Origin of the sequence: Rhizobium sp. RHZ01 (assembly GCF_014851595.1) — a bacterium.
Taxonomy (GTDB): Bacteria; Pseudomonadota; Alphaproteobacteria; order Rhizobiales; family Rhizobiaceae; genus Rhizobium; species Rhizobium altiplani.
In genome coordinates this window covers 112,423-153,457 of the sequence record NZ_JACUZZ010000016.1, presented here as the reverse complement: position 1 = coordinate 153,457, position 41,035 = coordinate 112,423, and the positions used below count along the sequence as shown (strand labels likewise).

39 protein-coding genes and 2 pseudogenes (1 of these 41 cut by a window edge) are annotated in these 41,035 nt (G+C 59.6%); 23 read left to right on the top strand and 18 right to left on the bottom strand.

Annotated elements, in window-relative coordinates; all coding sequences use genetic code 11:
- Positions 1-281 (top strand): annotated as a pseudogene (locus tag IB248_RS17975) (ISNCY family transposase); the annotation flags it as partial.
- A gap of 371 nt (positions 282-652) precedes the next feature.
- Here IB248_RS17975 and IB248_RS17970 read toward each other — a convergent pair.
- Together IB248_RS17970 and IB248_RS17965 are read right to left on the bottom strand one after the other, a co-directional pair.
- Positions 653-748, bottom strand: a complete 96-nt coding sequence (locus tag IB248_RS17970; protein ID WP_246779269.1) for a chloramphenicol phosphotransferase CPT family protein — start codon at positions 746-748, stop codon at positions 653-655.
- 87 nt (positions 749-835) lie between these two features.
- Entirely contained in the window at positions 836-1,231 is a 396-nt protein-coding gene (locus IB248_RS17965; RefSeq protein WP_018860275.1) for a GNAT family N-acetyltransferase, read from the bottom strand.
- Positions 1,232-1,574: 343 nt separating this feature from the next.
- Here IB248_RS17965 and IB248_RS31370 point away from each other — a divergent pair, with 343 nt between their 5' ends.
- A complete protein-coding gene (locus IB248_RS31370; RefSeq protein WP_112824593.1) occupies positions 1,575-1,940 on the top strand; it encodes a hypothetical protein in 366 nt (121 codons plus the stop codon).
- Between the two features lie 320 nt (positions 1,941-2,260).
- Here IB248_RS31370 and IB248_RS17960 read toward each other — a convergent pair whose 3' ends face one another.
- The 6 genes and pseudogenes from IB248_RS17960 to IB248_RS17940 all read right to left on the bottom strand — a co-directional run bounded on the left by IB248_RS17960 (position 2,261) and on the right by IB248_RS17940 (position 9,444).
- Positions 2,261-2,830 (bottom strand): hypothetical protein, encoded by a 570-nt coding sequence (locus IB248_RS17960; protein ID WP_192241448.1) that lies wholly within the window; start codon positions 2,828-2,830, stop codon positions 2,261-2,263.
- A 203-nt stretch (positions 2,831-3,033) separates the two neighbouring features.
- Positions 3,034-3,108 (bottom strand): annotated as a pseudogene (locus IB248_RS32390) (GntR family transcriptional regulator); the annotation flags it as partial.
- 41 nt (positions 3,109-3,149) lie between these two features.
- The gene (locus tag IB248_RS17955; RefSeq protein WP_192241447.1) at positions 3,150-6,614 is read right to left on the bottom strand and encodes a YhaN family protein; all 3,465 of its coding nucleotides are present in this window, start codon (positions 6,612-6,614) and stop codon (positions 3,150-3,152) included.
- A gap of 3 nt (positions 6,615-6,617) precedes the next feature.
- Positions 6,618-7,844, bottom strand: a complete 1,227-nt coding sequence (locus IB248_RS17950; protein WP_192241446.1) for a DNA repair exonuclease — start codon at positions 7,842-7,844, stop codon at positions 6,618-6,620.
- Between the two features lie 49 nt (positions 7,845-7,893).
- Positions 7,894-8,130: a hypothetical protein gene (locus tag IB248_RS17945; RefSeq protein ID WP_192241445.1), complete on the bottom strand. Its 237-nt coding sequence runs from the start codon at positions 8,128-8,130 to the stop codon at positions 7,894-7,896.
- A gap of 609 nt (positions 8,131-8,739) precedes the next feature.
- Entirely contained in the window at positions 8,740-9,444 is a 705-nt protein-coding gene (locus tag IB248_RS17940; RefSeq protein WP_018859272.1) for a transcriptional regulator NanR, read from the bottom strand.
- Between the two features lie 173 nt (positions 9,445-9,617).
- Here IB248_RS17940 and oiaX point away from each other — a divergent pair, with 173 nt between their 5' ends.
- From oiaX to IB248_RS17845, 19 genes are all read left to right on the top strand, one after another.
- On the top strand, positions 9,618-10,874 hold the full coding sequence (oiaX, locus tag IB248_RS17935) for a 3-oxo-isoapionate-4-phosphate decarboxylase OiaX (protein WP_192241444.1): 1,257 nt from the start codon (positions 9,618-9,620) through the stop codon (positions 10,872-10,874).
- A gap of 5 nt (positions 10,875-10,879) precedes the next feature.
- Positions 10,880-12,214, top strand: a complete 1,335-nt coding sequence (locus IB248_RS17930) for a four-carbon acid sugar kinase family protein (protein WP_192241443.1) — start codon at positions 10,880-10,882, stop codon at positions 12,212-12,214.
- A 1-nt stretch (position 12,215) separates the two neighbouring features.
- On the top strand, positions 12,216-12,977 hold the full coding sequence (locus tag IB248_RS17925) for a triose-phosphate isomerase (RefSeq protein ID WP_192241442.1): 762 nt from the start codon (positions 12,216-12,218) through the stop codon (positions 12,975-12,977).
- A gap of 35 nt (positions 12,978-13,012) precedes the next feature.
- A complete protein-coding gene (locus tag IB248_RS17920) occupies positions 13,013-13,462 on the top strand; it encodes an RpiB/LacA/LacB family sugar-phosphate isomerase (RefSeq protein ID WP_062370011.1) in 450 nt (149 codons plus the stop codon).
- A 75-nt stretch (positions 13,463-13,537) separates the two neighbouring features.
- A complete protein-coding gene (locus tag IB248_RS17915; protein WP_192241441.1) occupies positions 13,538-14,365 on the top strand; it encodes a phosphogluconate dehydrogenase C-terminal domain-containing protein in 828 nt (275 codons plus the stop codon).
- Between the two features lie 78 nt (positions 14,366-14,443).
- The gene (locus tag IB248_RS17910) at positions 14,444-15,385 is read left to right on the top strand and encodes a D-ribose ABC transporter substrate-binding protein (protein ID WP_062370017.1); all 942 of its coding nucleotides are present in this window, start codon (positions 14,444-14,446) and stop codon (positions 15,383-15,385) included.
- A gap of 73 nt (positions 15,386-15,458) precedes the next feature.
- Positions 15,459-16,103, top strand: a complete 645-nt coding sequence (locus IB248_RS17905; protein ID WP_192241440.1) for a DUF2291 domain-containing protein — start codon at positions 15,459-15,461, stop codon at positions 16,101-16,103.
- Positions 16,100-17,650, top strand: coding sequence for a sugar ABC transporter ATP-binding protein (locus IB248_RS17900; protein WP_192241439.1), 1,551 nt, complete (start codon positions 16,100-16,102; stop codon positions 17,648-17,650). Before IB248_RS17905 ends, IB248_RS17900 begins: the two co-directional genes overlap by 4 nt.
- The gene (locus IB248_RS17895; protein WP_192241438.1) at positions 17,647-18,711 is read left to right on the top strand and encodes an ABC transporter permease; all 1,065 of its coding nucleotides are present in this window, start codon (positions 17,647-17,649) and stop codon (positions 18,709-18,711) included. The genes IB248_RS17900 and IB248_RS17895 overlap by 4 nt, the downstream gene beginning before the upstream one ends.
- A 1-nt stretch (position 18,712) precedes the next feature.
- Positions 18,713-19,747 (top strand): Gfo/Idh/MocA family oxidoreductase, encoded by a 1,035-nt coding sequence (locus IB248_RS17890; protein WP_192241437.1) that lies wholly within the window; start codon positions 18,713-18,715, stop codon positions 19,745-19,747.
- On the top strand, positions 19,744-21,585 hold the full coding sequence (locus IB248_RS17885) for a hypothetical protein (protein WP_192241436.1): 1,842 nt from the start codon (positions 19,744-19,746) through the stop codon (positions 21,583-21,585). Before IB248_RS17890 ends, IB248_RS17885 begins: the two co-directional genes overlap by 4 nt.
- A gap of 54 nt (positions 21,586-21,639) precedes the next feature.
- On the top strand, positions 21,640-22,647 hold the full coding sequence (locus tag IB248_RS17880) for a dihydroxyacetone kinase subunit DhaK (RefSeq protein WP_169682518.1): 1,008 nt from the start codon (positions 21,640-21,642) through the stop codon (positions 22,645-22,647).
- Positions 22,648-22,651: 4 nt separating this feature from the next.
- Positions 22,652-23,299 carry a dihydroxyacetone kinase subunit DhaL gene (dhaL, locus tag IB248_RS17875; protein ID WP_192241435.1) on the top strand — a complete coding sequence of 216 codons (648 nt, stop codon included), beginning with the start codon at positions 22,652-22,654 and terminating at the stop codon, positions 23,297-23,299.
- Between the two features lie 70 nt (positions 23,300-23,369).
- Complete coding sequence (locus IB248_RS17870) at positions 23,370-24,623, top strand: extracellular solute-binding protein (RefSeq protein WP_192241434.1); 1,254 nt, start codon at positions 23,370-23,372, stop codon at positions 24,621-24,623.
- Between the two features lie 95 nt (positions 24,624-24,718).
- Positions 24,719-25,618: a sugar ABC transporter permease gene (locus IB248_RS17865; RefSeq protein ID WP_192241433.1), complete on the top strand. Its 900-nt coding sequence runs from the start codon at positions 24,719-24,721 to the stop codon at positions 25,616-25,618.
- On the top strand, positions 25,615-26,499 hold the full coding sequence (locus IB248_RS17860) for a carbohydrate ABC transporter permease (protein ID WP_192241432.1): 885 nt from the start codon (positions 25,615-25,617) through the stop codon (positions 26,497-26,499). The genes IB248_RS17865 and IB248_RS17860 overlap by 4 nt, the downstream gene beginning before the upstream one ends.
- Positions 26,500-26,526: 27 nt before the next feature.
- Positions 26,527-28,047 carry a DUF5060 domain-containing protein gene (locus tag IB248_RS17855; protein ID WP_192241431.1) on the top strand — a complete coding sequence of 507 codons (1,521 nt, stop codon included), beginning with the start codon at positions 26,527-26,529 and terminating at the stop codon, positions 28,045-28,047.
- Positions 28,048-28,062: 15 nt separating this feature from the next.
- The gene (gene ugpC / locus IB248_RS17850; protein WP_192241430.1) at positions 28,063-29,133 is read left to right on the top strand and encodes a sn-glycerol-3-phosphate ABC transporter ATP-binding protein UgpC; all 1,071 of its coding nucleotides are present in this window, start codon (positions 28,063-28,065) and stop codon (positions 29,131-29,133) included.
- Positions 29,134-29,395: 262 nt separating this feature from the next.
- Positions 29,396-29,719, top strand: coding sequence for a hypothetical protein (locus IB248_RS17845; protein ID WP_169682503.1), 324 nt, complete (start codon positions 29,396-29,398; stop codon positions 29,717-29,719).
- An 83-nt stretch (positions 29,720-29,802) separates the two neighbouring features.
- Here the strand turns inward: IB248_RS17845 and IB248_RS17840 are convergent, their stop codons facing one another.
- The gene (locus tag IB248_RS17840; protein ID WP_192241429.1) at positions 29,803-30,816 is read right to left on the bottom strand and encodes a zinc-binding alcohol dehydrogenase family protein; all 1,014 of its coding nucleotides are present in this window, start codon (positions 30,814-30,816) and stop codon (positions 29,803-29,805) included.
- A 107-nt stretch (positions 30,817-30,923) separates the two neighbouring features.
- On the opposite strand from IB248_RS17840, the gene IB248_RS17835 reads away from it, so the two are divergent.
- The gene (locus IB248_RS17835) at positions 30,924-31,307 is read left to right on the top strand and encodes a helix-turn-helix domain-containing protein (protein ID WP_169682499.1); all 384 of its coding nucleotides are present in this window, start codon (positions 30,924-30,926) and stop codon (positions 31,305-31,307) included.
- 101 nt (positions 31,308-31,408) lie between these two features.
- Here IB248_RS17835 and IB248_RS17830 read toward each other — a convergent pair whose 3' ends face one another.
- The 9 genes from IB248_RS17830 to IB248_RS17790 form a co-directional block, all read right to left on the bottom strand.
- Positions 31,409-32,296, bottom strand: a complete 888-nt coding sequence (locus tag IB248_RS17830; protein ID WP_169682497.1) for an intradiol ring-cleavage dioxygenase — start codon at positions 32,294-32,296, stop codon at positions 31,409-31,411.
- Positions 32,297-32,303: 7 nt separating this feature from the next.
- Entirely contained in the window at positions 32,304-34,058 is a 1,755-nt protein-coding gene (locus tag IB248_RS17825) for an FAD-dependent monooxygenase (protein WP_192241428.1), read from the bottom strand.
- Positions 34,051-35,166: a branched-chain amino acid ABC transporter permease gene (locus IB248_RS17820; protein WP_192241427.1), complete on the bottom strand. Its 1,116-nt coding sequence runs from the start codon at positions 35,164-35,166 to the stop codon at positions 34,051-34,053. Before IB248_RS17820 ends, IB248_RS17825 begins: the two co-directional genes overlap by 8 nt.
- 6 nt (positions 35,167-35,172) lie before the next feature.
- Positions 35,173-36,036, bottom strand: a complete 864-nt coding sequence (locus IB248_RS17815) for a branched-chain amino acid ABC transporter permease (protein WP_169682491.1) — start codon at positions 36,034-36,036, stop codon at positions 35,173-35,175.
- A complete protein-coding gene (locus IB248_RS17810; RefSeq protein ID WP_192241426.1) occupies positions 36,023-36,745 on the bottom strand; it encodes an ABC transporter ATP-binding protein in 723 nt (240 codons plus the stop codon). Before IB248_RS17810 ends, IB248_RS17815 begins: the two co-directional genes overlap by 14 nt.
- Positions 36,745-37,464, bottom strand: a complete 720-nt coding sequence (locus IB248_RS17805; RefSeq protein WP_192241425.1) for an ABC transporter ATP-binding protein — start codon at positions 37,462-37,464, stop codon at positions 36,745-36,747. The genes IB248_RS17810 and IB248_RS17805 overlap by 1 nt, the downstream gene beginning before the upstream one ends.
- Positions 37,465-37,592: 128 nt before the next feature.
- The gene (locus tag IB248_RS17800; RefSeq protein ID WP_192241424.1) at positions 37,593-38,873 is read right to left on the bottom strand and encodes an ABC transporter substrate-binding protein; all 1,281 of its coding nucleotides are present in this window, start codon (positions 38,871-38,873) and stop codon (positions 37,593-37,595) included.
- A gap of 54 nt (positions 38,874-38,927) precedes the next feature.
- Entirely contained in the window at positions 38,928-39,989 is a 1,062-nt protein-coding gene (locus IB248_RS17795; protein WP_192241423.1) for a maleylacetate reductase, read from the bottom strand.
- Complete coding sequence (locus tag IB248_RS17790) at positions 39,986-40,861, bottom strand: dioxygenase (protein ID WP_192241422.1); 876 nt, start codon at positions 40,859-40,861, stop codon at positions 39,986-39,988. The genes IB248_RS17795 and IB248_RS17790 overlap by 4 nt, the downstream gene beginning before the upstream one ends.
- A gap of 96 nt (positions 40,862-40,957) precedes the next feature.
- Here IB248_RS17790 and IB248_RS17785 point away from each other — a divergent pair, with 96 nt between their 5' ends.
- On the top strand, positions 40,958-41,035 hold the beginning of the coding sequence (locus tag IB248_RS17785; RefSeq protein WP_169682479.1) for a LysR family transcriptional regulator. The gene runs 873 nt beyond the window's last position; 78 of the gene's 951 nt are visible here — the first part of the coding sequence; its start codon is at positions 40,958-40,960; its stop codon lies beyond the right edge, outside the window.

Here is a 41,035-nt window from a genome sequence, read left to right as displayed (position 1 = left end):
ATGTGCGTTGGAAAGGCTATTGCCTGCCCTACTCGGTGTTCGACAAGGATCAGCGGGTGACGCATGCGGCGATTACCGAGAACAAGCGGCTGGGTGAACTCCTAGCCTATATCAAGGAGCGTCAGGACCAGCAGGAACAACCGGTCGTGAAGAGCAACAGTGACAAAAATGGCTATAAGCCGAGGGGTCGCAAGCCCGGAAGGCGCACGGATTACATGAACGATCCGGCGGTGATTGCGCGACGTGAGACGGCTCTGTTGCGGCAGCAAGCTGCCGAGTGAGGGGTCGATTGGATCGTCTCAAAGCTAAAGCCGAAGGGGAATGTTATCACCCGCCCCCGCTCCGCCCTTTCAACCCGGCCCAGCCGGCCGGATCGGGGGCTGATTGTCAGAGCCAGTGTCCCATTTCTAACTGGCTGACAATGTCGCAGCCCTATTCAGCTTTGACAATGGCTGTAGCCGGGTGGGTTCTAGAATGAAGTGCGACTTGCTAATGATCCCAATAGGTTATCAATTGCAAGGACGATGCAATGAAGCGCACCTACTCTCAGATTGGATTGGACGAACGCCGTAAGATTGCCCGTTGGAGGTTGGCTGGGCTCAGTATTGACGCCATACGCTCCGTTGGGAGGACGCCAGCATCACGCAGATGATCAATAGATATGTGCCAGAACGGTTTCTCGATGCGCTTTCGCAATGGTTGACTCGCCGCTGCTCGACGCACCGTGCAGAAAAATAATCTGCGCCATTCAAATCCCTCTGTTTCGATGGGGGTCACCGGATAGATCGACGCCCGGCTGCCGGACTGCGCCAATTAGTCCAGCGGCCTTCATAAGCTAGCCCGGATTTGCCAACCGCATGAGACCTGCCTCTGTCGATTTAAACCCGCAAGCACGATAGAATGAGGTCAGATGCGGTTCGAAGTCGACATGGAGCCACGTCGCCCCTCGCACTCGCGCAGCACTCGTCGCTTCCTTGACTAACATCGTCGCGATCCCCCTCCTACGCCACATTGGCCTGACACAGGTATCCAGAACAAAGGCGTGCAACCCACCATCTGTGGCGACGTTGACGAAGCCGATCAGGCTCTCGTCTTCGTAGGCTCCAACATGCGTTAAGCTGCGTGCTAAGATCTTTCGGAAATCCCTTCTGTCGTAACTGCCCCAAGCTTCCGCCCAAAGCTCGTTCAGTTCTTCGTTCGAAGGGAAGGGATCGACGTGAATAGCAATCATTCAAACTCCTCGTCGTTCATCTCGGCCTCTTCTGGGGTAAGGTCGTCTCAGGTGCTGTATCACGACTGTTTTTACCATGGGCGGCAACATCACCGGAGCGCCGCTCTCAACTTTCTCACCGCAATCTTCTGGAACACGCCCAGCGACGGCTTCGAGCGTCATTTCTGCACCGGTCGTAGAGTCCTCTCCCTTGATTGACGGAACGCGGCGGTTTGCTATCATCTCGCTCGGACGCCCATCCGAACCTGCTGCCGGGTTGAAGGGTACTCGTGGCATTGAAGGCGACCCCGTTCACAAGATCGAAGAGTAATCGGCAGACTTCGCCAGAACAACGGATCGTCTTATGTTCCATGCAACGATTAGGCTTGCGCCTTCCAATATCGCTGTCCTGAAGAAGGCACTTCGAGAAAAGTACCCGAATATTCGGTCGTCGCACGCTGATGAAGCACTTGCGGCCTCGGTCGGATTCAAATCATATGCGGCCATGCTCACTGTCCTGAAGCAGGTCAGCGACTCCGCGCGGTTGGTGGTTCAGACCGATGCCTCGCTGCTTCAGATTCGTCTTGAACAGTTGGGTTACGCTGGACTCGTCCCTCGCGATTTGCAGCGGCTGGTTTGGGAGGCACCGTATCCTGATCGATGGGAGGCCGATGAGATCGAGCTGACTCTTCGAAAGCGCTTTGCCCCGACAGCTGCCAATTCTCAGTAGGCTTCAGGGGCAGTACGCTGATCGGACTCGTTCCCGCCATTTTGTGTCTGGCTTCCGAACGAGTATGCTAGAGAACCTCCCGGGCTCCTGTGCCGTCTAGCGGACTGCAACTGGGAACCTATCGGCGAAATTTGCGTTGACTGAGGGTCATCGGAATAGTATCCATGACACAGATCGTTGGTGATTGAGCGTGCGATAGCCAACGCCACCAGGTCCTTCGGGATTTGGTCCCTGCGAATGCGGGGAAGGGAGAAATCCCGAGAGCTTCGCTCCGAGACCAGTAATGGTCGAAACGGTCCCGAAAGGGGCCGTTTTCGTTTTCACGGCATAATCGGCTTCTTCCTGCCAGCGCTGTAGACGCGAGCAGGATGCTTGTTTTCAAGGCGCAGGCGAACGAGATGCTTGAACTTTACCTCTCCGAACGTGTCTGGTGCCTTCTCTCGGCAGAGATACGCTGACCTGACCATCAAATGAAGGTGGAAGGGCAAGCCCTTCACCTTGTCCAACGTGAAAATGATGGCGTAGAGGGCTTCCTCGTCTTCATGTGTCACCACCGGCACCTGGGCGTACCGGTCCGCTCCAGTGAGGTTCCATACTTTCGACGAGCAAATGTTCGGCAACAGCGTCGGCAATTGTAGCGACAGAGCGTGGCGCTCGGAACAGACAAATCCCACGCCCCGACTGCACCCCGGGAAAGCGTGTTCAATGACGTCGGACGTCAGTCGATCCCGAGTGAAAACATGATCGGTAAAGGTCGCAATGATCCTTCGCTCCTGACCGGCGGAATCGACCACCGTGAGGTATTGCTCCGCAAGATGCGCGAACGAGTACGTTGTTTCAGCTAGAGTAAAGTCCGGCCAGAGGTTTTTGGTCAGGTAAGGTGCGGGCATAAGGTCTTCGATCTATGGGTCCGTTCGCAGATGGTCTGAAAGGCGCGAACTGTCAATCGAAGTGGCCGTGAAAGGCTCATCATGATGGTTCAGTTTGCATCAGGTCCGATTAGCAGGGCGGCCGAACGACCAAGAATGACCCCGAGTCGTTTCTCAACGATCGCCGCGTCAAAGCTCGTGCCGCCCACGTCCGTGTGGAGAATAGGGATTGAGAGACGGATCGCATTGGACTCGAGGATAGCGCGAACCTCGAAGATCTGAACGATTTCGGGTTCTGACCATGGGTGCTGGATTGCAGCGATTCATCTCGACGCGTCTGTCAGGCTCGACGCGACGCGACGCGATCGAAGCTGATGACATCGACATCACCCCGCAGCAAGTCATTCGCGATTTCGACAATCTTGCCCTCGTGCGTGAACAAGATCGGCTGGAACGCCCGTCCTCCGGACGCCAGAGTTTTCAACCCGGAAGCCTTGCGCTCGTCATCGAACGACTGAAATACATCGTCTGTTATGAAAGGAAGTGGCTCGTTGCGACTGCAGAAGTCCTCAATGAACGCTAGGCGGAAGGCTAGGTAAAGCTGATCTGCGGATCCTTCGCTGAGGGCTTTCGTCGGAAGCCGTTCGCCGTCGGATCGTTCTGCTTTTAGCCTTATCGCATCCTGATCGTCGAATTCCTGCACCAAGCGAACGAAGGATCCATTCGTCAATGTGGAGAAGTACTCGCTTGCCCGTGCGAGCAGCGGATCTGCCTGTGACTCCCTGTAGCGTTCCAAAGAGGTCGATAGCAGTTTCGAGGCGAGCCTCAGAACAGCCCATTGGCGGGCCAGATCCTGTGTCTCTTGTTCCGCAGATGCTTTGTCGAAAGCAGCCTGCTCCGCGCTCAGTCCGGTCTCGAGCGCCTCTTTTGTCGATGCCAGTTCAGCAAGTCTTCCCTTGAGCTTGCCGAACATGTCGAACTGTTGGGTATCCTCGGCCGCAAGCGTCTCGATCTCCAAATCGGCGGCGACTCGATCGAAATCGTAAAGTTTTATCCGGATGTCGTCTTCGCTGATGCCCCTGGAATGCAGCGACAGCCTCCGCCGACTGTCGTCAAGCTTCTCGACCACGGCACGACGCCTTCCGAGACGCTCGAGAAGTGTCCTGCCGTCTACCCGGACATTCAGACGAGCCAACTGAGCAGCGACATCCTGACTGATCGACTGGCTTTCTTCGGCTATCTGCTGAAGATCAGCGGACACTCGTTCTCGGGTTGTAGCGAGATGTCGATTACGATCCTCGGCGGATTGTGCGTCGGTCATTCGTTTGTGCAAGGTATCGACAGCGAGTAACGGAGCGAGTTTGGAAAGATCATCACCGATCGTTTTGCAGACGCCCGACAGCTTCTCCTCGAATTGATCTATGTTACGTGCCATGCCGTCGACACGGCGCTGTCTGTTCTGTCTTTCAGCGTAACAGCGTGGGATTTCTTTCCAGACCTGGATTGCAGCTTCAGCCATCTCCAAGGTTGGAGCATCATCAAGCCCGAAAGCAACGCATGTTTCAGCAAATTGCGACCGCCACTCATCAACTTCCGTAGCCAAGATAGCGATCTTGCACTCACCGTCAGCGATGTCGCTCTCCAGCGCCTCCTGCCGGGCGCGGACGATACGCCGCTCATCCCAGGCCTTCGCCAGTTCGGCCAGCTTTGTCTCCACGAGCCTGACGTTCGAGGAAAGCGGACCGGCAAGTTTTGCTTCGAGCCCGATGGCTGCTGCAATGCTCGCAAGTTCAGATGTAACTTGGACATTCCGGCTTTGAACAATGCGAAGCTGATCTTCCAGGTCCCGGACGTTCTCGCGCCTCTTGGCGATGGCATTTATGCCGCGGAGCCATTTGCCCATTTGGTCTATATCGAGAACCGGAATTCCTGCATGATCGAAAAGTCCCGAGAATGCGGCCAATACACCTTCCTGGTGATCCCGTGCGGCCTCGAGTTCGATATCAGAGGTACCAATGTCACCATCAAGTCGAGCCAATCTCAGCGTCAGCGCCGAGTGGCGCGCGGTTCTTTCAGCTTGCGAAAGTGCACCGTCCGACAGTTTGTCCGCCTCGCGAACGAGCACTGGCAACGCGCCGTCCCAGAGATTACCAGACTGAAGTCCTTGAATGGCCGCATCGCGAACAGCCCTCGCTTCTTCGATCATCGAACGGGTAATGAGTTGCCGATCATCTTCGAGGTCCGAAATGAGCTGTACTACGTCCTCGCGCTCCAAGCGGCGCTCTGTCCGCTTTTCCTGGGCACGTTTCACACGGTCGGAAGCTGCTACAAGATTTGGGCGGTGTTTTTCCAATTCAACTTCGTCCGGAAGCGGGAGCTTCAGAAGCGCTTCGAGATCCTGGACTGGAGGAGCCAGGCGAGCCTTCGCTTCGCCGATATCCTGGCGTGCCCTTGCTAGCGCGGTATCAATTTCGTCAATTCGTTCGAGCAATCGGATATCTGGCTGGAGGGCACCAAGACGTTCCTGTAGAGGCCCGACATCTTTAAGCGTACCACCGCTTTCGGTTCGTTGCATACGGCTGAATTCCGAGGTCTGGTCTTCCAGGCGCTGCCGTAGGCTCGTCTCGGTGCGTTTCAGCTCGTTTCCATCGCGGATAAGATTATTGAGACGATTGATTTGAGCATCAGCTGGCTGTGTCTGGATGAGCGTCTCGACCGAACCCCGGTGCCCTGCCCTTCGACCAAGGCCAGCAAGCTCAAGATCGAAATCCGCTACCTCTGCCCGGACTCTCGAGAAATCGGCCTTCGCTTGAGAGTACGCCACCTTCTCCGTGAGAAGCTCGTGGATCAGGTCTCGCTGGTTCAAAACAGCAGGGTCGAGCTGCAGAGCCTCAAACTCGTCCCGAATGCGCTCGCTCGTCGCAAGGGAAGCAGCTTCTCGCGCGGCGAGTTCATGGAGACGCTCCAGTTGGTTTTCGAGCTGCTTCTCGATCTCCGTCGGAACTGCGGCGATCTCGTCAAATTCCGCCAGTCCGGCCAACTCTAGATCGACATCGGTCAGAAGCGGTTCGAGCGTGCGTAGGTTCTGTAGAAGATCAAGACGCGTTTTCGTTCGCAGGCGCGCGTGCCCTAGCTCTTCCAACTGGCGCTCGACCTCACGGATTTCATCAGAGAGGCGCTTCCAGTCGGGCGAACGGAGCTCATGAACTTTCTCGGACTGCCGCGCAGCCTCGTGACGATCGAGCGCCTGATAGAAGGCCCGGTCCTTCGACTTTCGCTGAGAGAATATCGCGTCAGCCTCACCGTCCAAGCTCTTGCGCAGCTGGGTGAGCCCCGTCAGTCCGGAAGCGGCCGAGAACAGGAGGCGGCCGATCTCGCCATCTCCCGTCGCCATCTCCTCTCCCCCGTGGCGGAGCCTGGCAGAATCCATTCCGAAAGCCTTTTCAAAGACTGATCGGTTCACCCCGCCAATAAAGGGAGAAAGGATATCGTCCGCGAGAGGCACCTCTTGTTCCGAATTGGAGACCAATGTTGCCTTGCGACCCTTACGGCGCCGGAAATCGATCGATGCGCCGTCACGTCGCGTTAGGCTCGCGCCGACTCTGAGGATGGATGGCTCGAACTTGTGCAATCCGGCAACTTCGTTCTGAAAGCCGAACAAGAGATCAGACAGGGCACGGAGTAAGGTGGACTTGCCCGCCTCATTCGGTCCATAAACGATGTGCAACTTTGCATCCGGCCGAAATGGGATGGATCGGTCCGAAAGTGAGCCGTATCGGAGAAGATCAAGCCGATCGAAGCGCATGATTCAGCCTGCCGTCGCCATTCGTGCCAGAAGCAGCTCACGTGCCTCTTTCACCAGTTCGACATTTGTCAGGCCAAGCGGGCTGTCGTTGGTAGCGAGACCTCCGGGCATCTTCGGCAAGATCTCCATCAGGATCTCATCGACATGGATAGCATCGTCCCCATGATCCTCTAACGCCCTGAAAAGCTCAATTCCTGCAAAGGGAGTCGCCGCGACGGGCACCGAGGAGGAGAGCCGCAGCTCAAGTTTCTCGATCCAGATGTCACTGTACGCCCGCTGGCAGGCCGCGAGTACCTCATCCTGCCACTGCGCTCGATCACGCGCCAAGTCGTCGTAGAAGGCACAGGCCCCAGAAATCCGGATGCGTGCCGCGACTGGCTTGCCGTCGAATTCCGCCGACAACCGAATCGCTTCTTCCTCGATCCGCTTCAATACATCGACATCGAGATCGTCTTCGCTAACGTCGATACCGATTGAAATGAATCGGGCGCTGTCGACGATAAGGCGATCAACGGTCGCGATGCCATCATCGACAGTAACAAGTACTGCACCCTTTGCGCCTTGCTCACGGATGCTTCGCCCCTGGAGATTGCCTGGGAAGACAACCAGAGGATCGGATGCGACTATTTCAAATTCATGAACATGGCCAAGGGCCCAATAATCGTAAGCACGCGATCGCAGATCGTCGACCGAGCACGGCGCATAGGCCTCATGCCCCTCGCGTCCAGTCATTGAGGTGTGCAGAACTCCTATGTTGTACCATCCTGCAATTGCCGAAGGGTACCCGATTGCTAGATTTTCGTATGCCGCCCGGTCCGTAAAACCCTGTCCATGGAGGGCGACCTTCTTCTCGTCGATGAGGAAGGTGGAAGGCTTGCTCGTTGCAAATTCGTGCACGTTGTCGGGTAGTGTGATTGTCTTGGTGATCACACTCGCAGCATCGTGGTTTCCACGTATCAGGTAGACTGGAATGCCCGCCCGCTGCAGCCGACCCATTTCACGATTGAAGAACAGACCGACCTTGTTGTCCTTCCAGTCCCCGTCATAGATGTCTCCAGCAATGACGACGAAGTCGACGGCGAGTTCGACCGCACGGCTGACGAGCAGCGTTACCGCCTGTCTGGTCGCCCTCGAAAAGAGCGCGGCGAGCTGCTCATCCTTTACCGACAGCCCCTTGAAGGGACTGCCCAAATGCAGGTCGGCGGCATGAATGAATCTGAACGATGTCATGGCACGTCTTCGGTCTGTTGCTTAAAGGTTCACTTTAACGCCACCACTTTCAGCGGGTAGCCAGCTGCGGTCTTTGTCCACCGGTTTCGATTAACGCTGTTCCGATGCAGGTGGCTCTGAACTCAGAAGACGCGTAGAGAATGCCTGCGCCAAATAAGAAACGGAGCAACGTTTGCTCGTCGCGTAGTAGATCACTTCCATAGCGTAGCTTGGCGTTAAACCACTCATCCAGTTTGCGCCCTCCCCTGTCGCGCCGATCGAACGGCTCGCCGCCAAATTCCTGCATGAAACGCTCCGCGTGCGGCTTTGCAGCGAAGCAAAAGACATTGTAATTCCGATCCTCGCATTCGACCTGATGTCCGCGCGGGCAGATGGTTTGCGTGGCAGACCGCCGCCTGCTCGAGTTTACCGAGGAACAGCTCGGCAAACAGCGCTCTCTGGTGTGGATACGTCCGGTCGATTTCTGCCGGAGTGAGCTCGCCTTTGCGCCTGGGCATGAGGGCGCATGTTCATGATATGTTCAAAATAGTCAATAGGTTTCTGGCCGGGAACGAGCAGGGCTAAGCGAGTGCTCGTCCATCGCGCCTCGTGCTCGAGGCATCATCATGGCCGTAAAACGCAAATGACAGTTTTGATTTACGGTCAAGTTCGGTGTCAGCCGAGAGCTTGAGGATTGCATGTGGCGCGCGGACGCTCGGCGAGCACGGCTACCGTCACTACCTACCTCTCGGCACACCGCGCAAGTCGCACTACTCGTAAGGCTCTTGCCCCTTATCGCGGCGGAGAAGGTCTTTGCGCTCAAAGGTGGGACCGCGATCAACTATCGGCACAAGGCGATTGGTCGGCAATGTGAGGTCGCGGAAGAGGTCTGCGCCTATAGCTGCTCTGCAAAACCTCACTTTGCGTAGAGGGCACTCGAGCGTTCGAGGTGCTTGAGGATTGCGGTTTCCGAACCATCGATATCATTGGCCTCCAGGCGATTCACGATTTCCTCGTGTTCAGCCAAGGTGAACTTCTCCTTCCCCGTCCAGATCAGCATTTCCGTGTGGTATTCCTTGAGCCAAGCAAGCATCGCTTCGCTGACAGCGACATAGATCGGATTGCCGGAAATCTGCGCGATGCGGGTGTGGAAGCCCATGTCAGCATTTATGAACTCCTCGGCATGACCAAGGCAGTCGCGCTGGCGCTCTATGATCTCCCTAAGATCGCTGATGTCTGTCGCCGAGGCCCGTTGTGCGGCTTCGCGTGCCATGCCTCGCTCGAAGAATATCCGCGCGCTCTTGAGATGCTCAAGCGAGTCCGACGATTGCGAGAGCATGATCTTCGCCGTCAGGTCGACCTGCTGAAATATGGACCTGGCCGTAAGCTTCAGAACCCTCGCGCGTTCTCCATGAGAAATGTTGACCAGCCCCTTGTTGGCAAGCGACTGCATGGCCTCACGGATGGCCGGTCGGCCAACCCCAAAGCGCTCCATTAGAACACGCTCGGAAGGCATCTCGTCGCCCGGCTGCAACTCGCCCGACGTGATCATCCGCTCTAGTCGATCAAAGACCTCGTCGGACAGCTTCCGACGTACGATCTGTTCGATGGGTTGGCTCATAAGCTCTCGCTGACTCAAGTATCACCTCCTCCTACTACTTTCCGCGCTTTGCGCAAAGCGCCCCAATTTCCGTTTGTAAAATTTCGCTTCCCATCATATGGAATACTCATTATACCAGATCACGAGTTGACGCCATGACAAATTGATCTGGCGAGAGGAGCAACTGGCACTTCATGATGATCACGCTGACTTACCGCATCGAAACCCCTGGCAGTATCGACGCCATGGCGGACAAGATCGCAAGCGATCAGTCGACGGGAACCTTCGTTCCGGTCCCGGGAGAGACCGAGGAACTGAAGTCGCGTGTCGCCGCGCGCGTGCTGGCGATCCGCCCTCTTGATGACAGCACCCAGCCGACCTGGCCCGAGGCTTCCCCCGGCACGCGCCTTGGTCGCGCCGACGTCGACATCGCCTTTCCCCTCGATGCGATCGGAACCGATCTGTCGGCCCTGATGACCATCGCGATCGGCGGCGTCTATTCGATCAAGGGCATGACCGGCATCCGTATCGTGGACATGAAGCTGCCTGAAGCCTTCAGAGCAGCGCATCCCGGACCGCAATTCGGCATTCCCGGCAGCCGCCGCCTGACCGGTGTCGAAGGGCGCCCGATCATTGGAACGATCGTCAAGCCGGCACTCGGACTTCGTCCGCACGAAACCGCAGAACTCGTCGGCGAACTCATCGAATCTGGTGTCGATTTCATCAAGGACGACGAGAAGCTCATGAGCCCGGCCTACTCGCCGCTCAAGGAACGCGTCGCTGCCATCATGCCGCGGATTCTCGATCACGAGCAAAGGACCGGCAAGAAGGTGATGTATGCCTTCGGCATCTCGCACGCCGACCCCGACGAAATGATGCGCAATCACGACATCGTCGCCAAGGCCGGCGGCAACTGCGCCGTCGTCAACATCAATTCGATCGGTTTCGGCGGCATGAGCTTCCTGCGAAAGCGGTCAAATCTCGTGCTGCATGCCCACCGCAACGGCTGGGACGTGCTCACGCGGCATCCCGGCGCCGGCATGGACTTCCGGGTCTACCAGCAATTTTGGCGCCTGCTCGGCGTCGACCAGTTCCAGATCAACGGCATCAGGGTCAAATATTGGGAGCCGGACGAGAGTTTCGTTTCGTCGTTCAAGGCTGTCAGTACGCCCCTCTTTGATGCGTCGGACTGCCCGCTGCCGGTGGCCGGTTCCGGCCAGTGGGGTGGACAGGCGCCCGAGACGTATCAACGAACGGGCCGCACCACAGATCTCCTCTATCTCTGCGGGGGTGGCATCGTCAGCCATCCAGGTGGCCCGGCCTCCGGCGTCCGCGCCGTGCAGCAGGCCTGGCAGGCGGCTGTGGCCGGCATCCCGCTCGAGACCTACGCACAGGACCATCCTGAATTGGCTGCCTCAATCGCCAAGTTCAGCGACGGAAAGGGCGCCTGACCGCGATGGAAGACCTTCTCGTGAGCTATTACGGCGATGACTTCACCGGTTCAACCGACGTCATGGAGGCGTTGGCCTCGCACGGTGTTGCAACCGCACTCTTTCTCGACATCCCCTCGCCCGAAATGATTGCGCGCTTCAAGGACTGCAAGGCGATCGGTCTTGCCGGGACGAGCCGCAGCCAGACGCCGGAATGGATGCAGTCGCACCTCACCACCGCCTTCGAATGGCTGAAGTCGCTTCGGGCGAATTTCTGCCACTACAAGGTCTGCTCGACGTTCGACTCCAGTCCCGAGACGGGGAGCATCGGAAAAGCCATCGACATTGGACGCGAAACGTTCGGGCAGACCGTCGTGCCGGTCGTTGTCGGTGCACCGCAACTGAAGCGGTACACGGCGTTCGGCAATCTTTTTGCCGCCTACCAGGGCAGCGTCTATCGGATAGATCGTCACCCGGTCATGAGCCGCCATCCGGTCACCCCGATGGGTGAGGCCGATCTGGCTGTTCATTTGTCCAAGCAGACCCGACTGCCCGTTGCCTTGGCGGACCTTGCAACGATCGCGTCGGCCGATGCCGACCTGCGCATTGACCGATTGGCCGCGGAGGCAGGCGGAATTCTTCTCATCGACGTGGATTCGGAGGCGACGCAAGCTGCCGCGGGTCGCCAGCTCGTTCGCCTGGCAGGTCAGTTCGGGAGCTTCCTCGCTGGGTCGTCCGGAATAGAGTACGCGCTTCTCAATGCCTGGCGACAAAGCGGCGCCATTGCCGGAACTTGGGATTTTCCCGACGTTGGCCCGGTCGACCGCCTCGCGGTTGTTTCCGGAAGCGTGTCGCCCACGACTGAACGTCAGATCAGACAGGCGAAGGAAGACGGCTTCGCAGACATTGCGCTCGATCCTTTGGCACTCGTATCGGAGGACGGCGAACGCGCGATCGACGCGGCCGTCCAAAATGGCGTCGAGAGGCTCAAGGAGGGACGGAGCGTCATTTTCCATACAGCCCTCGGCCCTGCGGCCGATGTCGGCGGCGATATCGACAGGATATCCGGTGCCCGCCACACCCTTGGGCGAGCGCTAGGTACGATACTGCGCCAGATGGTCGAGCGCGAAGGACTTTGTCGCGCGGTCATCGCCGGCGGCGATACGTCAAGCCACGCCCTAAGGCAGCTGAAGGTAGAGGCGCTGACCACCCTCCTGCCCCTTCCTCAGACACCCGGTTCACCACTTTGCCTGGCGCACGGAAGCTACCCGCCGACGGACGGGCTCCAGATCGCGCTCAAGGGCGGCCAGATCGGAACGGACGGCTACTTCGCGCAGATCCGCGACGGAAGGACGAGCTGAAATGGCTTTTTGGGTCGGTACAAGCTTCAAGATGAACAAGACCCTGGCGGAAGCACTCGCTTTTGCCAGCCGCCTGGCGGAGGCTGATCGCGACAGCGATCCCCTGATACAGCGGTTCGTCATCCCAGCCTTCACAGCGGTGCGCGAAGTCAAGCGAGCTCTTTCGGGCACCTCCGTCAAAGTTGGCGCGCAGAACATGCACTGGGAGGATGCGGGTGCATGGACTGGCGAGGTTTCCGCGCCGATGCTCAAGGACTGCGAACTAGACCTGGTGGAGCTTGGCCACTCGGAACGCCGGGAACACTTCGGAGAAACCGACGAAACCGTGGGCTTCAAGGTGGCTGCCGCCGTCCGCCATGGCCTGACGCCCCTGATTTGCATCGGCGAGACATTGCAGCAGCGCCAATCCGGGCTGGCCGACGCGGTCTTGCGAAAGCAGGTTGAGGCGGCCCTGGGACCTGTCGCCGACATGGCTGACGCGCAAGTCCTGCTTGCCTACGAGCCCGTCTGGGCGATCGGCGTCAATGGCATTCCGGCCACGGCAGACTACGCATCTGAGCGCCATGGCAAAATCGCCGATGTTGCCATGAGGGTTCTGGGCCGCCAGGTGCCTGTCCTCTACGGCGGCAGCGTCAATCCGCAAAACTGCGAGGAACTGATCGCACAGGCGCATATCGATGGCCTGTTCATAGGCCGGTCGGCTTGGTCCGTTGACGGTTATCTCGACATTCTGCGCCGCGTCGCCGCGGCAATCGAACGCTGATCCATTTGCCTAAACGCTAGTGAAAGGAAACTGCCATGAAGATCGCAATTGGCGCCGATAGCGCTGGCAAGCCGCTGCTCGACGTTATCGCCGCTCACCTTGCCGGCAAGGCCGACCTGGAAGTTCACGACCTGAGCCAGTCGGGCTTCTACGCTGACCTCTCGCAGAAGCTCGCACAGACGATCGTCGACGGTGAGCATCACCGCGGTATCCTGATCTGCGGCACCGGCATTGGGGTTTGCATCTCCGCAAACAAGGTCCCGGGGATCCGTGCCGCCCTTACTCATGACACCTACTCGGCTGAACGCGCGGCCAAGTCGAACAACGCCCAGATCATCACGATGGGTGCGCGCGTCATCGGACCCGAACTCGCCAAGTCGATCGTCGATGTCTGGCTTGCGGCCGAGTTCGACCCCAAAGGCGCCTCGGCGGGAAATGTCGAGGCCATCGATCGGCTCGACGCCCAGAAAGCGCCTCACAACTAATGTTACGCTGATATGGTGATTGACTCATCATACCAGATTATGCTCCTATCCAGATCACAGAAAAGGTGAGGAAACATGACCACAATTGCCCTCTTCGGCGCCGGTGGCAAAATGGGCTACCGTCTTGCAAAAAACCTGAAAGGTTCGCGCTTTGACGTCCGCCATATCGAGGTTAGCGACGCCGGCAAGGCGCGGTTGAAAGACGATCTCGGCGTCGATTGCGTCGCTCCCGATGCGGGTCTCGAAGGGGCAGAGGTCGTCATCCTGGCTGTCCCCGATACGGCGATTGGCAAGGTCGCCTCGGGCATCGTCGACAAGCTGAAGCCGGGGACCATGGTCGTAGCCCTCGACGCGGCAGCTCCCTTCGCGGGCCATTTGCCGAAGCGGGACGACCTTACCTACTTCGTCACCCATCCCTGCCACCCGCCGATCTTCAATGATGAGACCGAGATGCAGGCCAAGAAGGACCATTTTGGTGGCCTCTTTGCAAAGCAGCACATTGTATCGGCCCTGATGCAGGGACCGGAAAGTGCCTATGGCCTTGGAGAAGAAATCGCCAAGGTCATCTGGGCTCCGGTCATGCGGTCGCACCGGGTCACCGTCGACCAGTTGGCGATGCTGGAGCCTGGCCTTTCCGAGACCGTCTGCGCCTCGCTCCTCGTCGTCATGAAGCAGGCCATGGACGAATGCATTGCGCGCGGCGTTCCTGAAGAAGCTGCCCGCGACTTCCTGCTTGGACACATGAACGTTCTCGGCGCGGTGATCTTCGGTGAGGTCCAGGGCGTGTTTTCGGATGCCTGCAACAAGGCCATCGAATTCGGAATCCCTGCCCTGATGCGCGACGATTGGAAAAAAGTCTTCGAACCAAAGGAGATCGCCGAAAGCATCCGGCGCATCACCTGACGCAAATTGGGGAGGCAGCAGCCTCCCCTTCAACCGCCCCATGGGAGTTGGGGTCCATTCATACTCGGGAGGACAACCATGAGACTGACACGCAGACTGACACTTGCCGCCTTTGCTGGTGCGCTGGCGCTCGGAACGGCCATTCCGGCCTTCTCCGCGGACTTGATCGCCATCATCACGCCCGCCCATGACAACCCCTTCTTCAAGGCGGAAGCCGTGGGGGCTGAAGCCAAGGCCAAGGAGCTTGGCTACGAAGCTCTCGTCATGACCCATGACGATGATGCCAACAAGCAGTCCGAAATGATTGACACGGCGATCGGTCGTGGCGCCAAGGCGATCATCCTCGACAACGCGGGCGCGGATGCATCGGTCGCTGCCGTCAAGAAGGCCAAGGATGCAGGCATCCCCTCCTTCCTGATCGACCGCGAAATCAATGCCACTGGCGTGGCTGTCGCCCAGATCGTCTCCAACAACTACCAGGGTGCCCAGCTTGGCGCTCAGGAATTCGTCAAGCTGATGGGCGAGAAGGGCAACTATGTCGAGCTGGTCGGCAAGGAGTCCGATACGAACGCCGGTATCCGCTCCCAGGGCTATCACGACGTCATCGACGACTATCCGGATCTGAAGTCGGTTGCCAAGCAGTCGGCGAACTGGAGCCAGACAGAAGCCTATTCGAAGATGGAAACCATCCTTCAAGCCAACCCTGACATCAAGGGCGTGATCTCAGGCAACGACACAATGGCCATGGGCGCAATCGCAGCCCTGCAGGCAGCCGGCCGCAAGGACGTGATTGTCGTCGGGTTCGACGGCTCGAACGATGTCCGTGACTCGATCAGGGCTGGCGGCATCAAGGCCACCGTGCTGCAGCCTGCCTACGCTCAGGCACAGCTCGCGGTCGAGCAGGCCGACGCCTACATCAAGAACAAGACGATGCCAAAGGAAGAGAAGCAGTTGATGGACTGCGTTCTCATCAATTCCGACAACTCTGGCAAGCTCGAGACTTTTGCCCTCACGAACTGATCATTGCTTAGTCCAATGCAGAGGGCGTCGATGGCGCCCTCTGCGCGTTGTTGCTGTTATCGGGGCCTGTCGCATGTGGAGAATGAAGGGCGCTTTGCTCGCCGCGGTGATTGTTGCGGCGCTGCCTGGCTGCAAGATCATCAAGACACCGACTGCGGAGGAAAAGGCCGCGGCCGCTGCCAAGGACGCCTTTGATCCGAAAGCAAGGGTCGACGCGATCTGGCAGCCGCAGGTCGTTCCCTACTTCGAAAAGAAGGCGGGAGAGCTGAAGGATGTCACGCAGCTTGCGACCTCCAGCCCGGATCAGGCCGGTGAGAAATATGGCAACCCGCACAAGCAAAGCAGTTCACCTTGGACCTATGCTGTCAAGTTCACCGGAAAGGTGATCACCGCTGATACCGCCTCACGCGCGGCAACACTTGATGTCGATACCAACGGCGACGGCAAGGCTGACGCGAAGGTCCAGATCGGCCCGGCACTTCGCGGCACCGCCTTGCGCGACACGCTGGACTTCGTCAATTTCAACGAATTCAAGAACCAGATCGAATGGGCCCAGTTCGGCAAGGCATTCAACGAGAAGGCCAACGCGGCCTTCCTTGCCGCTGTGCCGCGCGACGGGCTGGTCGGCAAGACCGTGACCGTCATTGGAGCATATCCCTTGCCTAGCGAAGGGCAGCCTCCGCTTGTCACACCTTCGGAACTGACGGTGGGATCATGAGCGTGAGCGGGGTATCCAAGGACGATATCATCCTGCGTCTCGAGGACGTGTCGAAGGTCTATTCGGGCATCGTTGCAGTCAAGCGCGCCAGTCTCGAGCTTCGTCGTGGCGCGGTGAACGTCCTGGTCGGCGAAAACGGCGCCGGCAAGTCGACGCTGATGAAGATCATCGCTGGTGTCGAGCGTCCGACGCTCGGCAATATTATCCTTGACGGCGAACAGGTCTCATTCGACAGCCCGGCCGACGCTCAGGCGCACGGCATCGGGATGATCTTCCAGGAGCTCAATCTCTTCGCCAACATGTCTGTCGCAGAAAACATCTTCGCGACCCGCGAGATCACCCGCGACCTTCGCGGCATCGACCACAAGGCGCAGGTCGAGAAGGCGGGCGCACTTCTGAAACGATTGGACGCCGGAATCAACGCGGAAACGATGGTGGAGGACCTTCCCATCGGCCAGCAGCAGCTCGTTGAAATCGCCAAAGCGATGTCGCTCAATGCGCGCATCCTCATCATGGACGAACCGACGTCGGCGCTTTCGGCCGCGGAAGTCGAAATCCTCTTCAAGGTGATCGCGGAACTCAAGGCTCAAGGCGTCGCCATCGTCTACATCTCGCATCGGCTGGAAGAACTGATGCGGATCGGAGACTACATCACGGTACTGCGTGACGGCCAGATCACCGGCCAGGCTGTGGTCCGTGACATCGACACGCGCTGGATCGTGCGCTCCATGATCGGCTCCGACGCCAAGGACTTCGCAAAATCCGTGGATCACGCGGTCGGCAAGGAGATGTTCCGCGCGGAGGACATCAGCCTCCCCCGACCGACGGGAGGCCTTGCTGTCGATCATGTCTCGCTTTCAGTCAAATCAGGAGAGATCCTTGGAATCTACGGCCTGATGGGCGCTGGACGCAGCGAGTTCTTCGAGTGCGTGCTCGGACGTCACATGCACTCGACAGGGAAGATCTTCATTGATGGCGAAGAGATCCACGCGCGCGACGTCACCCGCCGTATCCGCAAGGGGCTGGCGCTGATCCCTGAAGACCGGCAGCGGGAAGGCCTAGTCCAGGTCCTGTCGATCGCCGGCAACCTGTCGCTTGCGAGCCTCAACCGCTTCGCGCGGTTTTTCCACATCAATGCGACGGCAGAGAAGGATGCCATTCGCGACGCCATACGGGAACTATCGATCAAGGCGCCCAATCCGGACTTCGAGGTGACGTCGATGTCAGGTGGCAACCAGCAGAAGGTGGTGATCGGCAAGGCCCTGATGACCAATCCGAAGGTCCTGCTCATGGACGAGCCGAGCCGGGGTATCGACGTCGGCGCCAAGGCTGACGTCTTCCGCACCATGCGCCGGCTGGCGGCCGAAGGACTGGCCATTCTGTTTTCGACCTCGGACCTCGAAGAGGTCATGGCGCTTTCTGATCGCATAGCAGTTCTGAGCAACGGCCAACTGGTCGACGTTTTTAACAGGGCCGAGGCGACGGAGGACGCGATCATCGCGGCTTCGGCCAAGGGACACGGACATCAAGGGAAACGCGCGTCATGACGGCGGCCACATCATCCACTTCCGCACAGGCCAGCGCGAACGGCTCTGTTCTTCTCACTCTAATGAAGCTCAGAACCTTCATCGCGCTTTTCGCGGTTATCATCTTCTTTGCGATCTTCGCCCCGAACTTCACGTCCACGGCGAACATGATCCTGATGTCGAAGCACGTGGCGTTGAATGCCTTCCTCGCCATGGGGATGACCTTCGTGATCATCACCGGCGGCATCGACCTGTCCGTGGGATCGATCGTCGGGCTTTGCGGCATGGTGGCCGGCGGATTGATCCTCTACGGCATCGAGTTGCCTATCGGCTATACGATCTACTTCAATCTTTTCGAGATTGTGCTGATCACGCTATCGATCGGGCTACTGATTGGCCTCATCAACGGTCTGCTGATTACCAAGCTCAATGTCGCTCCCTTTATCGCGACGCTCGGAACGCTCTACATTGCCCGGGGCCTCGCTCTGCTCTCCTCGGACGGGCAGACCTTTCCAAACCTCGTTGGTCGCCCTGAATATGCGACGACCGGCTTCGACTTCTTCGGTGCAGGGCGCATCCTCGGACTGCCGGTATCGATCTGGATCCTGATTGCGTTGGCGTTGCTGGCTGCCTACGTCGCGCGTTCCACCCCGATCGGGCGCCACATCTTCGCCGTCGGGGGCAATGAACGCGCAGCCCGCATGTCGGGCATCCGCGTCGATATCGTGAAGATCTTCGTCTACATGTTTTCCGGGCTCTGCGCGGCGATTGTCGGCGTCATCATCTCTTCAGAGCTGATGGCTTCCCATCCGGCGACGGGCGAGAGCTTCGAGCTTAACGCGATCGCGGCAGCCGTCCTTGGCGGCACCTCGATGTCGGGTGGTCGCGGAACTATCGGCGGGACGATCATCGGCGCCTTCGTCATCGGAATCCTGTCAGACGGTTTGGTGATGATGGGCGTTTCGTCCTTCTGGCAGATGGTCATCAAGGGGCTGGTGATCATCATCGCTGTTGTCGTCGACCAGGCGCAACGCCGCCTGCAACAGCGCGTTACTCTGATGCAAATGGCAAAGGCAGGTTGAAATGTCTGAATTGAACGGCGCATTGATCGGTTGCGGATTCTTCGCGATCAACCAGATGCACGCCTGGAACGATGTCGACGGCGCCAGGATCGTTGCAATCTGCGATCGCGATCCTGAAAGGCTGAAGATCGTCGGCGATCAGTTTGGCATTGAGCGGCGCTACAGTGACGCGAACGCCTTGTTCTCGGACGGCGGCTTTGATTTCGTCGACATCGCCACGACGGTTCAGAGCCATCGGATCCTTGTTGAAATGGCGGCGCAGCACAAGGTGCCCGCGATCTGCCAGAAGCCGTTCGCCAAGACGCTCGCCGATGCCAAGGCAATGGTTGCAGCCTGCCGCGCCGCAGGTGTTCCGCTGATGGTCCACGAGAACTTTCGCTGGCAGAGGCCGATCCAGGCTGTCCGCAAGGTTCTGGACGAGGGATCGATCGGAACGCCATTCTGGGGCCGCTTCTCCTTCCGTTCCGGCTACGATGTCTTTTCGGGCCAGCCCTATCTGGCTGAGGGAGAGCGGTTCATCATCGAGGACCTCGGGATCCATACTCTGGACATCGCTCGCTACATCCTTGGCGACGCGCGCAGCGTCACGGCCCGGACCAAGCGCGTCAATCCGCGTATCAAGGGCGAGGATGTAGCGACGATCCTCCTCGATCACGAAAGCGGCGCGACATCGATTGTCGACGTCAGCTACGCTACGAAACTTTCCAGGGAGCCCTTCCCCGAAACATTGATCGAAATCGATGGTTCCGAGGGAACAATCCGTCTGACGCAAGGCTACCAGCTCGAGGTCACAAACGCCAACGGGACTGCGACCGATGACGTATCTCCGATACTACTGTCGTGGGCCTCGCGCCCCTGGCACAACATCCAGGAAAGCGTCTACGCGATCCAGCAGCACTGGGTCGACAAACTGAAGCAGGGCGCGGAGCATTCGACGTCAGGGGCAGACAATCTGAAGACCTTTGCCCTTGTCGAAGGAGCGTATGAAAGCGCAGCCAGCGGTCAGACCGTAGATGTCGGAGCAATGCTGCGATGACCGGCGACCCCTTCCTTCTTTACGGCACCCGTGACGCCGAGACGACACCGGTCCGGCTCAGTGCCAAAAAGCTCGAAGTCGACCTCGTCGGCGGTAACCTTCGAACGATCCGTTACGATGGAACAGAGGTGCTGCGGGCAGTCTCCTACCTTGTTCGTGACCGCGACTGGGGTACCCACAGCCCGGAAATCGAAGATCTGGCGATCGAGCACGACGGAGGTGCGTTCGAAGTAACCTATCGCGCTCGATGCCAAGGGCCGGGGGACACCGGTCTCGTCGTTGACGTCCGCATCGTTGGACAGAGCGACCGCCTCGACTTCGAAGCCGAAGCTGCGTCGGAAACCGGCTTCGAGACCAACCGCTGCGGCTTCTGCATTCTTCATCCGATCGTAGGCTTGGGCGGCGCACCCGCCACGGTAGAACACGTCGACGGCGCGACGGAGGTGACGCGGTTTCCTGACTTCATCGAACCTTGGCAGCCGTTCAAGGACATGCGCGCCATTACCTACGTGGCGATGCCCGGCGTCAGCGCCGAATGCCGGATGGAGGGCGACACCTTCGAGATGGAGGACCAGAGAAACTGGTCGGATGCGTCCTACAAGACCTACGTCAGACCGCTTGCCCTTCCCTGGCCCTATCAAATACCCGCTGGTCAGCCCGTCCGGCAGAAGATATCGCTGATCATCAAGGACAGCCGCCCAGTAGGGCGGCACCCAACGGCCGGCGCCTCGGCAGAAGTGGTCAAACTCCGCCTTGGCGGACGGACCGGCGCGATGCCGGCGATCGGCCTGATCATCACGCCCGAGGAGGCCGAGGCTTGTCTGTCCGCGCAACCTTTCCTCGCGGAGATAGCCCCACAGGAGCTGCTCTTCCATTTCGATCCAGGTGCTGGTCATGGGGTGGAAGCGCTGAAGCGGTTCGCTGACATCGCCGCGACGCATCCCGGTCGCTCGACGTTGGAGATAGCGCTTCCGTGCAGGCAAGCCCCGGCGGATGAAACGGCGACCATTGCACGAGACATGCGCTCGGCCGGCTTCAGGCCGGACGCGATCATGATCTCGCCCTCCGTCGATCGGCAGTCGACGCCGCCCGGTAGCAAATGGCCCGACTGTCCGCCGCTGGAAGACGTCTACGCTGCTGCCCATGCCGCATTTGCGGGCATCCGGATCGGCGGCGGCATGCTCAGCTACTTCACCGAACTCAACCGCAAGCGTGTGCCGGAGGGGCAGCTTGCGTTTATCAGCCATTGCACGAATCCGATCGTGCATGCGGCCGACGATCTCAGCGTGATGCAGACGTTGGAGGCTCTGCCCTTCATTACCCGCTCGGTGCGTGCGATCTACGGCGACAAGCCCTACCGGATCGGTCCTTCGACAATCCCGATGCGGCAGAATCCCTACGGCAGCCGTACAATGGATAATCCGTCGGGCGGGCGTATCCCGATGGCCAACCGTGATCCTCGGCACAATGGACAGTTTGCCGCTGCCTTTGCCCTAGCCTATGCGACGAGCGTTCTGGATGCGGATCTGGAGTGCCTCACGCTCTCTGCGCTGACGGGACCGTTCGGATTGATCGCAGGTGCGGATGAACCAGGCAGAAAAGGCGATCCGCGTCCGTTGTACGGCGCCGTTCGCGCGCTCGCAGCGTTGGCGGGAACAGAATGGCAAGAATGCATCTCGAGCTCGCCTTCCAGGGTTCTTGCGTTCGCCAGCATTGGCCCGGCGGGCTCGCAGCTCCACGCCGTCAACGTGACAAGCAACGAACAGGCGGTGGAATGTGGCGGCCTGAAGCTCGGGCTGCCGCCGTTCGGCACCGCTATCCTTTCGCTGTCCGATTGACCTCGAGCGCGGCGGCTGCATCTATCGTACCGGAGCTCGATCGGGGAGGTTGGCGTGAAGACCAAGAAACTAATAAATTCCGGTGCGGATGCCGTCGACGAAATGCTGGAGGGCGTCCTGGCGGCGCATCCCGAGCACCTGTACGCGGTTGAAGACATGCCTCGCGCAATCGTCGCCAAGAACGGCCCGCGAAATGGAAAGGTCGGTCTTGTCATCGGGGGTGGTTCCGGACACGAGCCGACCTTTCTCGGATATGTGGGCAAGGGACTTGCCGACGCTGCGGCGATTGGGAACGTCTTCGCATCGCCACCGCCCGACCCGATCGTCGCATGTGCCAAGGCCGCAGATGGTGGCGCCGGCGTGCTTTTCATGTACGGGAACTACGCTGGCGACGTCATGAATTTCGACATGGCGGCCGAACTGCTCGGTCTCGATGACATCGAGGTGCGAACTGTGTTGACGACGGATGACGTCGCTTCCGCTCCTCCCGAACAGGGCGACAAGCGGCGTGGCGTGGCGGGTAACGTCTTCATATTCAAGGCGGCGGGTGCGGCGTGCGATCTCATGTATTCCCTTGAGGATGTCGAACGTGTCGCTCGTCACGCGAACTCCCGAACCTATACGATGGGGGTTGCTCTCTCGCCTTGCTCGCTTCCGCAGACGCTGAAGCCCAATTTCCTCATCGGCGAAGACGAGATGGAGATCGGCATGGGTATCCACGGAGAACCCGGTGTGGCTCGCGGTCCACTGAGATCGGCCGACGAGGTCACCGACCAGTTGCTGGACGGCATTCTTGGGGAGATGGGAGCCGCGGAGGCTGGTGATCGTGTGGCGGTGCTGGTCAACTCACTCGGTTCGACGCCGATGATGGAGCTCTACATCATGATGCGGCGCGTGAAGGCCCGTCTTGAAGACGCCGGCCTGCTGATCCACACGTCACTTGTTGGAAACTACTGCACATCGCTCGAAATGGCCGGGGCATCGATCACGGTGATGCACCTCGACGACGAGCTGCAGGAATTGATCGATCATCCCTGCGACTGCGCAATGTTTCGAAAGTGAGCAGATGGCGATAGCGACCAGAGAACTGCAGCAAATGTTTTCGCTGACCGCGGAGGAAGTCGCGAAGAATCGCGACCGGCTGTGCGAACTGGACGGTGTGATCGGCGATGGAGATCATGGTCTCGCCATGGATGCCGGCTGGCAAGCGGCATCCAAGGCTGTTCTCCAGCTCGACGAGGTCGAAGCCGCCCCGACCTTTCTTTTCAACACTGCGGCCAAGGCATTCTTGAATGCAGTCGGAGCATCCTCTGGTCCGCTGTATGCGACCGCATTCATGCGTGCAGGAACTGCCGTTAAGGACAAGCATACGCTATCGGACGACGACTTCCTGGATGCTTTCAGGGCCATGGCGCAGGGAATTCAGGACAGGGGTAAGGCCGAGACAGGCGAGAAGACCATGATCGACGCCTGGAGGCCGGCGGCCGACGCCGCGATGGAAGCGAGGCGGACGGGGGCGAACATCTCGGCATGCCTTGACGCGGCGGTTCGTGCGGCACGCGATGGCTGCGAAGCAACCCGTGACATGGTTGCCGCAAAAGGGCGTTCCTCCCGACTGGGCGACAGGGCGTTGGGGCATATCGATCCGGGAGCCGCCTCTGCGGTCATCGTGATCGAAGCAATTTCAGCCTTTCTAACTCGGTACGATGGTTAGCTCATCATACCAGTTGACATGTCGATCACTATCTGTAAGAACGTCCTCAGCTTACAAGAGGAGGACGGTAATGCTGACCCTGACTGCAAAATTGAAATCTGCGAGCATCGTTGCAATGGCTGTTGCCGCGCTATCGGCGACGCCCGCACTGGCCGACGACATCACCCTCTGGACGCTTAACTTCGATAACAACGCCGCAAACGTTGCCCTCAAGAAAATCGCCAGCGATTTCGAGGCCGCCAACCCCGGAACTCATGTAGAAATCGTCCAACGCGCCGTGGACGAGCATAAGACGGCATTGCGTGTTGCTGCGGGATCCGACAAGGGCCCGGACATCTATTTCAGTTGGGCAGGGCTTGGCCTTGGCGGCGAATACGTGAAGGCCGGTCTCTCGTTGCCTCTCGACAAGTACTACACGGAATACAAGTGGAACGACGAACTGCTCCCCTCCGCCGCGGCTTTCGCTGACCTCTACCCCGGCGGCAAGCATGGCGTTCCGTTCACCTTCAAGGGCGAAGCCGTCTATTACAACAAGAAGCTTTTCGAGCAGGCCGGCATCAAGGAAGAGCCGAAGACCTATGAGGATCTCCTTGCCGCCGCAGAGAAGCTGAAGGCTGCGGGCATTCCTGCCTTCACGTTCGGCGGAACCGTCAACTGGCACGTCATGCGCCTGATGGACGTTATCCTCGAAACCAAGTGCGGCGCCGACAAGCACGATGCCCTGAAGGCGATGAAGGTCGACTGGACGAAGGAGCAGTGCGCAACCGACGCGTTCGCCGAATTCGCCAAGTGGACGAAGGACTACACACTGCAGCCGTTCATGGGCATCGACAACAAGCAGTCCTATAGCCTCTTCACGGCCGGGCGTGCGGCGATGATGCTGGAAGGCGACTGGCTTGTCGGCCAGCTCGACGGCAGCGGCGCAAACCTCGACGACTACGGCATCTTCCCCTTCCCGACGAACACCGATCGTCTCTATGGGTTTGCCGAGTACAACTATGTCAGCACGAAGAGCAAAAGCCCTGACATGGCGGCCAAGTTCCTCGACTACTTCCTGTCCGACAAGGTTCAGCAGGATCTGGTTGGCCAGATCAGCTCGATCTCGGTCAACAAGAACGTCAAGTACACGAACCAGAAGCCTCTTGAGGCCGAGTGGCTCGACATCTTCAAGAAGTACAGCAACGTCTACATGAACGGTGACCAGGCTTTCCCGCTTGATGTTACGACGGAGTATTTCCGCATCATCAACGAAGTCGCCTCCGGCAATGTTGAGCCGGCAGACGCTGCCAAGCAGCTCCAGAGCTTCATCGCCAGCCGGACCTAGTTCCTCCCAGAGCGCCAGCCGATTTGACTGACCGTCGATCGGCTGGTGCACCGTTCAATGAGCTGGCGGGGTCGCTTCCCTGCCAGGAGGAGAACATGTCACTACGTCAAACGACACATGATCCGCGGACGCAGGCTTTCATCCTGCTTGTTCCGGCGTTGGTAATCTACGCGGTATTCGCGCTCTATCCGATGCTGAACGTCGTCTTTCTGAGCTTTCAGAAATGGAACGGTTTGGATGCGAACCGCCAGTTCGTCGGACTTGCCAACTACACGGCAATCTTTACGCGCGATCCTGTCTTCTGGGTTGCCTTCCGCAACACGGTGATCTGGACCTTGATGAGTCTGGTCTTTCCGCCGATGGTCGGGCTACTTCTTGCACTTAGCCTCAACCAGAAGATCTTCGGACGCAACAGTCTCAGAGCCATCTTCTATCTTCCCGTCATCATCGCCCCTATCGCTGTGGCGACCATGTGGAAGTGGATGTATGACCCGTTTTTCGGTCTGTTCAGCCAGATGCTGACGTCCTGGGGCATGCAGGCCTGGATCAAGGACTGGCTGGGTAACAAGGACATCGCCCTCTACTCCGTCTTCGTCGCCTATATCTGGCAGACGGTCGGCTTTTCGATGGTCCTGTTCCTCGCCGGTCTGCAGAACGTTTCGCTGACGCTTGTCGAAGCCGCACGCATCGATGGCGCGGGGCGCTTTGCCGTGTTCAAGCACGTGACGCTGCCGGCCCTGCGTCCGACCATCACCATCGTGCTCGTGCTTTCCATTATCTCGTCGCTCAAGGCCTTTGATATTGTTTATGGTTTGACCGGCGGCGGCCCGGCCCAATCCACGCAGATGCTGGCGTTATGGGCGTTCACGCAGGCCATGCAGATTTTTGATTTTGGTCGCGGCGCAGCCATCTCGGTCGTTCTGTTGCTGATCACAATGGCGGTCGTCATTCCCTACCTTCGATGGACACAGAAGCACGAGGAGGTTGAATCGTGACAGCAATTCCGACCGATCCCGCCGTTGTGCACCTCAAAGCGCATCCGTCATCGATGAAGCGTGACCCCATTCTGATTGGCCTGTGGATCGCACTGGTGATCGTGGCGCTGATCTGGGTCGCTCCGTTCGTCTTCATCGTCTTCACATCGCTGAAGACGCCTGCCGCCGTGACAAGTACCGGCGCGTTCGTGCCGCCGGCCGAGCTTGCCTTCGACAACTACAGTGGCGCGTGGAGCCGGGGGAACTTCGCCAACTCGTTTTTCAACAGCGTCATCATTACCGTCATCAAGGTACCGCTTGGCCTGATGCTGTCGGCGATGGCGGCCTATGCGCTCGCCAAGATCAAGCTAAGGCTCAGCAAGGCTCTATTGCTGCTTGTAGTCTTCGGCACGATGATCCCGTTCCAGGTCATGCTCGCCCCTCTCTTCACCCTGGTGAATTCGTTCGGGCTGATCGACACATATCCGGGCGTCATCCTTCCCTATATCGCCTTCGGCGTTCCCTATCAGGTCTTCATCCTGCACGGCTTCTTCAAGGGGATCCCGAAGGAGTTGTCGGAAGCCGCCCTCATCGACGGCGCCACGCACTTCACGATCTTCAGGCGGATATTCCTTCCGGTCTGTCTGCCGGTACTCGCGGCGCTGCTCATTCTTGATTTCGTCTCCACCTGGAACGAATTCGCCATGGCACTGGTCCTTTTGCAAGACCAGAAGATGTGGACGCTGCCGCTCGGCCTCATGTCCTTCCAGGGGCAGTTCTCGAGCAACTACGGGCAACTCAACGCAGCCATCGTCATGACTGTCCTGCCGGCGACGATCGTATACCTGATGTTCCAGCGCTACTTCGTGTCCGGCCTCACATCAGGTGCGGTCAAGGGCTGAAAGCTTATTCTACGAGGAGAGAATTCAATGTCCAATGCAACAGTCGAAAAATGGGGCGTGTTCGAGGCCTCTTTCCAAGGTCCCTCCGGCGGCAACCCCTACCTCGACGTGGCATTCGATGCCATCTTCACGCACAAGAGCCGGGAGGTCAGGGTTCCAGGCTTTTACGACGGCAATGGGACCTATCGCGTTCGCTTCATGCCTGATATCGAGGGCGAATGGTCGTTCCGCACCCGCTCGCAGACCGCGGTGCTTGGTGGAAAGACTGGAGCCCTGGTCGCCACAGCACCTTCGTCGGGCAACCATGGCCCTGTCCGGGTGCGCAACAAGTTCCACTTCGCTTACGCGGACGGGACGCCCTTCTTCTCGTTTGGCACGACCTGCTATGCCTGGACGCACCAGCCGCTTGAGATGCAGCAGCAGACCCTCGATACGTTGAAGAAGACAAAGTTCAACAAGATCCGCATGGGCGTCTTCCCGAAGGACTATCCCTATAACGTCAACGAGCCCCTTTATGCCTCCTTCGAGAAGGGCGCCGATGGCAAGGAAAACTTCGACCGTCCAAATCCTGTCCTCTTCCAGCATTTCGACAAGCAGGTCGCAGCCTTGTGCGCGCTGGGCATTGAAGCCGACATCATCATGTTCCACCCGTATGACCGCTGGGGCTATGCGGACATGTCCGCCGAACAGGACTACCGCTACGTCGCCTATCTTGCCGCGCGCCTGTCGGCCTACAGGAATGTATGGTGGTCGCTTGCCAACGAGTACGACTTCCTGATCGACACCAAGCCGATGGCGCAGTGGGACCGCTACTTCCACATTCTGGAGGAAAACGATCCCTACCAGCACCTTCGCTCGATCCACAATGGCGACGTCAACTCGAACTACGATCATCGCAAGCCATGGGTTACCCACACCTGCATCCAGAACCCGGACGTCAAGCGTACCCAGGAATGGCGTGACACTTATGGCAAGCCCGTGGTGAACGACGAGCCCGAATATGAAGGCGACATTCTGGAGTCCTGGGGCAACCTCACTGCTCAGGAACTCGTTCACCGCTACTGGATCACGGCGACACGCGGCGGCTACACGGGCCACGGCGAGACCTATTCCCATCCGGAGGACTTGATCTGGTGGGCGAAGGGCGGCGAGCTTCATGGCGAAGCCTGGAAGCGGATCGGTTTCCTTCGCGACCTTCTCGACGCCGATGTCAAGAATGGTCTCGACCCGATCGGTCCGGTCACGCAGTGGCCGTGGTCGCGCGTGTCTGGCGCGCGTGATGGCGACGGCGATTTCCGTCTGATCTACTTTGGCGAACATCAGCCGGTGATCTGGTCGTCCGGGCTGCCCATGGACGGCGACAGCTACGAGGTCGACCTCATCGATACCTGGGAAATGACGATCACTCCCGCCGAAAAGGTCAAGGCTCCAGTGACGCATCCTGTGCGCCACGGTGCGGTGACACGCGGAGGAAAACCTGACGCTGCCTTCGGTGTCGTCATCCCGCGCAAACCGCATCAGGCGCTGCGCGTTCGCGCAAAGCGCTAGTTTAGGGGTTCCGAAATGTCTGGATTGAACATCAAGAACGTCAAGAAGTCCTACGGGGCGGTTGATATCATCCACGGCGTCGACGTCGACATCGCCAACGGCGAGTTCGTCATTCTCGTCGGTCCTTCCGGCTGCGGCAAGTCGACGTTGTTGCGCATGATCGCCGGCCTCGAGGAGATTTCGTCTGGGCAGATCAGCATCGACGGCAGGGTCGTCAACGATCTGCAGCCGAAGGATCGCAACATCGCGATGGTCTTCCAGAACTATGCGCTCTATCCGCAGATGACGGTTGCCCAGAACATGGGCTTCGCCCTCGAGCTTGCAGGTGTGAAGCGGCCGGAGATCGACAAGAAGGTCAGCGAGGCGGCAGCCATCCTTGGGCTGCAGCCTCTGCTCGAGCGGAAGCCCGCGCAACTGTCTGGTGGCCAGCGACAGCGCGTTGCCATGGGGCGCGCCATCGTCCGCGATCCTAAGGTGTTTTTGTTCGACGAACCTCTCTCGAACCTCGACGCCAAGCTCCGTGTCAAGATGCGCGCGGAGATCAAGGCGCTTCACCAGCGGCTGAAAACGACGATCGTCTACGTCACGCACGATCAGATCGAGGCCATGACCATGGCCGACAAGATCGTTGTTCTGCAAGGAGGGCGCGTCGAGCAGATCGGCAGCCCACTCGAGTTATATGATCGACCGCGAAACATATTCGTCGCTGGCTTCCTGGGTTCGCCTGCGATGAATTTCCTGGAGGGAGCCCTGCAGGACGGAGCCAGCCCAGCACTTACCCTGTCGGGCGGATCGCGAGCAGTCCTTTCGCGCGCTCCCAGTGCATCGGCCGGAAGGCCCGTGACACTCGGAATTCGTCCCGAAGACATTTCGTTGGGCGGCGAGGATGGCGTCGCGGCTACCGTAAAGGTTGTCGAACCGACTGGCTCGGAAACTCACGTAGCCGTCGATGTGGAAGGCAAGGAGTTGACATGGGTGGTCCGAGATCGTGTCGAGCTTGTTCCTGACCAGCGCGTGAAGCTATCCTTCGCGACTTCAAAGGTCCATTTCTTTGACCAGCAGACCCAGCAACGCCTCGAGTCTTAGCAGATTTGAAAGGCGAACCCCTCACTGAGTAAGCCGGAATTATTGCTGCTATTTCCGTATCCTGAGTGGGAAATGGAGGCACTGAAGCGCTGTTCACGCTCCACCGAGGGTGGGAAGAGGCCGATCTGCTGAAATGGGCATAATTCGGACAGAATGTTCGGGCCATCGCCACCTCGGGTGGGCGTTGGCGTCCGACTTGCGCATCTTGCGACCTACTCATTCCAATGTTGTATAAATGTTCTAAATTGATGAAGCGAAGCCAATGGCGACAACAAGAGGTCAATCGGCGAGGAAAGACTTTTCGACAACCTCCAAGCTAAAGAAGGCTGGCGGCTCGTTAGACCTGACTGTGCCGGTCGCTGCTCGCAACATGCTGGGTCTAACAGAGGGCCAAGAGATGACCGTTTCGTTAAAGGAAATGCAGATTATCGCAGAACCCGCATCGAGTGCCCGCAAAACGATGAAGGTGCGTCAAGCCAAATATACGCTCGATGAATTGCTGGAGGGCTATGATGCCGACTCTTCTCGGTCTCCAGAAGAACAAGCGTGGATCAATGCACCTGCAGTAGAAAATGAGGTCTGGTAAGACCTAGCATCCCGGTCCCTGGCGAGATCTGGCTCGACATGGCTAGGTGGCGGATCCCACCATGGAGATCCGCCTACGGTGGTTCAGAAGCCCTCAAGAACGATCTTGCCCCTGGTCTTACCGCTCTCGATCCCAGCGTGCGCCTTTTGCAGGTTTGCTGCGTTGATCGGCGATAGTGTCTCCGTCAAGGTCGTGCGAATCTTGCCATCGTCGACGAGACGGGAGACCTCGTTCAACAGCTTCCCCTGCTCCGCCATGTCTGCCGTCTGATAGATCGAACGCGTGAACATCAGCTCCCAGTGTATCGAGACCGCCTTTCGCTTGAAACCTGTCACGTCCAGGGTTTCAGGATCGTCAATCAAGCCGAAGCGCCCCTGCGGAGCGATCAGCTCGATGATTTCCTTCAGATGACGGTTGGTCTCCGTCGTCGAGAAGACATAAGCCGGGGCACCGATGCCGAGGGCGGCCACCTGTTCAGCGATCGGTTTTGAATGATCGATCACGTGATGAGCACCCAAAGACTTCACCCATTCCTGCGTTTCCGGCCGAGATGCGGTTGCGATGACAGTGACATCAGTTAGAGCGCGTGCGAGCTGGATTGCGATCGACCCTACGCCGCCCGCTCCGCCGATAATGACGATGGCGTTGGCGGCGCCTGGCACCAGCCTGCGAATGTCGAGGCGGTCGAAGAGCATTTCCCAGGCAGTGATAGCCGTGAGAGGCAGGGCTGCAGCCTCGGCATTGGACAGCGTCTTCGGCTTCCGTCCAACGATTCGTTCGTCGACGACGTGGAACTGGCTGTTGGCGCCGGGTCGGATCAGGGAGCCTGCGTAGAACACTTCGTCACCGATTGAGAAGTCGCCCGCGTCCGGGCCAGTCTCGAGGACCTTGCCGACGGCATCCCAACCCAGAATTTTCCATCCATCGCGCGCAGGATTTACGCTTCTGCGGATCTTGGTGTCGACCGGGTTCACCGACACGGCCTTCACTTCGACCAGAATATCGCGGCCGGAGGCCGTCGGACGGGGAAGTTCGACGTCGATCAGGGCATCCTTGCGCTCGATGGATCCTGCTGCCTTGTACGCCACAGCCTTCATGTTCAGCTCCTGCTTCTTGCTGTTTGATATGAGGCATAAGCTGGCGTATATTCTCTAAAGCGCAATACGCACAAAATGTGCACGTAGTATCAAAAAGGATACCATAGATGGGCAAGGTTCGTCATTCCCGGTTCGACTGCTCGCCGGGTTGCTCGGTCGAGGCTGCGATCGGCCTCATCGATGGTAAATGGAAGTCTGTGGTGCTCTTCCACCTTCTTTCTGGCACGCTTCGGTTCAATGAGATCCGGCGGCAGCTGCAGAACGTCACTCCCCGCATGCTGACGAACCAGCTTCGCGAGCTCGAAGAGGATCGGTTGATCGAACGAAAGGTCTATGCGCAGGTGCCGCCGAAAGTGGAATACAGCCTGTCTCCGCTTGGCCGCAGCATGGAGCCGATCCTCCTCGCCCTGAAGCAGTGGGGCGATGCCAATATCGACTTGTATGGTAAGCCGAAAGGCACTCCTGCCCCTCATGAGAGTAAAGCCGCGTAAAGGGACGAACGTTTCGCGGCACTTCCATCAGTGTCTTCTCGTCAAGACGCGGTAGAGCGCGATCGTCGTGAATACTGCCGCGGCGGGGACCCGCTTCCGGCTCATAGACGCGGATTTGGAGCCAGTACGAAATCGTGTTCCACCTGCCAGAACTTATCCCGGAACCCGAGTTCGTGTGCCCGAACAGGATCGTTCATCAGGCAGAATTTTGCGAGCAGGCTTTCCTTGACGCCGAAGACCGCATCCGAATGGATATAGGGATCATCCGGGTCGAAGATGTGGGTGGTGAGTGTTTCGAACCCGTCTGCCTTGACAATATAGTGCAAGTGCGCCGGCCGGTAGGGATGGCGACCGAGATGGCCAAGCAGTTGGCCGACCGGGCCGTCGTCCGGGATCGGATAGTATTTCGGCTTCACCGCGCGAAACCAGTAATGTCCATCAGCACCGGTGCGGAAAATGCCGCGCAGGTTGAAATCCGGCTGAATTCCCTTCTGCTGCACGTCGTAGAATCCCTCGTCATTCGCCTGCCAAACATCGATGACCGCATTTTCAATCGGCCGGCCCGCGGTATCGAGGATGCGGCCGCTGATCACCATGTCCTCGCCCTTCTCGTCGAGGCAGATATTGGCACCCATCGGCAGTTCCGGCGCATCCGCGACGTGGAATGGTCCAAGGACGGTACTCTCGGAGGCGCCCGAGGGCTTTCTGTTGTTGATCGCATCGACCAGCATCGAAACGCCGAGCACATCTGACAGGAGGATGAACTCCTGCCGCCATTCGTTGCACATATGGCCGGTGCGGGTGAGGAAGAGGATCGCCTCCATCCACTCCTCCTGCGTCGGCTCCAGTTCCTTTACCGCCTCATGCAGCTTGCGGGTGACGACCTCCATCACCTCCTTCAAGCGCGCGCTCTTCGCATCGGCGTTTCGGCTTGTGACCACCTCGACGGAATTTTCCTCGGTGAAATAGCCCTTTTCCTTGGCGTTCATGATCACCTCACCGATCCAGGATGGTCTTCAACACGCGGCGCAGGGCGCCTTCGGGATCGGCGACCGCCGCATCTGCGCGCCAGGCAACATGGTGATCCGGCCGCACGAACACAGCACCGGAATCGCGGACCTCGCGGATGCGGGCCCAGTCACCAGTCAGATCCTGCCATGCCTGCCGTGGGCCTATCTTGTGAACGGTGATCGGCAGGCCGAATTCCTTCGACAATGCCTTTGCCGCCGCCACCCAGCCATCGCCGCCGATGCCGGTCAGGATGGTGAAGACGCCGTGGCCGGTGAGGTCAAGGCTCGACACCTTGCCACCATCGGCACCAAACAGCCAGGCATGTGGCAACCGGGCGCCGGGCCATGTCGTCTGCTGGAAATGCAACTCGGCGTCCTTCCCGAAGGCCGGTTCCGGTTGGCCATCCTTGACGACAGCAGTCGAGTCATAGCGGTGGTTCATCTCGACACCATGGGCATCGAATTCATAGACCTTGTAGGCGATTGCCTCGCGGATTGCGGCGCGCTGGCGCTCGGCCTCGGCGGTGTCGTCGCAGCGCGCATCCATGTTTTGCTGCATCTTCACCGGATCAACGGACTCGAGCAGGCCAAGCGCCTTGAAGATTGGACCGAATTCCTCAATCGACTTGTTGGCGCGGGTGACGATCTGCCTGGCGACCGGCGCACGCTCCGCCTGATAGCTGTCGAGCAGTCCCATTCCGGCCTGCCCCTTGATCACCATGGCGAGCTTCCAGGCGAGGTTGAAACCGTCCTGGATCGAAGTGTTTGAACCGAGACCATTCGACGGCGGATGGCGATGGGCGGCATCGCCCATGCAGAAGACGCGGCCATCCGAAAGCGTCGTCGCATACATGTTGTTGACCGTCCAGGTGGAGACCGACTTGATCTTAGGCTGGAGGTCGGCAACGCCCGTCAGCTCGCGCACAACTTTGGTCGCGAAGGCCTCGTCGACCTCAGGCGCCGGCTGGTTGATGTCATAACCCCAGACGATCAGCCACTCGTTCCACGGCCGCACCATGCGCACGAGCCCCATGCCGATGCCGCCGACATCCGCGCCCGGCTGCAGCACCCAGTAAAGTACCGAGGGACGATGGGCGACGTAGCGGGAAAGATCGGCCTCGAACAGGATGTTCATCGAGCCGGCGACCCCCATCTTTCCTTCGAATGAAAGACCCGCATGTTCGGCGACCTTGGAGTTGCCGCCATCGGCACCGATCAGGAATTTTGAGCGGATGGTGATTTCCTTGCCGGTCAACCGGTCGAGACAGGTGGTGGTGACGCCCTCGGTATCCTGCACATGGTTCAGATACTGGGTTGACATGCGCGACTGCGCGCCACGCGAACAGGCCGTCTTGAAGAGCAGCGGCTCCATATAGGTCTGCGGCAGGTCGTTCATGCGCCCGGGCGAGGACAGGATATGCTCGGCACGCGAGAGCGGATGGTTGCCCCAGCTCTGCATGCGGCCAATCTCCTCCCCCGCAACGGCGGTGCAGAACACGTTCTGGCCCATCAGATCCTGCTCGGTCGCGAACATGTAGGCCTCATCTTCCACGTCGCGGCCGAGATCACGAAGAACCTCCATGGTGCGCTGGTTGGTGATGTGCGCGCGCGGCGTGTTTGCCAGCCAGCGGTAGCGGTTGATCACCAGCGGCTCGAGCCCATAGCTAGCAAGCAGCGCGGCTGTCGCCGAGCCCGCGGGTCCCGTTCCAATGATCAAAACGTCGGTGGTGATGTCAGCCATTCGGCCCTCCCTTGTCATCCTGTCTGAGTGGTCCGCCCTTCAGCAGGCGGCGGACCGGAAAGAGTTCCCAACCGGTGCGGTCGCAGATCAGCCCCCAGAGCCCCCTTGGCGCAAAAAGCATGGTGACGATGGCCAGCCCACCAAGCGCCATCAGATACCAGGAGCCGTAGTTCGAAAAGGCATTCTGCAGCAGAAAGAAGATGATGACGCCGAGGATCGGACCTTCGATCGTGCCGATGCCGCCGATAACAACGATGAAGACGACATAGGCCGTCCAATCGGTGAGCGAGAAGGCGGCATCGGGCGAAATCCGCGCCTTCTGCAGGTAGATGAGCGCGCCGACGATGCCGGTGAGAAACGCCGTCAGCAGGTAGATCGCAGTCTTGAGCTTCCGCGCATCGACGCCGAGCGCTCGGGCCGCCGTTTCGTTGTCGCGCACGGCCGCGAGCCCGAGGCCCTGCTTGGAGCGCAGCAACTTGTAAACGAAGGCGATCGTCAGCGCCGCGAGCGCCAACGCCAACCAGTATGCTAGCGCGTCGGCAGCCGCGGACGCGCGCATGCCGAACCAGTCCTGAAGCAGCGAGATGCCGAGCATCTCCCGTGTCGCTTCGCGTGGCAGCGAGGTGCCAGTGCCGCCGCCGAGCATCTTCCACTGCGCAAAAAGCAGCCGCCCGACTTCTGCGATGACCCAGGTGCCTATCGCAAAATAGGGACCATAAAGCCGGAAGGCGAAGAAGGCCGTGGGTACGGCGATGATCATGGCGAAGAGGCCGGCAAGCGGGATGGCGAGGATGGGATCGAGACCCGCAAGGATCACCAGGCCGAACAGAGCATAGGCACCACACCCGACAAAGAGCTGCTGACCGACGGAGATCAGACCCGCATAGCCGGCAAGCAGGTTCCAGTTCTGCGCCAGCGCCAGCATGGTGAGAATGAAGAACAGATCCTGAATCACCCCGCGCGAGACAAGGAAGGGAGCCGCCGTCAGCGCCAGGACCGCGACGAGGGAAATGACGGCGAATATGGTGGAAAGCCGTGTGCGCGTTTCCACCCGCCAGCCCGCGGGCGCTTCGATCTCGGTCGTCATGGTTTCAAGACCTGGGGTCATGGCGTCTCAGTCCGCTGCTCGGGGAAACAGGCCGCGCGGCCGGAAGAGAAGCACGAGAAGGAAGGCGATATGCCCGACAAGGATCTGCCATTCCGGATTGATAGCCGCGCCGACGGTCTGAGCGACACCGAGGATGATGCCACCGGCAAGCGTGCCCCAGAGTGACCCAAGCCCGCCGATGATGACAGCCTCGAAGGCGTAGATCAGCCGCGCCGGCCCCGCCGTCGGGTCAAAATTCGCGCGCGTGCCGAGATAGAGCGCCGCGATCGTAACGATCACCATCGCAAGCCCGGTGGCGATGGCGAAGATCGAGTTCGGCCGGATACCCATGAGACTTGCGGTCACTACGTCATCGGAGGTGGCGCGGAAGGCGCGGCCAAGCGCTGTGCGATAGATCAGCTGGTTGAGCGCGACAATAACCAATATCGCGGACGCGAAGGTGATCAGCGGCATCACACCGGCACTGATGTTGCCGAGACTGACAGACGCCGTTTCCAGCGCACCGGCCGAGATGCGGCGGCTATCGGCGGTGAACCCTTCCAGGAGGCCGTTCTGGATGACGATCGACAGGCCGAAGGTGACGAGCAGCGGCGGCAGGATATCCTTGCCCAGAGTGCGGTTCAGCAGATGATATTGCAGCACCCAGCCGAGGGCGAACATCAGCGGGGCTGCAACAACGGCGGCGACGAAGGGATCGAGCCCGAGCGTGGAGACGATCACAAGGATGAGGAAGGCCGCGAGCACGATAAGGTCGCCGTGGGCCAGATTGACGAGGCGCATAATGCCGAAGACAAGGCTCAGGCCCGCGGCAAAAAGGGCATAGAGGCCACCGAGCAGCACACCCTGCAGAAGCGTATCAATGAAGCTCATTGGGCTCTGCTCCGAAATAGGCCGCATGGATATCGGCGCGATCGAACTCCGCCGGTTGACCGGACAGCGTAACGCGGCCCTCCATCATGCAATAGACGCGGTCGGCAACCTTCAACGCCTGGGCGATATCCTGCTCGACGATGATGATGGCAGCGCCCGCGGCACTAATCTTGGAGAAGGCGGCATAGATATCCTTGATGACGACGGGCGCAAGACCGAGGCTCAGCTCGTCGCAAAGCAGGATATCCGGGTTCGACATCAGCGCCCGGCCGATTGCCACCATCTGCTGCTGGCCGCCAGACAACGCGGTCGCCGGATTGCGGCGGCGCTCTTTCAGGATTGGAAAAAGCCGGTAGATGCTGTCGAGGGTCCAGGGACCGTCCACCGAGCGGCCGTAAGCGCCGACCTGCAGGTTTTCCTCGACGGTGAGAGAGGAAAACAGCTTTCGCCCTTCCGGCACCAGCGCGATGCCGCGGCGCACGACATCGGGGGCGGCAAGCGCGCCGATCGGTTCGCCGCGATGCAGGATCATCTCGGCGCGATTGGTGATGATGCCCGCGATCGAGCGCATCAGGGTCGATTTACCGGCGCCGTTTGCGCCGATCACGGCGACGGTCTCACCGGCGTCGAGCCTGATATCGACGCCGAAGATTGCCTGGAAGTCGCCATAGAAGGCAGTGAGGGCTCGGGTTTCGACGAGGCTTGGCATCAGAACTCCATTCCCAGATAGATTTCGCGTACTTCGCTGGAGGCCATGATCGTCTCCGGATCGCCGACCCCGATCACCCGGCCAAAATTCAACACGAGGATGCGCTCGGCGACTGCGGTCAAGGCGTGCAGCACATGCTCGATCCAGATGACGGCGATGCCGCGCTGATGCACGCGCTTGATGGTGGCAACCAGCTGGCGGCATTCGCCCTCGGTCAGCCCGCCGGCGATTTCATCGAGCAGCAAAAGCTTCGGCTTTGTGGCGAGCGCGCGGGCAAGCTCCAGCCGCTTGCGTTCAAGGAGGGTAAGCGAGCCCGCGGGCATGTTGGCCTTGGCAATCAGACCGGTTTCCACGAGAATATCAGCGCAAAGACCGGCGACCTCGCTTTCCCTCGCCTGCGCACCAAAAGCGCCAGCGACAAGAAGGTTTTCATAAACAGTCAACTGATCGAAAGGCTGCGGGATCTGGAAAGTGCGGCCCATGCCGGCCAGGCAGCGCTGCATCGGGGGCTGACGGGTGACGTCACGGCCATCGAAGTGGATGGAGCCGGTCGCGACGGAAAGATTGCCGCTGATCAGATTGAAGAGGGTCGATTTGCCGGCGCCATTCGGCCCAATGACGCCGAGCGCCTCGCCCGGCTCCACGCAAAAGCCGATGTTTTCGGCAACGACGAGCGCGCCGAAGGATTTTGATACAGCGTTGAGTTCCAGTATGGGCATCACGTTCTCGGTTCTTTATGTGGCTTTCCGGGAAAACCCCTTATCCGGCCTGACGGGCCACCTCTCCCCGCGCAGGGAGAGGCAAGAGCAAATCCACAAGTCCGGTTCCCCTCCTCCCCGAGAAGAGCCTAGGCCAATGCCTCCAGCTTGCCGCCCAGCGGCACATTCGGCGCCAGGCTGTTTTCGACAACCACGAGATCATACCCGCCGCCCGATTTCAGTCGCCACTGGCCGCCGACCAGCGGCGTCTTGGCAATATTCTTCTGGGCAAAAGGCGGCAGCTTGTCGCTGCCCCAGGCAACCGGACCAACGAGCGTATCGAGCTTGGTCTTGCCGATGGCCTTGGCAACCGCATCGCCATCGCCCACGTCCTCGGCGCGCTTCATCACATCGACCGCTAGCTCGAACAGGGCGTGGGCAAAGCCGATCGGCTGCGTCCACGGACGCCCCGTCGCCTTGGTGAAGGCCTCTGCAACGGTCGCAGCCGTTTCGCCCGTCAGCGACGACTTGAACGGATGGCTCGGCGTCCACCAGACTTCGGTCGACAGGTTATGACCGGCATCGCCCAGCGCCTCCACGGTTTGCGGGAAGAGAAGCGCCTTGCCGATCGAAGCGATCTTCGGCTTCAGGCCCTGCTGCTTGGCCTGATTCCAGAAAGTGGTGAGGTCAGGCGGGATCATCACGCCGGTCAGGATATCGGTTCCGGCCTGCTTGAAGGCATTGATCTGTGCGGAAAAATCGTCCGTCAGGTTCTGGTAGCGGCCGGTATCGGTCAGCCCATAGCCAAGCTTTTCCAAGACGGGCGGGAAGCCTACCACCTTGTCGCCCCAGGCATTGCCGTCGCCATCGTTCGGGAAGAGGCCGCCGACCTTCTTGTTGGTCTCTATCTGGCCCCACATCCCGGTGAAGACGGCGATGATATCCTCAAGCCCCCAGAAGAAGTGGTAGGCATAGTTGAACGGCTTCCATGAGGCCGGGTCGCCGGGATTGCCCTGCTGGCCGATGAACCAGGGCTGCCAGGGCGCGACGGTCGAGATGCAGGGCACCTCCTCGGCCTCGCAAGTGGTCGAGACCGGGTTTGTCGTTTCCGGGGTCGAGGAGACCAGCATGAGGTTGATCTCGTTGTCGACGATCAGTTCCTTTGCCACTTCCGCCGCACGGTTGGGGTTGGACTGGCTGTCCTTTACCACCACCTCGTAATTGAGGCCCATACCCTTGGTCGTTGCCAGGAAGGCATCGATGACGAACTTGTCGGCTTCGCCGAAGGCGGCGAGCGGGCCGGTCTGCGGGCTGACATAGCCGAGCTTGATGGCAACGTCCTTTGCGATCGCCGGGGCGGCAAGGCCCGATGTGGCGAGAACGGCCCCGCCGGCGGCCGTCGTCTTCAGAAAATCGCGTCTGGTAAACATGCTTCCTCCCATTGTCCTCTCCTCCCAAAGAGCGCGCAAAGCGGCATGCAAATGTCAGTCTGTCGGCCGCCTCCCCTCGAAGGCGTCCTGCAACAAGGACCGGATCGACGTCTTGTCGATCGGTCGCGGATTCCAGTAGGGATTTTCGACCGCGATTGACGCGGCGCGATCAAGATCGGCCTCGCTCAACCCGAATTCCTTCAAGGACAACGGCGCACCGATCGCCTTTGCGAAATCCCAGAGCCCGCCACCGATCGATCCGCCGAAAATCTCCGCAGCCGGGGCAAGTTCCGGAGCGGCTGCAGTGGCGTTGAAGGCGACTGTATGTGGCAGCATGACCGCGTGGGTTTCTGCATGCGGCGTATCGAACGAGCCGCCGAGCGTGTGGCAGATCTTGTGGTGCAGCGCCATCCCGACCGTGCCAAGCACCGTGCCGCAGAGCCAGGCGCCATAGAGCGCGTCAGTGCGGGCTTTTACATCGCGAGGTGCGTTGACGATCTCCGGCAAGCTGCGGGCAAGGGCGCGCAGGCCCTCCAGCGCCATCAGCGTCGAGATCGGATTGCGGTCCGACGCATAAAGTCCTTCCATTGCATGGGCCATGGCATTGAGCCCGCTGGTGATGCTCATGGCGACCGGCAGGCCGAGGGTCAGTGCCGGATCGTAAATGACGACCTCCGGCAGGATTTTCGCATCGCGTATCGTCGTCTTGCGGCCGGCTTCCGTCTGGCCGAGGATCGGCGTGACCTCCGAACCGGCGTAGGTGGTCGGTACGACGATCTGCGGAAGGTCGGTTCGATAGGCGATCGCCTTGCCGAGCCCGGTGGTCGATCCGCCACCGAGAGAGACGACACAATCCGCCAGCGTCTCAGCCGCCACCTTCACCGCTGCTTCCGTCACATCGACCGGAGTGTGCATGGTGGCACCCGAAAACACGCCGCAGGCAAGGTTGCCGATCTCACGGGCTAGAGCCTCGGCATCCGCCTTCTGTTGCGGGGTCGAGAGAACGAGTGCCCGCCTGCAGCCGGTTTTCTCGATCCACTGGCCCACCTGGCTTCTCGCGCCTTCACCAAAGATGATGCGGGCCGGGCTGCCGGCATAGGAAAAGGGTTGGGTCATGACGCCCTCCCCGGCTTGGCGCGAACCATGACAAAGGTGAGGTCTGCGGCCTTGCCGTGCCTACCATCGACGTCGGCGGGCTCGAAACGGGAAACAAGTTCCGGCCGCACGCCGAACAGCGCATCCTCGGAAAGATGCGGGTCGCTGGCATCATAAATATGGGTGGTGATCGTCTCGAATCCCTTGGCGCGGATGACAAAATGCAGGTGCGCCGGGCGACGCAGCGGATAGCCGGTATCGGCAAAAAGTCTCCCGACCGGACCATCATCCGGTACACCGTAGCCCGAGGGCACGACAGAACGGTAGTCAAAGTGGCCCTGCGCATCCGTGTGGAACAGGCCGCGCAAATTGTGTTCGGGTTGCAGGTCGGGCTGCTGGTTCTCGTAAAATCCCTCGGAATTGGCCTGCCAGGTCACGACCTCGGCGCCGCCGATCGGCAGCCCATCGAGATCATTCACCCGTACCGAGACGGCGAGCGGCTCCCCGATGCCATCGAGCGAGATGGAGGATCCGGAGGCGCGCCCCGGTGTGTCGTTGCGAAAGAAGGGGCCGCGAATGGTGTTCGGCGTTGCGCCTTTCGGCCGGCGGGTGTTGATCTCTTCCACCAGCGCGGAGGCACCGATGAGGTCGGAGAGCAGCACCCATTCCTGGCGGCGCTCATCCGACGCGTGCCCGACCTCCGTTAGGAAGGCGATGACCTTGCGCCACTCGTCCTGGGTCGGTCGGAACTGTTTGATGAGATCGTGCACATGGGTTACGGCGGCAGCGATCAGCCGCGGCAGATTGCTGTCTGGACCCGTGGAAAAACGCTCGGCGAAGGCTTCCGACGATGTCGCTTCGCTGAATGTGAGCGCTTTGGCACCCAACGACATGCTCCACCTCCCCATTCCGCCGTCTGATAAATCCATCATAACAACCGGAAGCGGATGGATTGATGATTTTGCTTCAGCTCAATATAACAGATCGTTATGAAGATCGATGAACGTCACCTGATCCAGCTTGCTGCCGTCGTCAAGACTGGCGGCGTGACGGAGGGCGCGGCCCTG

Coding starts and splice junctions, on each gene's coding strand:
- IB248_RS17900 (WP_192241439.1), top strand. CDS start 16,100: ATGAGCGTGAGCGGGGTATCCAAGGACGATATCATCCTGCGTCTCGAG.
- IB248_RS17795 (WP_192241423.1), bottom strand. CDS start 39,989: ATGACCCAACCCTTTTCCTATGCCGGCAGCCCGGCCCGCATCATCTTT.
- IB248_RS17840 (WP_192241429.1), bottom strand. CDS start 30,816: ATGAAGGCTGTGGCGTACAAGGCAGCAGGATCCATCGAGCGCAAGGAT.
- IB248_RS17800 (WP_192241424.1), bottom strand. CDS start 38,873: ATGTTTACCAGACGCGATTTTCTGAAGACGACGGCCGCCGGCGGGGCC.
- IB248_RS17870 (WP_192241434.1), top strand. CDS start 23,370: ATGCTGACCCTGACTGCAAAATTGAAATCTGCGAGCATCGTTGCAATG.
- IB248_RS17910 (WP_062370017.1), top strand. CDS start 14,444: ATGAGACTGACACGCAGACTGACACTTGCCGCCTTTGCTGGTGCGCTG.
- IB248_RS17885 (WP_192241436.1), top strand. CDS start 19,744: ATGACCGGCGACCCCTTCCTTCTTTACGGCACCCGTGACGCCGAGACG.
- oiaX (WP_192241444.1), top strand. CDS start 9,618: ATGATGATCACGCTGACTTACCGCATCGAAACCCCTGGCAGTATCGAC.
- IB248_RS17920 (WP_062370011.1), top strand. CDS start 13,013: ATGAAGATCGCAATTGGCGCCGATAGCGCTGGCAAGCCGCTGCTCGAC.
- IB248_RS17845 (WP_169682503.1), top strand. CDS start 29,396: ATGGCGACAACAAGAGGTCAATCGGCGAGGAAAGACTTTTCGACAACC.
- IB248_RS17970 (WP_246779269.1), bottom strand. CDS start 748: ATGGCGCAGATTATTTTTCTGCACGGTGCGTCGAGCAGCGGCGAGTCA.
- IB248_RS17790 (WP_192241422.1), bottom strand. CDS start 40,861: ATGTCGTTGGGTGCCAAAGCGCTCACATTCAGCGAAGCGACATCGTCG.
- IB248_RS17895 (WP_192241438.1), top strand. CDS start 17,647: ATGACGGCGGCCACATCATCCACTTCCGCACAGGCCAGCGCGAACGGC.
- IB248_RS17960 (WP_192241448.1), bottom strand. CDS start 2,830: ATGCCCGCACCTTACCTGACCAAAAACCTCTGGCCGGACTTTACTCTA.
- IB248_RS17945 (WP_192241445.1), bottom strand. CDS start 8,130: ATGCAGGAATTTGGCGGCGAGCCGTTCGATCGGCGCGACAGGGGAGGG.
- IB248_RS17835 (WP_169682499.1), top strand. CDS start 30,924: ATGGGCAAGGTTCGTCATTCCCGGTTCGACTGCTCGCCGGGTTGCTCG.
- IB248_RS17865 (WP_192241433.1), top strand. CDS start 24,719: ATGTCACTACGTCAAACGACACATGATCCGCGGACGCAGGCTTTCATC.
- IB248_RS17820 (WP_192241427.1), bottom strand. CDS start 35,166: ATGACCCCAGGTCTTGAAACCATGACGACCGAGATCGAAGCGCCCGCG.
- IB248_RS31370 (WP_112824593.1), top strand. CDS start 1,575: ATGTTCCATGCAACGATTAGGCTTGCGCCTTCCAATATCGCTGTCCTG.
- IB248_RS17815 (WP_169682491.1), bottom strand. CDS start 36,036: ATGAGCTTCATTGATACGCTTCTGCAGGGTGTGCTGCTCGGTGGCCTC.
- IB248_RS17905 (WP_192241440.1), top strand. CDS start 15,459: ATGTGGAGAATGAAGGGCGCTTTGCTCGCCGCGGTGATTGTTGCGGCG.
- IB248_RS17825 (WP_192241428.1), bottom strand. CDS start 34,058: ATGGCTGACATCACCACCGACGTTTTGATCATTGGAACGGGACCCGCG.
- IB248_RS17940 (WP_018859272.1), bottom strand. CDS start 9,444: ATGAGCCAACCCATCGAACAGATCGTACGTCGGAAGCTGTCCGACGAG.
- IB248_RS17915 (WP_192241441.1), top strand. CDS start 13,538: ATGACCACAATTGCCCTCTTCGGCGCCGGTGGCAAAATGGGCTACCGT.
- IB248_RS17965 (WP_018860275.1), bottom strand. CDS start 1,231: ATGATTGCTATTCACGTCGATCCCTTCCCTTCGAACGAAGAACTGAAC.
- IB248_RS17930 (WP_192241443.1), top strand. CDS start 10,880: ATGGAAGACCTTCTCGTGAGCTATTACGGCGATGACTTCACCGGTTCA.
- IB248_RS17950 (WP_192241446.1), bottom strand. CDS start 7,844: ATGACATCGTTCAGATTCATTCATGCCGCCGACCTGCATTTGGGCAGT.
- IB248_RS17890 (WP_192241437.1), top strand. CDS start 18,713: ATGTCTGAATTGAACGGCGCATTGATCGGTTGCGGATTCTTCGCGATC.
- IB248_RS17805 (WP_192241425.1), bottom strand. CDS start 37,464: ATGCCCATACTGGAACTCAACGCTGTATCAAAATCCTTCGGCGCGCTC.
- IB248_RS17925 (WP_192241442.1), top strand. CDS start 12,216: ATGGCTTTTTGGGTCGGTACAAGCTTCAAGATGAACAAGACCCTGGCG.
- IB248_RS17830 (WP_169682497.1), bottom strand. CDS start 32,296: ATGAACGCCAAGGAAAAGGGCTATTTCACCGAGGAAAATTCCGTCGAG.
- IB248_RS17855 (WP_192241431.1), top strand. CDS start 26,527: ATGTCCAATGCAACAGTCGAAAAATGGGGCGTGTTCGAGGCCTCTTTC.
- dhaL (WP_192241435.1), top strand. CDS start 22,652: ATGGCGATAGCGACCAGAGAACTGCAGCAAATGTTTTCGCTGACCGCG.
- ugpC (WP_192241430.1), top strand. CDS start 28,063: ATGTCTGGATTGAACATCAAGAACGTCAAGAAGTCCTACGGGGCGGTT.
- IB248_RS17955 (WP_192241447.1), bottom strand. CDS start 6,614: ATGCGCTTCGATCGGCTTGATCTTCTCCGATACGGCTCACTTTCGGAC.
- IB248_RS17810 (WP_192241426.1), bottom strand. CDS start 36,745: ATGCCAAGCCTCGTCGAAACCCGAGCCCTCACTGCCTTCTATGGCGAC.